The following is a 57,133-nucleotide window of genomic DNA, read 5'->3' on the forward strand; positions in this document are numbered from 1 at the left end:
GCCTGGGGACCACTGTGCGTGACTCCCCGACCTTCGCCGATCCGGCCCCGCCGTCCCACCGGTTCCCCGCCGTGTGGGCCTTCTGGCACGCCCTCGTCGGGTGGTCCGGTCGGCTGACCGCCGGGGTACGGCAGACCTGGCGGCGGTCCCTCCAGGTGCGTGTGGTGACCATCACCCTCGTCGCCTCCAGCCTGCTGGTCGGCGGGTTCGCGTACCTCGTCGCCGACAAGATCACCGGCATCCTGCTGGAGAACGCGCAGACCGACGTGCTGATGCGGCTGACGAGCGGGCGGGAGTACTCCGAGAAGCAGTTCCGGGTGTTCAGCCAGCCGCAGGAGGCGAAGCTCCAGGAGACCCTGGACGGCACGGTCAACTACCTCGCCGGTGGGGGCGACCCGACCCAGACCGGTGGGGTGGTGGTCGCCATCACCGCCGACCAGCACTCCGGCGTGCTCCAGTCGCGCACCTCGCTGGACGTGGACGTCCGGCCCCTGGTCAGCCCGGAGCTGCGGGCCGCGGTCGCCGACGGCCAGGTCGCCCACCAGATCCGCACCGGGCAACTCACCGGCGAACGGGCCACCTACCTGGTGTACGGCTCCCCCGTGCCGACCCGCTTCGGTCAGGTCGAGCTGTACTACTTCGTACCGCTGACCCGGCAGGCCGAGACGGCCGGCGACGCACGGGCCACCGTGGTCGCCACCGGGGTGGCGCTGGTGCTCCTGCTCGGGCTGCTGGCGGCCCTGGTGACCCGGCTGGTGGTCAGCCCGGTCCGGGCGGCGGCCCGGACCGCCCAGCGCCTCTCCGCCGGTCTGCTCGACCAGCGGATGACCGTCAACGGCGAGGACGACCTCGCCCTGCTCGCCGCCTCGTTCAACCAGATGGCGACCAACCTCCAGCGGCAGATCCTCCGGCTGGAGGAGATGTCCCGGATCCAGCGCCGGTTCACCTCCGACGTCTCGCACGAACTGCGGACCCCGTTGACCACGGTCCGGATGGCGGCGGACCTGATCTTCGCGGAGCGGGACGACTTCGACCCGGCGGTGGCCCGCAGCGCCGAACTGCTCCAGGCCGAGCTGGACCGCTTCGAGGAACTCCTCACCGACCTGCTGGAGATCAGCCGGTTCGACGCCGGGTTCGCGATGCTCGACGCCGAGCCGACCGACCTGGTGCCGGTGGTGCAGCGGGTGGCCGACCGGCTCGGCAGCCTCGCCGAGCGGGTCGGTGTGCCGCTGGAGCTGGACGTCCCGACCAGCCCGGTGATCGCCGAGGTGGATCCGCGCCGGGTGGAGCGGGTGCTGCGCAACCTGGTCGGCAACGCGGTCGAGCACGGCGAGGGGCGGCCGGTCCGGATCACCCTCGGCGTGGACGAGACCGCCGTGGCGGTGACCGTGCGCGATCACGGGGTGGGGCTGAAGCCGGGGGAGGAGAAGCTGGTGTTCAACCGGTTCTGGCGGGCCGACCCGTCCCGCGCCCGGCAGACCGGGGGGACCGGCCTCGGTCTCTCGATCAGCCTGGAGGACGCCCGGCTGCACGGCGGTTGGCTGGAGGCGTGGGGGGCGCCGGGGCAGGGGGCGCAGTTCCGGCTGACCCTGCCCGCCCGCGCCGGGGACCGGTTGACCACCTCGCCGCTGCGGCTGGTGCCCGCCGACGTGGCGCTGCCCTTCGGCGGCCCGCGCGACGGGGAGCTGCTGGCCATCGGCCCCGGTCCCGGCGGGGCGCTGGCGATCGGCCCGGCGGGCGACGGTGAGCGGGTCGAGGTCCGCCCGTGAACCGGCGGGTGGTGGCGGCCCTGCTGACCGGGGTGCTGCTGGCGCCCGGCCTGACCGGCTGCGGCATCCCGCGGTTCTCGGAGGTACGGGTGGACGGCCCAGGACCGGTCGGGGCGGCCGGATCGGTCAACGGTCGCAATCCGGAGCCACCACCGCGCGGTGCCAGCGGCAGCGACTCCGCCGCGTTCATCCGTAACCTCCTCGCCGCCCCGGCCGGCGAGCCGAACCGGGCGTACGACCGGGTGTTGCAGTTCATCGCCCCGGAGGACCGCAACCGGCTCCAGGCGAAGCAGGGCAGCGACTTCGCGGTGAACGTGGTCCGGCTGCTCGACGACCCGGTGACCACGGTGAACCCGCAGGGCACCACCGGCGAGGAGGCCACCTTCTCGGTCCGGGTCACCGTGCAGCAGGTCGGGCTGCTGCGGGCCAACGGCACGCTCGCGCCCCCGGTGGCGACCGAGACCCAGTACCAGTTCGACCTGCGGGCCGCCGCACCGGCCGGGTCCGGCGACGACGACGCCGGCTACTACGTCGTGGACCCGCCGAGCACGCTGCTCCTCAGCGACGAGGCGCTCCGCGAGTACTACCAGCCCTCCACGGTCTACTTCTGGAACTCCGACCAGACCCGGCTCGTCCCGGACCAGCGGTACCTCCCCCTCGCGGTGCCCAGGGAGCGTCGGGTCACCGAGGCGGTCGGCTGGCTCACCGACGGCCCCTCGGAGTGGCTGACCCCGACCGTCACCCGGCTGCCCGACGGCGCTCAACTGATCAACAACGCCACCGAGACCGACGGTCGGTGGGAGATCGACATCGCGATGTCGGGCGAGGACGGGGAGAAGCTCGACCGGCTCGTCACCCAACTCGCCTGGTCGCTGCCGGACGTCGACGGTCCGCTGGAGTTGAAGGTCCGCAACCAGACCCGCCGGAAGATCCCGAGCGCCGCCGAGCACCGGCTCACCCATCCCGTGTACCAGCTCCGGCAGGACCCCCAGCGGTTCTGCGTGTACGAGGGGGTGGTGCGCCCGCTGGCGTTCCTCGGCGAGGTCAGCGGCACCGAACCGGTCGCCCCGGCGGACAACCGCGCCGTCGTCTCCGCCGGGCTCAGCCGGGCCGGTGAGCAGATCCTCGCCGCGCTGGTGGTGACCGACGGCCGGCGTCAGCGGCTCGCGGTGGGCAGCGGGGTGGCTCCGGTACGGGTCGCCGCCCGCAGCGCCGCGACCTACGCCTCGATCGGCCGGCCGGTCTGGCTGAAGACGCCGAACGTCCGGGGCGCGCACGGGCTGGTGGTCGCCGACGGCAGACTCCACCGCTTCGACACCAACGCCCACCTCACCCCGGTGCCGTTGATCGTGCCCGGCCCGGTCACCGCGGTCGCCGCCGCGCTGGACGGGTACCGGATCGCGCTGGTCGCCGGCGGCCGGTTGTACGTGGCGGCGGCGAGCGTGGACGGCGGCGGGGTCACCGTCGGGCCGACCCGGCAGGTGCCCACCTCGCTGACCGCGCTCACCGCGGTGGACTGGGCCGGGGAGTCCCGGCTGGTCCTGGCCGGTGCCCAGGCACAGCCGGCGGTCTTCGAGGTCAGCGTGGACGGGGCCGGCGCCGAGGTGGCGCTCCGGACCGACCTCGGCGCCAAGGTCACCCACCTGGCCACCTACCCGGACAACCCGGTCGCCCCGTTCACCCGCAGCCCGGTGATGTACGAGGCGAACCGGGTGACCTGGGCCGGGCCGCCGCTCACCCAGGTCCTGCGGGAGCAGGTCCAGGGGGTCGGGCCGGCAGGAGCCGACGCCCCGCCGGGTAGCCCGACCGCCCCCTTCTTCCTCTTCTGATCCGCATGCCGGGCGGCCTCTGGGCGGACCTCGCCGACCTGGTGCTGCCGGTGGAGTGCGCCGGCTGTCGGGCCCGGCGGGTCCCGCTGCGGCACGGCTGCTGCGCCGACTGCGTCGCCACGCTGGGCGCGCTGCGGCCCGTTCCGGTGCGCCCCGAGCCCGCCCCCGTCGGCCTGCCGCCCTGTGTCGCCCTCGGCGCGTACGACGGGGTGCTGCGGGAGGCGCTGCTGGCGTACAAGGAACGGGGCCGGCACGGCCTGGCCCGGCCGCTGGGCGGGCTGCTGGCGGAGGTGGTGGCGGTGGCGGTCGGCGAGGTCCGGCCGGTGTTGCTGGTGCCGGTGCCGGACACGGCCGCCGCGGCGCGCGCCCGCTACGGCGACCACCTCGGCCGGCTGGCCCGGCACACCGCGGCCCGGCTGCGGGCGGCCGGCTGGCCGGTGCGGGTGCGGCGGCCGGTGCGCGCCCTGCCCCGGCCGGACTCGGTGGGGCTGGACAGCGCCGGCCGGGCTGTGGCTGCGGCCTCGGCCTTCCGGCTGCGGGCGTGGCCCCCCACCGGCCCGGTCGACCGCAGCGGCACGGTGGTGGTGCTCGACGACATCCTCACCACGGGGGCCACCCTGGCGGCGGTCGGGCGCGTGCTCGGTGCGGCCGGACTGCCGCCGGCCGTGGCGGCGGTGCTCGCGGCGACCAGGAAACACTCACCATAGTGACTCTCCGTGGTTCCGTTTCACCCCATGGTGACCGAGCTGTGAAATTCTCTGGTCCGCCAGGACAACTGGGGGTGACTGCTCGGCGAGGAGGAGTTAGCGTTTCGGTGTCGGGGGTAGGAGGGTTCCCATCCACCGCTCCCGGCGTGGAAGGAGGCGTAGCCGTACCAACCGGTCGACGCCGCAGGGATGCCCCCCGAGTCGGCCGGATCCGGATCTGAAGACCATCCGATCAAGGGAGGTCACGTGGACATCGTGGTCAAGGGCCGTAACGTCGAAGTGCCGGACCATTACCGGGTGCACGTAGCAGAGAAACTCGCGAAGATCGAGCGTTACGATCACAAGATCATCCGCGTCGACGTCGAGTTGTTCCACGAGCGGAACCCACGCCAGGCGGACCACTGCCAGCGCGTCGAGATCACCTGTGTGTCGCGCGGGCCGGTGGTCCGGGCGGAGGCCTGCACCAACGACTTCTACAGCGCGCTCGACGCGGCCATCGCGAAGTTGGACACCCGGCTCCGCCGGGCGGCCGACCGCCGCCGTGTCCACCGGGGACGACACGCGCCGATCTCGGTCGCCGCCGCCACGGCCGGACTGCCGGTCGCGGATCTCGGTGAGCCCACCTTCTCCACCAGCGCGCCCAGCACGGCCACCGCGGTCGCCGAGCGGGACGAGGAGCCCGACGACCAGCCCTGGCACATCGCGCGGGAGAAGGTGCACCCCGCCCAGCCGATGACCGTCGACGACGCTCTCTTCGAGATGGAGCTCGTCGGGCACGACTTCTACCTGTTCCACAACAAGGAGTCGGGCCGCCCGTGCGTGGTCTACCGCCGCCACGCCTACGACTACGGCCTGATCTCCCTGGACATCTGAGTCCGTCCGGTGGGGGTCGCCCACCCGCGACCCCCACCTCTCCCCACCGCTGCCCTCCCGGTCGATCAGGTCGTCGGCGGCGACACCGGTCGTCGAGTCCGCTGTCGCCCCCGTGGCCGACGCCGGGACGGCGCGGCCGTCAGCTGCGGTCGGTGGGCAGGAGCGCGTAGATCACGGAATCGACGCGGGTGCCCTCCGGGCCGGGCAGACGACCGCGCTGGACACCCTCCCGGCGGAAGCCCACCTTCTCCAGTACCCGTTGCGGTGCCACGTTCTCCGGCCGGCAGCCGGCCCAGAGCCGGGCGACGCCCACCGTGTCGAAGGCCCAGTCGACCACCAGGCGTACCGCTCGGGTGAGCAGGCCGCGCCCCCGCCAGTCGGGCAGCATGCTCGCGCCGAGCATGGCCTGGCCGGTGAGCGGTTCGTCGTACCGCAGGGCGAGGCCGCCACCCGCCTCGCCGGTGGCCACGTCGACCACGACCAGGTCGGCCACCGTACCGATCAGCCAGCTGCTCGCCGCCCTCCGGCACCGCCGCTCGGTCTCGGCCCGGCCCGGCGGCTCCGGCGGCACCCGGTTGGCGACCACCTCGGGGAGGGTGTGCAGCCGGTGCATCAGGTCCACGTCGTCGGCCCCGGTGGGGCGCAGGGCGACCACGCCGTCGGTGAGTCCGTTCGGCGGGAGGTCCGGCAGGAGCCGGTGCGTCGGTCCGGGCGGGTCGTCGGCGAGGCGTACCCAGGCGATCGAGTCGCGGCGTCCGCCGCCGCGCTGCGGGCTGGCGGCCCGGCGTACCCCCTCGTGCCGGTAGCCGGCGGCGAGCGCGACCCGCTGGCTCGCCACGTTCTCCTCGCGGGTGAACAGCTCCAGTCGGACCAGGCCGCTGGCGAAGGCGTGCCCGGTCAGCGCCCGGGTGGCGGCGGTGGCCACACCCCGGCCCCGGGCCCAGGGGGCCACCCAGTAACCGATCTCGGCCTGCCGGCGCATCGGCACCAGCCGGTCGACGCCCACCGCGCCGAGGAACCGGTCGGAGTCCGGGTCGGCGACGGCGTACGCCATCCCGCCGTTGGCCCAGACCGCCGGGGCGCCCTCGCCGACCCACCACCGGGCGTCCGCCTCGGTGTACGGGCTGGGCAGCCCGTCGAGGAACTGCCGCACGAGCGGGTCGTCGCAGCCGGCCACCAGGTCCGCGACGTCGTCGTCCCGGTACGGCCGCAGCCGTACCCCGTCGCCCTCGATCACCTGTCGTTCCATCCCGCTCCCCGTTCGGTCTCGGATCATGGTCGTCGTCCGGCCGCCGCATGGTCCCGCGTCTCACCGGCCGGCATGCTCCCGCGTCCCACCGGCCGGTCTGGTTCCGCGTCTCACCCGCCGGAATGGTCCCGCGTCTCACCGGCCGGTCTGGTCCCGCGTCTCACCGGCCGGTCTGGTCGGCGGCGAGCAGCGCGCCCACCCAGGCGTCGGCGCGCGTGTCGCGGTGGGTGATGGCCGCCCGGGAGATGCCCTCCATCCGGAAGCCGGCCTTCTCGGCGGCCCGCCGGGAGGCGGTGTTGCCGACGTTGGCCCGCCACTCGACACGGGCCAGCCCGAGAGTGGTGAACCCCCAGGTGGCGACCGCCGCCAGGGCGGCCGGCAGGTAGCCACGGCCGCGCGCGTGCGGTGCGGTGAGGAAGCCGACGTCGGCCAGCGCCGGGTCCACTGGTGAGATGCGCAGGTCGACGTTGGCCACGTAGGCGTCGTCGGGGTCCGCGACGGTGAAGCAGGCGGCCCGCCCGTCGGCCCAGGTCGACCGGTGGTAGGCGAGGTACGACTCGGCATCCGATCGCCGGTACGGGTCGGGCACGCTGGTCCAGCGGACCGTCTCCGGATCCTGGCAGGTGACCACGAGGGCGTCCAGGTCCCGCTCGTCCATCGCGCGCAGCCGTAGTTCGACCGCGCCGACGGTGGCGAACAGGTCGGGGTGCGGCCGACCGAAGACGGCCGCCCGGCGGGCCGCCAGGGTGCCCGGTCCGGCCGGGCCCGGCGTTCCGGGCTCCGGTACCTCGCCGGGCAGCAGCGAGCCGATCCAGCCGTCCGCGGGGCCCTCGGGCGGTGGTGCGGCCAGCCGGAGCCGGCCCTCGATCCGGAAGCCGGCGCGCAGCGCGGCCAGCCGGGAGGCGTGGTTGCCCAGGCCGGCCTGCCAGATGATCCGGCGCAGCTCCAGCCGGTCGAACGCCCACCGGGCCACCGCCCGGGTCGCCCGGGCGGCGAGGTTGCGTCGCCGGGCCCACGGGGCGGTCCAGTACCCGATCTCGCCGGAGCGCAGGCCGCGGTCGATGCTCACCAGCCCGCAGGAACCGAGCAGCTCGCCGCTGTCGGCGTCGCAGACGGCGAAGGCCGCCGAGGTGCCGTCGGCCCAGCCCCCCGGTGCGACGTCGGTCACGAAGGCGTGCGCGTGCTCGGGCAGGTACGGCCGGGGCACCGTCGTCCAGCGCTGGATGTCCGGGTCCTGGCAGGCCCGGTGCACGTCGGCGGCGTCGGTGGGACGCCACGGGCGCAGCAGCAGGCCGTCCTCGGTGATCTCCACAGGCTCCACCGGGCCATCGTGCCCGACCGTTCGCGCTGGGCGTAACCGGATAATCCCGTGCACACGGTCGTGACGCGTGTCTTGTGCCGGTTTCCGGGGAGCTCACGTACGCCACCAGTGACCATAGGGCCGGTGGAACGCCTACGATGGTTCGAGACTGTCTAGGGGAGCGTTGATCCGTGTCGATTCTGGAAAAGGTTCTTCGCGCCGGCGAGGGCCGCATGGTGCGCCGGTTGAAGGCCATCGCCGTCGCCGTCAGCTCGATCGAGGACGAGTACGTCAACCTCACCGACGACGAGCTGCGCGGCATGACCGACCACTTCAAGGAGCGGATCGCCGACGGGGAGTCCCTCGACGACCTCCTGCCCGAGGCGTTCGCGGTGTGCCGGGAGGCGGCGGCCCGGGTGCTCGGCCAGCGACCGTACGACGTCCAGGTGATGGGTGGGGCGGCGCTGCACTTCGGCAACATCGCCGAGATGAAGACCGGTGAGGGCAAGACCCTGACCTCGGTCATGCCGGTCTACCTCAACGCCCTCTCCGGTAAGGGCGTGCACGTGGTCACCGTCAACGACTACCTCGCGCAGCGCGACGCCGAGTGGATGGGACGGGTGCACGAGTTCCTCGGTCTCACCGTCGGCGTGGTGCTGCCGAACCGGCCGGCGGTCGAGCACCGGGCGGCGTACGAGTGCGACATCACGTACGGCACCAACAACGAGTTCGGCTTCGACTACCTGCGCGACAACATGGCCTGGTCGAGGGACGACCTGGTCCAGCGCGGCCACAACTTCGCGGTGGTCGACGAGGTCGACTCGATCCTGATCGACGAGGCCCGGACCCCGCTGATCATCTCCGGTCCGGCCGAGCACTCCGCCCGGTGGTACCAGGAGTTCTCCACCGTGGTGGCCCGCCTCCAGCCCGGCAAGGACGGCGAGGGCGACTACGAGGTCGACTACGCCAAGCGCACCATCGCGGTCACCGAGCGCGGCGTGGCCAAGGTGGAGGACCGGCTGGGCATCGACAACCTGTACGAGTCGGTGAACACCCCGCTGGTCGGCTACCTCAACAACGCGATCAAGGCCAAGGAGCTCTACAAGCGCGACAAGGACTACATCGTCAACGACGGTGAGGTCATGATCGTCGACGAGTTCACCGGCCGGATCCTGCACGGCCGCCGGTACAACGAGGGCATGCACCAGGCGATCGAGGCCAAGGAGGGGGTGGAGATCAAGCAGGAGAACCAGACCCTGGCCACCATCACCCTCCAGAACTACTTCCGCCTCTACTCCAAGCTCTCCGGCATGACCGGTACGGCGCAGACCGAGGCGGGCGAGTTCAACAAGGTCTACAAGGTCGGCGTGGTGAGCATCCCCACGCACCGGCCGATGGTCCGTCAGGACCGCCCCGACGTCATCTACAAGACCGAGAAGGCCAAGTTCAACGCGGTGGTGGAGGACATCGCCGAGCGGCACGAGGCGGGTCAGCCGGTGCTGGTCGGCACGGTCTCGGTGGAGAACTCCGAGATCCTCTCCACGCTGTTGCGGCGGCGCGGCATCCCGCACGCGGTGCTGAACGCGAAGTTCCACGCCCGGGAGGCGGAGATCGTCGCCCAGGCCGGTCGTAAGGGTGCGGTCACCGTCGCCACCAACATGGCCGGTCGTGGTACGGACATCCTGCTCGGCGGCAACCCCGAGTTCCTCGCCGCCTCCGAGCTGCGCCAGCGCGGCGTCGACCCGGCCGAGGAGCCGGAGGAGTACGCCAAGGCGCTGGAGGAGATCCTGCCCAAGTGGAAGCAGGCCTGCGAGGCGGAGGCCGACGAGGTCTCCGCCGCGGGCGGCCTCTACGTGCTGGGCACCGAGCGGCACGAGTCCCGCCGGATCGACGACCAGCTGCGCGGCCGGTCCGGCCGGCAGGGCGACCCGGGCGAGTCGCGCTTCTACCTTTCCCTCCAGGACGAGCTGATGAAGCGGTTCCGGGCGGGCGCGGTCGAGGCGGTGATGGAGCGCTTCAACATCCCGGAGGACGTGCCCATCGAGTCGAAGATGGTCACCCGCCAGATCAAGAGCGCGCAGGCCCAGATCGAGGGGCAGAACGCCGAGATCCGCAAGAACGTCCTCAAGTACGACGAGGTCATGAACAAGCAGCGGCAGGTGGTCTACGCCGAGCGGCTGCGCGTGCTCAACGGGGAGGACCTCTCCGACCAGGTGCGCAACATGATCGACGACGTCGTCGGGGCGTACGTGGTGGGAGCCACCAGCGACGGGTACGCCGAGGACTGGGACCTCGAACAGCTCTGGACGAACCTCAAGCAGCTCTACCCGGTCGGCGTGACCATCGAGGAGCTGGAGGAGGAGGTCGGCGGCTCGCGGGCCAGCGTCGACCAGGACTTCCTGGTCAGCCGGCTCAAGGAGGACGCGCACGCCGCGTACGACCGCCGGGAGGAGACCCTCGGCGTCGAGGCGGTACGCCAGCTGGAGCGGATGGTCCTGCTCCAGGTGATCGACCGCAAGTGGCGTGAGCACCTCTACGAGATGGACTACCTCCAGGAGGGCATCAGCCTGCGGGCGTACGCCCAGCGCGACCCGGTGGTGGAGTACCAGCGCGAGGGCTTCGACATGTTCGCCACCATGATGGACGGCATCAAGGAGGAGACGGTCGGCTTCCTCTACAACCTGGAGGTCCAGGTCGAGGAGCCCGAGGCGGAGCCGGAGCAGGTCCAGCTGCTGGAGAAGCCGGTCGAGATCCGGGCCAAGGGCCTGAACCGGACCCCGCAGCAGCAGGGCCTCCAGTACTCCGCGCCGACCATCGACGGGGAGGCCGGCGCGGGTGCGGTGACCGTGGAGCGGCCGGAGGAGCAGCCTGCCGAGCCGCCGCGCCAGTCCGCCCCGGCCCTCGGCCTCGGCGGAGCCGCTCCGCAGCGCCCCGCCCCCGCCCGCCCGTCGGCCGGTCTGCGCGGCCCCGCCGCCCCGTCCCCGAGTGCCCGCCGGGCACCCACCGGCCAGGCCGAGGGGGGCAACGGTCCGTCCCGGAACGCGCCCTGCCCGTGCGGCTCCGGCCGGAAGTACAAGCGCTGCCACGGTGCGCCCAACGGCGGCAACTGACCGACCCGTACGACCAACGAGGGGCGTCCACCGTACGCGGTGGGCGCCCCTCGCGGCGTTCCCTGCACCGGGGGCGGGGCCTCGTCCCGGGGCCCCTCGGCCTGCACCAGATGGTCTGCGGCCCGACCTGGCCGCCCGGGTCGACGACCTGCCCCGGCGACGCCCTGGCGGGTCAGAGGATCTGGAGGACGACGCAGATCCAGCCCGGCCCGCGACGTTCCAGCCGAACCGCCATCGCCCAGCTCCGCCCGTTCGGCCCGGCCAGGACGGCGGCGGCCTCGATCGCGGCCGGTTGCGGCTGGCACACCCGGAGCCGGCGCAGCCGCACCACGGGGCGCGTGGCGCGCCGCCGGACCGGCCCGAGTCGGGCGGTGGCCAGGGCGAGCTGTTCCAGGACGGCGGCCGTCCGCAGCGGGTCGGTGAGGGGCCGGAGCTGGCCCGGCGGCCGGTAGCCGTTGACGACTTCCAGGCAGGTGCCGACGAAGCGGTGCGCCACGCGGGTCGCCTCCGGGGTGGTCGTGGCGGGCGGTCCGACGGCGGGAGCGGCCGGGCGGGGCGGACGTGGCGCGGTGGGGCGGTGCGTGGGGCGCCCGGCGGGCCGTCCCCGACCGGGACGAGCGGCGTCGACCAGGTCGAGGGCGAGCTGGGTGGCGGACGGACGCGGCCAGAGATCGGCGAGCTGGTCGTCGGCGAACGGCGGCTCGAGGGGCGGCGCGGGGCGCAACCGGACCGGAGGACGTGGTGGCACCGGACGGCGGGAGTCGACCATCGGTCCCCCTTATTTCCTTCGTTTGCCTGTGTTTGCCTCCGACAGCCTCCATCTTCGGGCACTGAGCGGCTCCGGTCAATGTCCGACGGTGCTCGGGCGGCTACTCCGTGCCATCCCGGTCGGTGAGCGGGTTGGCACGTACCCATTCGGCGGTTTCGGCGTACTTGCGCTGGATGTACTCCTCCAGCTGGACGCGTTCGACCCGCCACTGGCCCCTGCCGCCGATCTTGATGGCGGGCAGTTCCCCGCTGCGGACCATGTGGTAGACCTGGGAGTCGGTGACGTTGAGTTCGGCCGCCACGTCGGACAGCAGCAGGAACCTCGGTTCCATCTCGGACCCCTCGCGTTGCCGTCGTTTGCCTCAGTTTGCCACCGGCGGCGACCGGGGCGCACCGGGTCGGGCGGGGATGCCTCTCCGCCGGTCGCCCCGGGGTGTACTACGGTCACGGCGTCCGGCGCGGCCGGCGTCCCGGCCGGACGACCGGCCGGCCTCGAGCGGGGAGACCAGCGTGACCGACGACCTTGTCCGGGTGTACGTGCCGGCGACCGTACCGATGCTGAACCGGCTGCGCGACGAGGGCCTCCCGGCCGGCGCGGCGCATGCGGTCACCCCCGGCCTGCGCGAGTGGTACGCCGAGGGGGACGAGGAGGAGCTGGAGTACGTCGCCTTCACCCGGGCCGCCCAGGACGCGCTGCGGCTGCTGCACGACGACCCGTCCGCGCCCCGCCGACGCGTGGTGGTCTCGGTGGACGTCCCGGCCGGGGCGGTCGGTCGGCCGGACGGCGAGCTCGGCTCCAGCGTCGTCGACCTGGTCCGGGCGGTCCCGCTGGCGGCGGTGGCCGCCCTGCACGTCGACGGGGAGGAGGCGGGCGCGGACGTGACCGCCGCCGTGGCGGTCGTCGACCGGGCGCTCGCGGGTGACGAGGACGCCCAGTTCACCGTCGACGGTGTCGAGGACCACGAGCTGGAGTGGTACGACCCCTCCGAGCTGGACCTGCTGCTGCGTACCGACTCCTGACCGTCGCTCGGCGGACCGGCGGCGCCGGGTGACGCGACTGGCGTCGGCCGCGCCGCCCGAGGGCGCCGGTCAGTCGTCGGTCGGGTCGTCCTCGTCCTCGTCCTCGTCGCCGGTGGCGGCCGGGCCGAGGGTGCGGCCGAAGGCGATCATCGCGGTGAGCGCGCCGACGAAGAGCACCCAGATGCCGTTGTCGAGGCGGGAGGTGCCCAGGGTGGTCTGGGCCACCGCGTCCGCCTCGCTGAGCGCGGCGGCCAGGTCGAGCAGCGAGCGTCCGCCGACCCGGAGGACCACCTCGGTGAGCAGCAGCAGCAGACCCGAACCGGCCCCGGCCACCAGGTACGCCGGCCACCGGTCGGCCGGCGCGTCCGGGGCCCGTCGCAGCGTCCGGCGCCGGGCCAGGTGGAGGTAGCCGAAGGCGGCCAGCCCGGCGACCAGCCCGGCGAGCAGGGACTCCGTGCGGGAGACCCACCGGGCCGCGCCGATCATGGCCTCCTGGGTGCCGTCACCCCCGTAGAGCGCGAAGAGCGGGTCACGGACCCGGCTGAACGCCACCACGAAGAGCAGGACGGCGAGAGCGGCGGTGACCACCGCCCCGACCACCCGGGTGTTGCCGGCACCGGCCAGCGCGCCGCCGACGACGGCCGCCGCGGCGGTGGTGCCGGCGATCACGTTCGTGGTGGCGTTGTCCGCGTAGCAGAGGTTGATCGACACGGCGGTCAGGAGCCCGACGAGCAGGCCGGCCCCGGTGGCCGTGACGAAGCGGACGGTGGCCCGGTCGACACCCCGGCGGGCGAGCAGGTTGGTCACCGCGAGCGCGCCCCCACCCCCGGCGACCAGGGCCGCCGAGATGACCCCGGGCAGCGCGTACGCGGAGAGGCTGACCGCGGTGACCCCGGCCTGCGCCGAGGCGATCGCGGCCCGGGTGGACCAGAGCATGGCGGCCAGCCAGCCGAGCGCGAGCAGCGCGAGGACGACGGCCCCCGGGGCGGGCGCCGACCGGCCCGCCGGGACGGCGGTCTCCCCGGGCGACGGGTCGTCGACCGGCTGGTCCGGGTCCGCGGCCGTCGAGCTGCCGGGCTGCTGGGTCATCGTCTCCCCTTCGACGCGAACGCGCGCCAGCTCCTGCGCTCCGACGGGTACGGTCTCCGACGGGTACGGGAAGGTGGCGGGCGGGTCACCGGCTCCCCAGGGTACGCGCCCGCCGGGCGGGCCGGCTCGGGTGTGAGCAGGGGCCACCGGTTGCCGCCTCCCCGGGAGCGAGCGGCCCCTGCGACCACCCCGTCCGGGCGGGACGTGGGCGGCTAGGTGGGCGGGGTCGGTCGTGGGAGAATCGCGGCAGGTCCCGTCGCCGCGATCCGGTGAGGCGTCACGCCCGGTGGCCGGCCGTCCGGTCGGTGGCTGCGGGTCCGGTTTCGCCACCGCCGTCGAGATCGCCAGGAGCTGTGATGGACGCCGTGTTCTCCGTACCCGAGCCGCGTAACGAGCCGGTACGCGCCTACGAGCCGGGCAGTGCCGACCGGGAGCGGCTCGAACGGCGCCTCGCCGAGCTGGCCGCCGAGCGGCTGGAGCTGACCATGACCGTCAACGGTGAGCAGCGGATGGCCGGTGGCGAGCGGATCGACGTGGTGCAGCCGCACCGGCACGCGCACGTGCTAGGGGTCACCGCGCACGCCGACCACGCCGACGCGCGGGGGGCGGTCAAGGCCGCCCTGGACGCGGCTCCGATGTGGCGGGCGCTGCCGTTCGAGGAGCGGGCGGCGATCTTCCTGCGCGCGGCCGAGCTGCTCGCCGGACCGTGGCGGGACACGCTCAACGCGGCCACCATGCTCGGTCAGTCGAAGACGGTGATCCAGGCGGAGATCGACTCGGCCTGCGAGTTCGTCGACTTCCTCCGGTACAACGTGCACTTCGCGCGGCGGCTCCTGGAGGAGCAGCCGTTGTCGTCGCCGGGGGTGTGGAACCGCTTCGACCACCGCCCGTTGGAGGGCTTCGTCTACGCGATCACCCCGTTCAACTTCACCGCGATCGCCGGCAACCTCCCCTCGGCCCCGGCGCTGCTGGGCAACACCGTGGTCTGGAAGCCCGCGCCGACCCAGCAGTTCGCGGCGCACTTCACCATGCGGCTGTTCGAGGCGGCCGGGCTGCCCCCGGGTGTGATCAACATGGTCACCGGGCGGGGGGAGGAGGTCTCCGAGGTGGTCCTCGCCGACCCCGACCTGGCGGGTATCCACTTCACCGGGTCGACCAAGGTGTTCCAGCACCTCTGGCGGACCGTCGGGGAGAACATCGCCCGGTACCGGGGCTACCCGCGGCTGGTCGGCGAGACCGGCGGCAAGGACTTCGTGGTGGCGCACCCCAGTGCCGACGTGGACGCGCTGCACACCGCCCTGATCCGGGGCGCCTACGAGTACCAGGGACAGAAGTGCTCGGCGGCGTCGCGGGCGTACGTCCCCCGTTCCATCTGGGAGGGCGGGCTGCGGGACCGGCTGGCCGCCACCGCCGATTCGCTGACCTACGGCGACGTCACCGACCTCTCGAACTTCGGCGGCGCGGTGATCGACTCCAGGGCGTTCGACCGGCACACCGCCGCGCTGGAGCTGATCTCCTCTGACGACAGTTGCCGGGTGCTGGCCGGCGGCACCGCCGACGACTCGGTCGGGTGGTTCGTCCGGCCGACCCTGTTCGAGTGCACCGACGGCACGCACGAGACGTTCACGACCGAGTACTTCGGTCCGATCCTCGGCGTGCACGTCTTCGACGACGCCCGCTTCGACGACGTGGTCGCCCAGGCCGAGTCGGTGGCCCCGTACGCGCTGACCGGGTCGATCTTCGCGACCGACCGCCGGGTGGTCGAGGCGGTCGGGGAGCGGATGCGGTACGCGGCCGGCAACTTCTACGTCAACGACAAGCCGACCGGGGCGGTGGTCGGGCAGCAGCCGTTCGGTGGCGCCCGGGCCAGCGGCACCAACGACAAGGCCGGCTCCTGGCACAACCTGGTCCGGTGGATGTCGCCGCGCACCATCAAGGAGACTTTCGTCCCACCGACCGAGCACACCTACCCGCACATGGGCTGAGGTCGTCCGGACGCATCGCGTCCGGTCGGTGTCGTGCCGACGGGCCCCGTTCCGCCGTCACCGGTGGGGTGGGGCCCGTCCGCGTGCCACCGGACCGACCCGGCGAGGTGGATTATGGGCGAAAACAGACAAGCGACCGGGGCTGTCCTGTACCCTCCGTAATCAGTTGATCATATAGGTAGCCGTCCTTCAGGCTCCCGGATCCATCGATCATGCTCTAATGGACTGTCGTCCTCCGACAGTGCACATAGGAAGTGACGCAGGGTGCTGATTGTGTCAAATCCTGGACGCCGGGGCAGCAAAGTGGCAGCGTAATAGGCATGGCGGATTCCGGAATCAACCCCACAGCGGCGGCCCTGCTCGGGCTGCTCCACGAGGGTCCAATGACAGGCGGTCAACTGATGGCCGCCGCTGAGCGCCGGCTGGCGCCCTACTGGTCGATGACCCGCAGTCAGGTCTACCGAGAGTTGCCGGTACTGGCCGAGCGCGGACTCGTCCGGATGGGCAAGCCCGGTCCACGTTCCAGCCAGCCGTACGCGATCACCCCGTCCGGGAAGCGGACGTTCACCCGCTGGCTCGCGGAGGGGCCGGGCAAGGACACCATCCGCAACCCGGTCGCGCTGCGGATCGCCTTCGGCGACCTGCACTCGGCCAGCCAGCTGCGCAACCTCTACACCTCGGCGAACGAGTACCACACCGAGGCGTTGGCGCACGTCCGCGAGCAGGTGCGCAACGCCAAGAAGGAGGGTGCCGCCTTCGACGCGAGCGCCCTGGAGTTCGCGGTCGCCTACCACAAGGCCGCGCTGACCTGGCTGAAGAACGCTCCGGTCCCCGGCTGAGCGCCGATCCGCCGCCGGGCCCGCCCGCGGACCGTGGAGCCGTACCGGCCCGCTGCCCATCCGCACGACCCCCACTAGCCACCCGGACGGGGGCCGGTGACGCCCGCCGTGCCCCTCGCCCGGATGCTTTCCGCTCCGACGGCGGGGCTCGCCGGTCCGTTCCCAGCTCCCGCCGGTACGCTTGGCTGTCGTGACCGCTGCCGATTACGCCGAACAGCTCAAGGAACTCGACGCGACCCTGCGCAACATCGAGGCCGTCCTCAACCTCGACCGGCTGCACGAGGACAAGGCCCGCCTCGAGCAGCAGGCCTCCGCGCCGGACCTGTGGGACGACCAGGCCCGCGCCCAGCAGGTGACCTCGCAGCTGTCGTACGTCAACGGCGAGATCAGCAAGCTGGGCAGCCTCCGGTCCCGGCTCGACGACGCCCGCGTCCTGCTGGAGCTGGCCGAAGCCGAGTCGGACTCCGGCGTGCTCACCGAGGTGGAAACCGAGATCACCGGGCTGACCAAGGCCATCCAGGAGATGGAGGTGCGCACCCTGCTCTCCGGGGAGTACGACTCCCGGGAGGCGCTGGTGGCGATCCGGGCCGGGGCCGGCGGCGTCGACGCGGCGGACTTCGCCGAGATGCTGCTACGGATGTACCTGCGCTGGGCCGAGCGGCACGGTTACCCGACCGAGGTCTACGAGACCTCGTACGCCGAGGAGGCCGGCCTGAAGTCGGCGACCTTCGCGGTGAAGGTGCCGTACGCGTTCGGCACGCTCAGCGTGGAGTCCGGCACTCACCGGCTGGTGCGGATCAGCCCCTTCGACAACCAGGGGCGGCGGCAGACCAGCTTCGCCGGGGTCGAGGTGCTCCCGGTGGTGGAGCAGACCGACCACATCGACATCCCCGAGAACGAGATGCGGATCGACGTCTACCGGTCCTCCGGGCCGGGTGGGCAGAGCGTCAACACCACCGACTCGGCGGTCCGGATCACCCACATCCCGACCGGCATCGTGGTCACCTGCCAGAACGAGAAGTCCCAGCTCCAGAACAAGGCGTCCGCGATGCGGGTGCTCCAGGCCCGGCTGCTGGAGCGCAAGCGCCAGGAGGAGCAGGCCAAGATGGAGGGGCTGAAGACCGACGCCGCCGGTTCGTGGGGTGACCAGATGCGGTCGTACGTCCTGCACCCGTATCAGATGGTGAAGGATCTGCGTACCGAGCACGAGACGGGCAACCCGACCTCGGTCTTCGACGGTGAGCTGGACGCCTTCATCGAGGCGGGGGTCCGGTGGCGGAAGCAGCGACAGCTGGCCGATGACGGTGCGTGATCGACTCCGGGCGGAGCGCGTTGATCGATTGTCGCGTAACCTACTAAATCGATGACTCCGCACGCGTCGGCGGGGCGTGGGGGACGCCCCGCCCGTCACACGGCGTAGACTCCCTCTCCGTGATTCAGCTTGAGCAAGTGACGAAGACGTACCCGAAGGCGTCCCGCCCGTCGCTCGACAACGTGTCGGTCTCGATCGAGAAGGGCGAGTTCGTCTTCTTCATCGGCCCTTCCGGCTCCGGCAAGTCCACTATCATCAAGCTCCTGCTGCACGAGGTCAGCCCCAACAAGGGGCGGGTCATCGTGAACAGCAAGGACGTCACGTCCATGCGGTCCTGGAAGCGGCCCCAGTTCCGGCGCTCCATCGGCTGCGTGTTCCAGGACTTCCGGCTGCTGCCCAACCGCACCGCGTACGAGAACGTGGCGTTCGCCCTCGAGGTGATCGGCAAGACCAAGGCGGTCGCCCGCCGGGTCGTGCCCGAGGTGCTGGAGCTGGTCGGCCTCGGTGGCAAGGAGCACCGGTACCCGCACGAGCTCTCCGGCGGTGAGCAGCAGCGGGTCGCGGTGGCCCGGGCGTTCGTGAACCGGCCGTTGATCCTGCTGGCGGACGAGCCGACCGGAAACCTCGACCCGGACACCTCCATCGAGATCATGCGCCTGCTGGACCGGATCAACCGCACCGGCACAACGGTCGTGATGGTCACGCACGACTCCAACATCGTCAACCAGATGCGCCGCCGGGTCGTCGAGATCGAGAGCGGGCGCATCGTGCGGGACCAGGCCCGCGGCGTCTACGGCTGAGCCCGCCGGCCCGCCGTTTCCGGCGGGCCCGCGGCTCGCCGCTCCCGGAACGGGGCCCTGCGGCCCGATCTGACGACGAACACTTGCCGGAGACCCGGAGGAATACCCGATGCGCGTTAAATACGTCCTGTCCGAGGTGCTGGTCGGACTGTGGCGCAACGTGACCATGACCATCGCCATGATCATCACGATGGCGGTGTCCCTGACCATGCTCGGTGCCAGCGGTCTGATGTACCGCCAGGTCTCCGACATGAAGGAGCTCTACTACGAGAACATCGAGGTGTCGATCTTCCTCAAGACCGACGTCCCCGCCGAGGAGCGCGACGCGCTCCGCGCCAAGCTGGACGGCGACCCGTTGGTCGAGGAGGTCGTCTACGTCAACAAGGACGAGGCGTTCCAGCGCTTCCAGCAGATGTTCCAGGACGCGCCGGACCTCCTCGGCGCCGTCCAGGCGGATGTGCTGCCCGAGTCGTTCCGGCTCAAGCTGACCAATCCGCAGGAGTACCGGTCGATCTACGAGCAGTACAAGAACGAGGCGGGGGTCGACGAGATCGTCGACCAGAGCGCGCTGCTCGACAAGATCTTCAACATCCTGACCGCGATCCAGAACATCGCGCTCGCCGCCGCGGCCGTGATGGCCATCGCGGCCCTCCTCCTGGTGGCCAACACCATCCAGGTCGCCGCGTACAGCAAACGGCGTGAGGTGGCGGTCATGAAGCTGGTCGGCGCCTCCAACTGGTTCATCCAGGCGCCGTTCGTGCTGGAGGCGGTGGTCGCCGGCCTGGTCGGTTCACTGCTCGGCCTGCTCGCCCTGATCGGCGCCAAACAGTTCCTCTTCGACGGGTCGTTGCAGTCCCTTCAGGGCCTGCTCTCCCCGGTCAGTTGGGGCGACATCCTGATCATGTTCCCGCTGATGGCGGGTGTGGGTGGTCTCGTCAGCGCGATCACCGCCTGGGTCACGCTCCGCTTCTACCTGCGGGTCTAGTTGCTCATACGGGTCACCTCCGGGCGATGAGGGCCCTCCGGCACCGGGAACAAATGGTGCCGGAGGGCCCTTTCCGTTCAGGTAGCATGGGCGGGCTGTCCGCCGGGTCGATCACGAAAGGGGTGTGGGCCGATGCCACGGGAGAAGGGGCGGAAGGTCGTCGCCTCCAACCGCCGGGCGCGGCACGACTACAGCATCCTCGACACGTACGAGGCGGGCATGGCGCTGACCGGCACGGAGGTCAAGTCGCTGCGCGCGGGGCGGGCGTCCCTGGTGGACGCGTTCGCCCAGGAGCGTGACGGGGAGCTCTTCCTGCACGGCATGCACATCCCGGAGTACGTCCAGGGCACGTGGACCAACCACGAGCCCCGGCGGACCCGGAAGCTGCTGCTCAATCGCCTGGAGATCGACCGGCTGATCGGCAAGAGCCGGGAGGGCGGCCTCACCATGGTGCCGTTGCAGGTCTACTTCTCGGACGGCTGGGCCAAGGTCGAGATCGGGCTGGCCAAGGGCAAGAAGGCCTACGACAAGCGTCAGGATCTGGCCAAGCGGGACGCGGACCGGGAGATCAACCGGGCGATGGGTCGGCGTGGGAAGGGAATGTCCGAGTGACTTCGTCCCGTTCGTCCCGTTCGTTTGCCTGGCCGGGGCGCCGGGTGGGGCTCGGGATGAAACCCGTTGCGCGAGGCGTTAGGCTTTGAAGGTGCTGCCGACAGGGGCAGCCGACGAGGGGGTGACTGGTTTCGACTTCGTGCGTGGCGTCAGGGGAAGCGAGCCGAGGAAGCCGACGTCGTCTCGTGAATCGGTCGTCGGAAACCAATAAGCGCCAAGAACAATCGCGCTGACTTCGCTCTCGCCGCCTGAGGCGAGTAGCAAGTCTGTCGGCCTGGGAGTGCCTTCGACCCAGTTAGCCGGCATCAGCTAGGAGGCTGGCCAAGCGGACCCGGTCGCGGGGTCCGTGCGGCGAGATTAATCAGCGACTGGGCCCGTCACACCGACTCGCTCGCGTGATCGGAGGGGCCGAGTAGAGGCACAGCGAGCTGCGCTCGGAGAAGCCCTGACAAGGCGGCGAAGGACCCGGGTTCGATTCCCGGCACCTCCACCACCGTGATGCGCCCCGGTCCCACCAGTGGACCGGGGCGCATCGCCGTCTGCGGGGCGGGGCCGGCCCGTCGCGGCCGGTGGGAACCGGGAAGGCGTCGGCGTACGTCGAACCGGCATGCGTCGACGAGTGACTCTGCTGCTGGGCCTGCCGATCATGCTGGCCCTGACCGGCTGCGCCCAGAACGGGGCCACGCCGGCCGAACCGGAGGACCGCTGGGAGTCGTTCCAGCGGCGGGCCGCCGAGGTGGCCGAGGCGTGGCAGCCCGGCCCCGCCTGGACGACCAGCTACATCCCGTTGGAGAGCCCCACCGTGCTCGCCGGGGACCCGAAGTTCTCCCCGGAGACCGAGCAGGCCTTCCAGGCGGGCTGGTACCGGGAGCAGGTCACCATCCCGGCGACCCGCCAGGCGAAGGGCACCGTCCGCTTCCCGGACGGCACGCTCGACGTGCCGCTGCTCAGTGCCGCCGAGGCGTACCGGCAACTGGACCTGGGGGATCCGCCGCCCTGCGAGGGACGGCCCAAGGTCCCCGGGCCGACGGTCGAGCCGGGCCCGGACGGGCCGGTCGCCGGCAGCTCCACCGTGGCGGCCTGCACGGCGCTGACCGTCACCGGGGTCAAGCTCGGCACCGCCGAGCTGCGCACCAGCCGGGGCGAGGCCACCGTGCCGGCCTGGCTGTTCACCGTGGAGGAACTCGCCGTACCGGTCGCCCGGGTGGCCGTGGCGCCCAGCGCGATCACCGCCGTACCGGCGGGCCCCGGTCCGGGCGGGACGCCGGCCCCCGAACTGGCCGCCGCCCAGAACGTCGTCTCGGTCGAGGGCGCCGAGTTGACCTGGCGGGTGGGCGTGGGCGCCTGCGACACCGGGATCGAGCCGCTGGTCGCCGAGTTCGACGACGTGGTGGTGGTCGGCGCCGGGGTGGTCCGGAGCACCGGGGTCTGCACGGACCAGCTGAAGCTCGAGCCGGTCGACGCGACCCTGAAGGCGCCGCTCGGTGCCCGTACGGTGCTGGACGTGGTGAGCGGGTCGCCGGTGTCGATGCTCGGCGGGTGACGCCGTCCTCGGCGGGTCGGCCACAGCCAGCCGGTGATCCGGATCCCGAGGGGCGGTCGAGGGCCGACCCCTCGGGTGGGGTGCTCAGAGCAGCGCCGGCACCTCGGTGCCGATCGGCACCGGGACGACCGTGGGCCGGTCGGCGTCCAGCCCGGTGGCGACGGCCGCGGCGATCTCGTCCGGGGTACCGGCCACCGCCGTGGCGCAGCCGTAGCCGCCGGCGATCGCGGTGACGTCCATCCCCGGCAGGTCCAGTCCGGGCCCGCCGGGAGTTCGGTCGTGCGCGGCGAACGCCTTGAGGACGGCGTACTGACGGTTGACCGGGACCAGCACGACCAGCGGCAGGCGCAGCCGGGCGGCGGTCCAGAGGGCCTGCACCGAGTAGTGGAACGAACCGTCCCCGATCACCGCCACCACCGGCCGGCCACGCCCGGTGTCCCGTTCGGCGAGCGCGATGCCCACCGCGGCGGGCAGCCCGAAGCCCAACCCGCCACTGGCCCCGGTGAAGTACGACGCCGGGCGGCGGACCCGGAGGTGCCGGCGCAGCGCGGCCAGGTTGGACGGAGACTCCTGCACGAGCACCCCGTCGGCGGGCCAGAGCCCGCCCAGCGTGGCGAAGAACGCGTCCGCGCTCAGCGGCGCCCCGGCCTCCGGCGACGGCGGGTCCGGGCGAGGCGGTGGCGACGACCGGCGGGTCGGGGGCAGCAGGTCGTACAGCGCCTCGGCGGTGAGCCGGGCGTCGCCGAGCAGGCTGTCCCCGACCGGGGCGCGGGCCGCCTCCCCGGGGTCGTCGGTGACGTGCAGCAGCCGGGCTCCCGGCGGCAGGTAGTCGCCCGGAACGTGGGGGTAGTAGCGGAACACCGGCGCACCGAGGACCAGTACCGTGTCGTGCCCGTGCAGCCGTTCGGCGAGAGGTCCGATGGCGAACGGGAGGACCCCGCGGAACTGGGGATGGTCCTCGGGGAAGACGGCCCGTTCCGGCGCCGGGGCGGACCAGACCGGGCAGCGGAGCCGCTCGGCCAGGGCGACCGCCGCCAGCCAGCCGTCCGCCCGGTCCACGGCCGCACCGAGCACCAGCGCCGGATCGCGGCTGCCGGCCAGGATCCCGGCGAACTCCCGCAGCCGGTCCGGGTCGGGGGCGAAGCGGGTCGCCACGGTACGCACCTGCGGTGGCGGATCTGCCGGCTGGTGCCAGTCGTCCAGCGGCAGGGAGAGGTAGACCGGCCCGGCCGGCGGCTGCACCGCCGTGGCGTAGGCCCGCATCAGTGCCGCCGGAACGTCCTGTGGACGGGTCGGTTCGTGGCTCCACTTGACGTACGGCTGGGGTAGCTCGGCCGCCCGGGGGCTGGCCAGGCGAGGCTCGATCAGCAGCATCCGGCGGGTCTGCTGGCCGGCGGTGACGACCAGCGGGGTGCGGTTGTGCCAGGCGGTGACCAGGTTGCCCATGCCGTTGCCGGTGCCCGGCGCGGTGTGCAGGTTGACGTGCGCGGCGCGGCGGGTGGCCTGGGCGTACCCGTCGGCCATCGCCACCGCCGAGGCCTCCTGGAGGGCGTGCACGTACCGGAAGTCGGCCGGGAGGTCCTGGAGGAAGGGCTGCTCGGTGGAGCCGGGGTTACCGAAGACGGTGGTCATGCCGAGGGCGCGGAGCAGTTCGTAGCTGGTGTCGCGGACCGTCGCCATGGGTCGGCCTCCGTGCCCTCGTCCGGTGGTCGGGGCGGCCTGCGGGCCGGCCCCGACCGGACGAATCTAACCAGCGCGGGAGGGGAGCATCCCGGCATTGCGCCAAAGACACCCTCGGGGGCGACCTGTCCTCAGGGCAGCGGGAAGGGCAGCTTGATGCCGTCCAGCGCGGCGGCGCACGAGCACTCCCGCTCGGCGGGCAGGGTGGCGACCGCGTCCAGCAGGATGCCCCGCAGCCGGTCGGTGTTCTCGCCGAAGACCCGGAACACCTCCTCATGGGTCACCGCGTGCCCGCCCTCCACACCGGCGTCCAGGTCGGTGACCAGGGCGATGGAGGTGTAGCAGAGCGCCAGCTCGCGAGCGAGGACAGCCTCCGGGTGCCCGGTCATGTTGACCACCGAGCCGCCGATCGCGGTGAACCAGCGGGACTCGGCGCGGGTGGAGAAGCGGGGCCCCTCGACCACCACCACCGTGCCGCCGTCGACCGCCGACACCCCCCGGCCGGCCGCCGCGTCGAGCAGCGTCCGCCGCCCGGCGGGGCAGTACGGGTCGGCGAAGGAGACGTGCACCGCGCCCCGGTCGTAGTAGGTCTGGGCCCGGCCGCTGGTCCGGTCGATGAGCTGGTCGGGCACGACGAAGGTGCCCGGACCCAGTTCCGGGCGGAGCCCACCGACCGCGCAGGGCGCCAGCACCCGGCGTACCCCGAGCGAGCGCAACGCCCACAGGTTGGCCCGGTACGGGATCAGGTGCGGCGGGTGCCGGTGGTCGCGTCCGTGCCGGGGCAGGAAGGCCACCGGCCGACCGGCCACCTCGGCGACGGTGATGGCGTCCGACGGGGGCCCGTACGGCGTCTCCACCCGGTGTTCCACGGCGTTGTCCAGGAGGGCGTAGAGGCCCGAGCCGCCGATGACCGCAATCTCCGCCGTTGGATCCATCGATTCTCCCCAAACTCGTTCCACTACCGGCCGGTCAGACCTTAGCCACCGTGCAAGGTGCAGGCTATGGTGCCAGGCATGGCGTTGAGAACACGGACGCTCCCGGTGCACCGGGTCGATTCGGTGCACTCGGCGACGTCCTGGCAGGAGGTTCCGCAGGTGGCGTGACCGCGTCGCGGCACGCGGTTAGGGGATGGGCGGCGGTATGCAGGGAGAGGGACAGGCGATCGGCGGTCGTTCGATGGCGTCGATGACCGGGCAGTTGCTGGTCGCGACCCCGGCTCTGAAGGATCCCAACTTCGACCGCACCGTCGTGCTGCTGGTCGCGCACGAGCCCGGCGGGGCGCTGGGTGTGGTCCTCAACCGGGCCACCGAGGTGCCGGTCGCGGACGTGCTCGGCGACTGGAGCGCGCTGGCCGGGGAGCCGGCGGTGCTCTTCGAGGGCGGCCCGGTGCAGCCCGACTCGGCGATCTGCCTGGCCCGGATGCGGCATCCGGTACGCCGGCTCAAGGGCTTCCACCAGGTGCTCGGCGCGGTGGGCACGATCGACCTCTCCGTCGACCCGGAACGGATGCGGGAGAGCGTCTCCGGCATCCGGGTCTTCGCCGGCTACTCCGGTTGGGGTGCCGGGCAGTTGGAGCAGGAGATCGAGGACGGGTCCTGGTTCGTCCTGGACGCCCTCCCGGGCGACGCCTTCGTCGACCGTCCCGACGACCTGTGGCCGATGGTGCTGCGCCGACAGGGCGGCATGATGGCCGCGGTCGCCCACTTCCCACCGGACGTGTCGCTCAACTGATCCTCGGGGGACCCCCGGGAGATGACCATGGCTGCCGGTGTGTGTATAGTTTCGTCCGTGCCCGGGTGACCGGGGACACCGGCAAGGGGCCGTGGCGCAGCTGGTAGCGCACCACACTGGCAGTGTGGGGGTCAGGGGTTCGAGTCCCCTCGGCTCCACCCTTGTGAAACGCCCTGGTACGGGACCTTATCCCGAGCCAGGGCGTTCTTTGCATCCGGTCTGCTGTCGGCCGGGGCAGTTCCTCGGTCTGCGCTGTGCGTGTCCCCCGACGCCGGGGAGGTGGCAGTAATCGCACCCGGAGAGCTCGGGAGGCCCACCGGAAGCCGGCCGGAAATCCGCACCGTTGGGCCAGCGAGATGGCGCTGAACGCGGTCGTCGAAGCGGTGCGCGCCGCCGAACCCGTGGGCGATCCGTCGACGCCCTGATTCCCGTGTCTCCGGCCGGCGCCGTCAGCCCCACCGACGCAGCGCGTCCGCCACGACGGCGTCGACCGAGTCGGCGGCGGCCCGGACGTCGGCCGCGGTGAGCGCGACCGGCTCACCCCGACGCCAGCGCAGCGCCCGATCCGCCAGCGGGCCGTAGGCGGGGAGGATCTCGGCCAGGTAGCCGGCGACACCGGTCTTCGCGACGACGTCCCCGTGGGCCAGCGTGAAGTGCAGCCGGGCCGGTCCGAGCACGCACCACGCCACCCCCTCGGCGCCCACCCGGGTGGCCTCGGCGGGCACGTCGTCCGGCACCGCGCCGACCACCGCCCGGGCGCCTGCTGCCAACGGCTGCCAGTACGTCGTCAGGTTGTCCAGGTTGAAGCGGCGGACCTCGTCGTGGTCGACGGTCAGCCCCAGGTCCGACACGGCGGGCCCCCGGACCGCCTGTCCGTACCTCGTGAGCAGCAGCCACGACACCGGATGGAGATCCCCGCAGGGCTCGTCGGCCCGGAAGCGTCCGTCGACGACGAACGGCACGACCCGGCGGTCGGCGGGCTGCTGGAAGAAGGTCCCCCGGTCGAGGTACACGCCGTCGAGGTGCGGCTCCGGCGGCATGTCGGCGTGCACGGCGGCCAGGGCGGCGAGGTCCCCGGACGTCGGGCGGCGGGACGTGACGATCACCGTGTCGATGTCGCTGTGGCCCGGCTGGTACGCCCCGAGCGCCACCGAGCCGGTCAGGTAGAGCATTTCGACGAAGCCGGGCAGGGCCGTGTCGACCGCGTCCAGGTATCGGGCGACCGTCGTCTCCACCGTCCTCACCGGGCGAACCTAGCAGCGTCGGCCGGTCGGGCGTCGCGTCGGCGCCTCGGCAGGGTTGGTTCCCGGGCAGCGTAGCGCCGGCTCCGATGTCCGGTCACTGACGTTCGCCAGGGTGGTGAACACCCTAAATCCTGTCATATTTCGCTATGTTGCCCGGCCCGTCGGTCCTCCGCCGGGCTCCGATCCACGGCGAAGGGAGCCAGCATGACGGCGTTTCGTCGGGTACCGCCGGAGGCGCCGCGCAGCCGGTTCGCGGCGCGGTACGACCGCTTCGCCGACGCCTTCGGGGCGGACCGGGTCGTGGGCCGGTGGGAACTGGCGCGGGCCCTCGACGTGCCGCCGCGTACCCCCTGGACCGCCGCGCCCCACGCGGCCGGTGACCTGCCGGCGGACCTGTCCTTCGTCGTCTCCACCAGCCACGGCGTCGTGGTGTGGGCCGACGGCCGGCCGCACATGCTCTCGCCGGGGCGGCACTTCGGTCTGACCCTGCGCGACGGGCGGCTCTACGCGTTCCAGATCACCGGCCGGCACGGGCGGATCGTCTCCTTCCCCCTCGGTCCCGGCCAGGTCCCGGAGGCCGGTGGGGGGTGGCGCATGGTCACCCACCTGTACGGACTGAACCGCTGGGTGCACCAGATCGACTTCGTCGACGACGAGCTGGTCGTGGTGGACACCCTGCGCAACCGGCTGCTGTGCTACCCGGACGTCGAGCGCCGGCCCGGTCGACACTGGTCGGCCGCCCACCGCACCGTCCAGCTGACCCCGGCCGACCGCAGGGGACGGTCCTCGCCGCACTACCGGCACTTCAACTCCGTCCACCGGCACGGGAACACGATCTACGTCGTGGCGCACAACCACAGCGCCGGAACCGGTCGCAAGAGCGACGTCTGGCTGCTGGACGAGAGGTTCCGGCTCCGGGAGATCGTCCCGGCCGGCGGGTCGTGCTGTCACAACGTGGTGATCCACGAGCGGGGCATGCTCGTTTGCCGGTCGGTCGAGCAGACCGTCGCGCTGGACGGCGTCGACCTGCTGACCACCGAGGGCTTCGGTCGTGGCCTCGCCTACGACGGTCGGCACCTGCTGGTCGGCGCGTCGGTGTTCGCCGAGGAGTACGTGGACCGCGACCACGACAACGGCTTCGTCGACGTGTACTCCGCCGACTTCACCCGCCTCGGCCGGGTGGTCTTCCCCCGCTCCTCGGTCCGGGACATCCGGTTGCTGACCGGGGACCGGGGCCTGAGCAACCACGGCCGGTGACGACGCCCCGCCGGCTACCGACGGGCCGGACGGCGAGGCCCGGCGCGGGCCAGGAAGCGCAGCACGCGTACCGGCATCGGACGGGATGCCGAGGTGACACCCTTTCCCTGGCCAGCGGTTTAGGTTAGCCTTGCCTAACGGAGGTGGATCATGGGTTTCGCGGCGGAACTGCGGGAGCGCACCAGGCCGGACCACCGGGTGGCGCAGCATCTCGGGTACTTCGACGCCCTGCTCGGTGGCCAGTTGGACCGGGGCGGCTACGCGGCCCTACCCGAACAACTCTTCGTCGTCTACCAGACGTTGGAGGAGGCGGCGGAGGTCATGCGGGCGGACCCGGTGGCCGGCCCCTTCGTCACCGACGCGCTGCACCGGGTGCCGGCGCTGCGGGCGGATCTGGAGTTCCTGCACGGCCCGGACTGGGCCGCGCGGATCGTCCCGGGCGCCGCCACCCTGGAGTACCGGGCCCGGCTGCGGGACATCGCCTTCACCTGGCCGGCGGGGTACGTCGCGCACCACTACACCCGGTACCTCGGTGACCTCTCCGGCGGGCAGGTCATGCTGCGCGCGGTGCAGCGGTCGTTCGGGTTCGCCGAGGACGGCGTCCGGTTCTTCCTCTTCCCCGACATCGAGGCGCGGGCCTTCAAGGAGCACTACCGGAACCTCCTCGACGGGGTGCCCTGGGACGAGGTGGAGCGGCAGCGCTTCCTGGACGAGGTCTCGCTGGCCTACCGCCTGAACACCGCGATGCTGGCCGAACTCGGCCGGTCCGTGCTGCCGGAGGCCGCCGCGTGACGACGTTCGGGCCGGACGTGGTCGCCGCGGTGACCCGGCACATGAACGACGACCACGCCGACGACTGCCGGCTGATCTGCCAGGGCCTCGGCGGCCAACCCGGGGCGACTTCGGCCCGGATGTCCGGGATGGACGACGAGGCGATGGAGTTCGTCGCCACGGTCGACGGCGCACCGGTGCCGGTCCGGATCCCGTTCCGCACCCGGCTCACCGAACGACGTCAGATCCGCGCCGAGGCCGCCTGGATGTACCGGGAGGCGTGCGACCGGCTGGGGATCACCCCGCGTCCCGACGCCGCCTGAGGCGACCACCCGCCACCGCCACTGTCCGCCGGATGCTGTCCGCCGGATGCCGGATGCCGGATGCCGGATGCCGGATGACGGATGACGGGGGACGGGGGACGGGTCAGGGCGGGCGGGTCACCGCTCGTCGACCGGGCGCCTCGGCAGCACCAGTGGCGTACCGGTGCGCGGATGCGGCAGGACCTCGATCTCGTGTCGGTACACCGTGCTGAGCGACTCGGGCAGGAGCACGTCGGCCGGTGACCCGTCGGCGACCAGCCGGCCTCCGGCGAGCAGCGCGATCCGGTCCGCGTACGCGGCGGCGAGCCCCAGGTCGTGCAGCACCACCACCACCGTGTCGCCGCTGCGGGCCCGGTCCCGGGCCAGGGTGAGGACCAGCTCCTGATGGTGCAGGTCGAGCGCGGCGGTGGGCTCGTCGAGCAGGAGCATCGGGGTCCGCTGGGCGAGCACCCGGGCCAGCGCGACCCGGGCCTGCTCGCCGCCGGAGAGCGCCGAGAAGACCCGCCCGGGGAAGGACTCCACCCCGGTCAGCCGCATCGCCTCCGCGATCGCCTCGTCGTCCTGGCCGGCGTGCGGCGTACCGGCCCACGGGGCGCGGCCCATCGCCACCACCTCGGCGACCGTGAACGGGAACGACAGGGCGGACCGCTGCGGCAGCATCGCCCGGCGGCGGGCCAGGTCGATCGGCGTCCAGTCGGGCAACGGCGCGCCGTCGAACTCGATCGTGCCGGCGTCGACCGGCAGGTCTCCGCAGATCGCGCCGAGCAGCGTGCTCTTGCCGGCGCCGTTCGGCCCGACCAGCGCGAGGAGTTCGCCCGCGCGGATGTCGATGTCCACGCCGGAGAGGACGGTCCGCGTCCCACGCCGCACGTCGAGGCCACGGACCCGCATGTGGACGCCGCCCCGGTCGGGTCGTACCGGGGAACGGAACCGCCGGCCTCCCGGCCACCGGCTCATCCCCAGCCTCCCGCACGGGCGCGGGTGCGGCGCAGCAGCCAGAAGAAGCACGGCCCGCCGACCACGGCGGTGAGCACCCCGAGCGGCAGCTCCTGGTAGTCGACCAGGGTCCGGGCGGCCAGGTCACCGGCCACCACGACGATCGCGCCGCCGAGCGCGCTCGCCGGCAGCAGCACCCGGTGGCCCGGTCCGGCGACCATCCGGACCAGGTGCGGTACCACCAGGCCGACGAAGGAGATCACGCCGGTGAAGGCGACGGCCGCCGCGCCGAGCAGGGCGGTCACCCCGATCATGCCCACCCGCAGCCGCTCCACGTCCACGCCGAGGTGCCGCGCCGGCCGGTCGCCGAGGGCGAGCAGGTCCAGCCGACGGGCGACGGCGACGGCGATGGCGACGCCGACTGCGGCGCACGGCGCGGTGACCGCCACGCTCGCCCAGTTGGCCTGGGCCAGGCTGCCGAGCTGCCAGAAGGCGATCGCCCGGACCGCGTCGGCGTCGCCGAAGAACATCAGCAGACCGATCAGTGCCCCGGCCACGGCGTTGACCGCGATGCCGGTCAGCACCAGGGTGACCACCTCGGTCCGTCCGTCGGTCCGGGACATCGCGTACACCAGCGCGGTGGCGGCGAGTCCACCGAGGAACGCCGCCCCGGCGACGGTCCAGCCGCCGAGCACGGAGAGCCCGGTGACGATGGCGGTGGCCGCGCCGACGGCCGCGCCGGAGGAGACCCCGATGACGCCCGGCTCGGCGAGCGGGTTGCCGAACACGCCCTGCATCAGCGCACCCGCGCAGCCGAGCGACGCCCCGACGATCACGGCGAGCACCACGCGGGGGAACCGGACGACCCAGAGCGCGTCCTCGCCGTGGGTGACGGTGGGCAGCGGGCCGACGTCGAGACCGACCCGGTGCAGGATGGAGCCGAGCACCTCGGCCGGAGGCACCGGAACCTGCCCGGTCCCGGCGGCGACCAGGCAGAGCAGGACGAGTGTCCCGCCGAGTCCGGCGAGCAGGGCCACCCGCCTCATCGGCACGTGCCGTGCACGGCCTGGGCCAGTGCCTGGATGGCGCGGCCGGTGCGGGCCCCGAAGGTGAGCAGCAACCCGTCGTCCATGTCCACGATCCGCCGGTTCCGGCCGGCCGGCGTCTGTCCGATGCCGGGCAGGGCGAGCAGCCCGTCCACGCCCTTGACCGACGCCAGCCCCTCGGACATCACCAGGATGACGTCCGGGGCCGCGTTGACCAGGCCCTCGCTGGTCAGCGGCCGGAACTTGGTGAGCCCGATCTCGGTGCCGGCGTCGACCGCGCCGATCGCCCTGATCATCTCGTCCGATCCGGCGCCCCGGCCCGCCATCAGGTAGACGCCGGCCGTGCCACGGACGTACAGGAAGGCGATCCGCAGCGGGGCGGCGTCCGTCGGGGCGCTGCGCCGGGCGGCGGTGATCTCCGCGTCGACCCGGGCGACCAGGCGCTCGCCGGACGCCGGCACGCCGAGCGCCGCCGCGATGGCCCGGATGTGCGCCGGTACGGCGGCGAGGGTCTGCTCGTCGTCGACCAGCACCACGGCGATGCCGGAGCGGCGGAGCTGTCGGAGTGCCTCCGGCGGGCCGATGCTCTCGTCGGCCAGCACGACGGTGGGGGCCAGCCGGAGGATCGCCTCGGTGGAGAGGTCGTGGCCGGTGGGCGTGACCACCGGCAGGTGCGCGGCGGCGGGGAAGGTGGTCGAGGTGTCCCGACCGACCACCCGGTCACCGAGGCCGAGGCTGAACACGATCTCCGCGATCGAGCCGTACAGGTTCACCGGCAGGATCCGGCCGGCGTCGGTGACGGTGACCCTGGTCCCGTCGGCCGAGTCGACGGTGACCGGCAGGACACTGCCCGGGTCGGGGCCGACCGGGTCGACGTCGGTGTCGGTGACCGTGGCGGTGGTGGGGCCGCAGCCGGCGGCCGGTGCGGCGGCCGGGGCGCCACCCGGACCGCAGGCGGTCACCGTGCCGCCGAGCAGGACCAGGACGCCGAGCAGGAGAGCCGGTCGTCTCACGACCGCTCCCGGCGACGGTTCCGCAGGCGGACCGCCACGAGCGCGACGAGCAGGACGGCGAGACCGGCCGTCACGACGGTCCACCACCGGCCGGTGCCGGTGCCGTCGGTGACCTGGGTGGCGGCCGGGTCCGTGCCGCCGGCGGTCGTGCCGGGGCCGCCGTCGGCCGGCGCGGCGGCCTGGGCGGAGGCGGTCACCCCGGCGCTGCCGCCGGTCGGCTGTGCCGTGGCGGGTACGCCGCCGGTCGGCCGGCCGCTGGCGGGTGCGCCGCCGGTGGGCGCGGGGGCGGACGGGGCCGCGGCGGTGGTCCTCGTCGGGGTGGCCGCGGTGCCGGCGAAGGTGACCGGAATCCGGACGTCCTGGCTGCGGTCGGACCCTCGGGTGTGGTCGTTGCGGCTGGACACCACGCACCGGCGGACGGCGCAGTCCACGTCGCCGATCTTCGGCGCGACGCGGAGCTGGACCCGGAACATGCCACCCGACCCGTACGGCACGGCGAGCCCCTCGCCGTAGGAGGGCGGGTTGGAGGAGATCCAGTGCGACAGGCCCGAGGTGCCGCCCATGTCGGCGCCCCCACCGCAGGGCGAGGGAGCCGCGCCGCTGCCGTTGTCGACGCAGAACGCCACGTAGATGCCCTTGGTGATGTCGTAACCGGAACCGGAGACGGTGACCGTGGCACCGCCCCGGGGCAGGTCGGCGGTCCGGCTGACGGTCAGCCGCTGACCGTTCGGTCCGGTGCCGACCGTATCGGCGTGGGCCGGAGCGGCGGTGAGCAACCCCATCGCGACCACGGCGGTGCCGACCAGGGCCGTCACCAGTCGGGCAGTCATCGTGACCTCCTCAAATAAGGTTAGGCTAACCTAAGAGGATCTTGTGGTCGGCGCAAGAGGGTATTCAGCGGATTCTCCAGTTAGTTAGGTGAGGCTAACCTAATCGAGCCCTCCCCTGAAAGAGAGGAACACCCGATGCCCGTACTCAGGACCGGCGGTCCGCTCCGCCGGTCGATTCCCTGGGCGGCAGCCGCCGTACTCGGTGCCGCCGCGTCGCTGACCGTCGTGGGCGCCGCCGTGGCGGCACCCGTGGACGTCAGCGGGGGAAGCCTCGACTGGGGCTTCAAGAGCTCGTTCCGCAGCTACGTCTCGACCGGCAACGGCAACCCGCCGATCGCCGTCGAGGACGGGGCCACCCGCAACACCGACGGCACGTTCCGCTTCACCACCACCGGCGGGACGTACGACGCCGCGACCGGGGCGACCACCGTCCGGTACGGCGGGAAGGTCGTCTTCTCGTACCCGGCGCACTTCTTCACCATCACGCTGGCCAACCCCACGGTGGAGGTGGACGCGGGCGGGGGTTCCCTGCGTGCCGACGTCGACCTGGCGGTCAGCGGTGGCGGTTTCGAGCCGATCAGCCTGGACCAGGCCGAGATCGCCACCCTCGGCGGTGCCGCCCCGGTGGTCTCCGGCAACACGGTGAGCTGGAGCAACCTGACCACCACGATGACCGCCACCGGGGCGACCGCCTTCAACGGCTTCTTCGCCGCCGGCACGGTCCTCGACCCGCTGTCGTTCGGCTTCGGCACCGGCGGTGGCGGCGGCCCGGCGGCCCCCTCGGTCACCGTGACCCCGTCGGCTGCCGTCGACCCGGCCGGCGCGACGCTCACCGTGACCGGCTCCGGCTTCGACGCCGAGGCCAACGGTGGCGTCGGCTTCTACGTCGCCTTCGGACCGAAGTCCGCTGAGTTCTGGACCAACGCTCGCCCCTACAAGCCGGTCAAGTGGGTGCACAAGGGGGCGTCCTCCTCCGGCGGGCAGGCCAAGCTGAACGCCGACGGCACCTTCAGCACCACGCTGGACGTGCTGCCGACCTACACCGACGGGGACGGCAAGCCGGTCGACTGCACGGCGACCCAGTGCTACGTGCTGACCTTCGCCGCGCACGGCTCCAGCGACCGCAGCCAGGACACCGCCACCCCGATCACCTTCGCGGGCTCCGGCGGGCCGGGCGGCGGCGGTGCCGACCAGGAGATCACCACCCAGGTGCTCCAGACCGGGCCGCTCACCCTGACCTCGGCCGGCGCGTCGGTGGCGCTCTCCGCCGCCGCTCCCGGCGCGGTGGCCGGCGGCGCGCTCAACGCGGTCACGGTCAGCGACCTGCGGGGCAGCAACGCCGGCTGGAACGTGGTCGGGCAGGTGGAGGACTTCACCGGTACCCCCGGCGGGGTCATCGCCGCCGACAACCTCGGCTGGTCGCCGAGCGCGTCGGTGGTCACCGACGGCCTGGTCGGCACGCCCGGGGTGGTCACCCCGGGCAGCCGCGCGGTGCCGGGTGCCGGCACCGGGCTGGGCGGGGCGCGCACGCTCTGCGGCGCGGCGGCCGGAGCCAGCGCGGGCACCTTCCGGTGCGGCGCGGACCTGGACCTCGGCGTGCCGGCGTCCACCGCGCCGGGTGACTACACCGCCACCCTCACCCTGACCCTGTCCTGACGAGCGGAAGGGCACCTTGTTGTGCGACCGACGATGACGAGGTGCCCTCACCCGCACCTGACGACCGTGGTCGCGGCGTTCGCCGCGATCGTCACCGTGCTGGCCGGTGGGCCGGCCGCCGCCGTCGCCCCGCCCCGGGTGACGGCCCCGCACCGCGCGGCCCCGGCTCCCGCCGCGCCGGCCCCGTCCGCCGCCGCCGGCTTCACCTGGGCGGTCCAGCCGTCCAGCGCCTCCGGCCCCACCGGGCGCGCCTACTTCGTGTACGACGCCGCACCCGGCCGGCGGCTCGAGGACCGGGTCGCGATCACCAACCTGAGCCGGACCCCGATGACCTTCGCGGTCTACGGGGCCGACGCGTTCACCACCGGGGACGGCGGCTTCGCCCTGCAACCCGCCAGCCGGCCGGCGGCCGACGTCGGCTCCTGGGTGACCCTCGCCGAACGGACCTACCGGATACCCGCCGGGAAACGCGTGATCGTGCCGTTCCAGTTGACCGTGCCGGCCAACGCCAGCCCCGGGGACCACGCCGGCGGCATCGTCGTGTCGGCCGCCGGGGTGCGGGCCGACGCCGCCGGCCGGACCGTCACCGTCGACCGCCGGGTGGCGGCCCGGATCTACCTGCGGGTGGCCGGCGCGGTCCGTCCCGCGCTGGAGGTCGAGGCCCTGCGGATCGCGTACGACAACCCGGTCAACCCGTTCGGTACCGGCCCGGTCGTGGTCAGCTACCGGCTGCGCAACACCGGCAACGTCCGGCTCACCGGCAGCGGTCAGGTGCACGTCGCCGCCCCGTTCGGCTGGCGACTCGCCGGGACCGAGCCGGTCGCCGTACCCGAGCTGCTGCCCGGAGCCGCCTTCGTGGTGACCGAGCAGATCAACGGCCTCGTCCCGGCCGGCCGGCTCAGCGTCCGGGTCGCCGTGGACCCGGCCACCGTGGACGGTCCGTTGCCGACGCTGAGCCGTACCGCCTCGACCTGGGCGATGCCCTGGATCTGGCTGGCGGTGCTGCTGGCCGGGCTGGCATGGCTGGTGGTCACCCGGCTGCGCGGCGCCCGCCGGCGTGCCCGTACCGCCGACGCCGGGAGCCCTCCGGCCGACGGCGCGACCGCGTCTGCCGCAGCGGCACCGGCCGCCCGCTCGACGCCCGCACCGGCCGTCGTGCCGGACGCCCCGGGTGAGGGCACCCGTGGTGCCCCGGCCGGCGTCGGCCGGGACGGGGCCGATCGGGGCGGCCCGGCCGGATGAGACTCCCGCTCCGAACCGCCGTCCTGGCCGCCGGGATGCTGGTGGCCGCCGGCACCCTCCCGACGTCGGCCGTGCCGCCGGTGTACGTGCCGGTCGCGGCGGTGGCCCCGGCGGCCACTGCGGCGGCGGCGACGGTGACGCTGGACCGGACCGGGGCGCGACCGGGTGACCGGGTGCTCGTCCGGCTCGCCGGTTGGCCGGCCGGCACCGTGGTGATCCAGGTCTGCGGCACCGGCGCGGCCGGGTGCGCGGTCGACTCGTCGGTGCAGACCCACCTCTCCGGTACCGGCCTCGGTGGTGCCGCGTTGACCGCCGCCGTACCGCCCGGCGGCTGCCCCTGTCAGGTGCGGGTGACCACGCTGGACCGTCGGCTCACCGCCGCCGCGCCGCTGGCGCTGACCGGCGAGCCCGGTGCCCGGCCCGCCCCGGCGGGGGAGCACCGGGCCACCGTCCCGCCGGTGGTCACCGCCGTGGCCGTCGAGCGTGACCCGGGCTGGTGGAGCCGGCTCGGCGGGCCGGCCCGGCACACGCTGGTGGTCCGGCTGCGCAACGACGGCGGCGCGCCCGCCGCCGTCACCCTGTCGGTGACTGTGGGGCGGGGTGACGACCCGGACGGTTTCGTCCCTCCCCCGACCGTGCCCGACCTCGCGGTGGGGGAGGAACGCGCGGTACGCGTCCCGGTGCCGCTGCCGGCCCTGGCCTTCGGCACCTGGACGGTCGAGGGCCGGGTGGTCACCGCCGGGGTGGCAGCCCCGTTCCGGGCCTCCGTGGAGAGCCGACCGTGGGGACCGACCGTGCTGCTCGGGGTCGCGGTCGTCGTCCTGCTGGCGGTGGAGCTGCTCCGGCGTCGTCCCCGGACCGGCCGGACCCGGGCGGCGGAGGGTTCCGGGGCACCGGGCCCGGCCGGGGACCGACCGGCACGACCACGTCACGGCGCTGCCCGGTAAGGCAGTGCGGACTGCCCGGAAGACCGCCGGGCGTGCGTGTCGGCGGCGCCACCGCTGCGCGATGGTGGCCGCGTCGACTGTCGCCGAGCGAGAAGAGTGGTCATGACCTGGCGAGAGACCTACTGGCACGACGCTGCCTCCGACCCCGCGTACTTCGCCGCCGTGGAGTTCGCCACCGTTCTCGACGGTGACTACGGCACGCGGATGTTCGGCAGGTGGGTCGACGAGCGGTACCCGGACCCGGAGTCCCGGGAGTTCATCCGGGCCGTGGAGTACCTGCTGGTCACCAACGCCTACGGCGACAACGTCACGGAGACGATGGAGACCCTCCACCGGCGGGTCGCCCGGCCGTGGGAGGACCGGGGGATGCTCACCGCGCTGGAGCGCACCTCCGCCCGGTTCGGGACCGTGCCCGTCCGGGTACGCGACGACGACGACGTCGCGGTGCTGGCCGACGCGCTGACGGCCGACCCCGACACCTTCCGGACGTGGCGGGAGGAACTCCAGGAGTCGTCGGTGACGGTGCTGCGCGACGGCGGGCTGCTGGACGCCTTCCTCGACGACTGCCTGCACCTCGCCCACGACGCGAAGGCGTACCAGGCGGAGCAGGGCAAGGGGAAGGAACGGGTGGACGACCCGGACGTCCCGGCGAGCGGGACGGACGAGTCCGCGTACGACGGGTACCCGGACGAGCCGGCCGGCTCCTCGGAGGAGGAGGACCTGGTCGCCGTCGTCCGGGGACGCGGGGTGCGGTTCGCTGAGCCGGCCGAGGTCGCCGCGCAGCGCTACCCCTGGCTGTCCCACTCGTTCCGGCTGGGGGTCGCCTTCACCATCAACCCGGAGGCCAACGCGTTCCTGCCCGAGGCGCTGAGCTGGGACGAGGCGCAGACGCACCTGGGCAGCTGGGGGGTGGACCTGGGCGAGTTCGTCGAACACATGGACGAGGCGATGGCGTCCCGTCCGGTGAAGGCCTACCGGAACGAGCGGATCACGATCAACGTCATGGGTACGTCCGTGCACGTGGAGGTCACCATCGACTCGGCGCTGAACGCGCACAACACCGGGATCATCGCCACCCTCGACACCGACGGCGCGTACACCCACTACGTGCAGTACAAGGACCTGGTGATGTTCTACGTCGACGAGAACGACATGAACACCCCGATCTACAACGTGCTGAAGACCTTCGGTGACCTGTGGGCCGGTGGCGACGCGGAGAGTTACGTGGTGCGACACGGCAAGGGACGCAAGGCGCACTTCACCGTCACCCCGGTCAGGGCGAGCCACCAGGCCAGCCTGGTGGCCGTGGTCCGCCGGTGCTCGGACGGCATGATCGTGAAGGTGTTGGACTGACCCGACCGGGGGCCGGTCGACGCGGGACGCGGGTGCGGTCGGTGTTGCCCGCAGGGGCAGAGAGGACTGCACCGAGGTCTGTCCGGCCACCCGCTGCGCGGCACCGGCCGGACGGACTTTACTGCCCGGCATGGCCACATTCGCCTCCCGCCCGCTGCGGACCGCGTCCGCGCTGGCCGTCGTGGCCCTGCTGGTGGCCAGCGCCGCCCCGCCGGCCGGGTACGCCGCGCTGCTGGCGGCACCGGACAGCGGCGGCGGCGCGGCGTTCCGGATCAGCGTCGCCGACGCCCCCGACGCCCCCGACGCACCGACCGCCCCCGTCCCGGGACCGGGCGGGACGGGCGGCACGACGATCGGGCTGACCCCGGGCGGCGCGGCGACGCTGACCCGTACGGTGACCACCACCACCGTGCCGCCCCGTCCGGACGTGGTGCTGCTCGCCGACACCACCGGCAGCATGGGCCCGGCGCTGGCGGACGTGAAGGCCAACGCCCGCCGGATCGTCGCGGACATCAGCGCGGTACAGCCGGACGCCCGGTTCGCGGTCACCGAGTACCGGGACGAGACCGACTCGTACGCCTTCCAGGTCAACCGGGACCTCACCACCGACCCGGCCGCCGTGCAGGAGGCGGTGAACACCTGGACCGCGGTCGGCGGCGGGGACACCCCGGAGGCGAACCTCCACGCCCTGTCCCGGATCGCCACCGGCGCGGTCGGCTTCCGCGCGGAGAGCAGCCCGATCGTGGTGATCTTCGGCGACGCCCCGTCGCACGACCCGGTCCTCGGTCACGACCTCGCCGGGACGGTCACCGCGCTCACCGCGCGGGGCATCCGGGTGGTGGCGGTCGACGTCGTCACCTCCCCGTACCACAGCCTCGACCAGGACGGGCAGTTCACCGAGATCACCACCCGGACCGGCGGGGTGCTGCTCACCGCCGCCACGGCCGGCGACGTCTCCACCGCGATCCTCGCCGGCATCCGGGCCATCCAGGCCACCGTCGCCGCCCGGGTCTCCGACTGCGATCCGCAGCTCAGCGCCACGGTCGAGCCGGCGGAACGGACCGTCGACAGCGGCAGCCGCGTGGACTTCACCCTCGCCGTCCGGGTCGACCCGAAGGCCCGCAACGGCGAGTACGCCTGTCAGGTCACGTACACCGTGGACGGCATCGCGCAGGGCGGGCCGGAGCGGCTCGCGGTGACCGTCACCGGGGCCGCTCCCGACGTGCCGGTGCTGCACTCCGACACGACCCTGCTCGACCTGGGCGAGGCGTCCCTCGGCGTGGCCACGCCGGCCCGTCGGGTGACCCTGAGCAACGCCGGGGACTATCCGCTCAGCGTCGCCGCGACCCTCGCCGCGCAGCCGGCGCCGGCCGTCTTCGCGATCACCGAGAACGGCTGCGGTCCGGTGCTGGCGATCGGCGCGTCCTGCACGCTGGACGTCGTGGCGACCCCCCGGGACATCGGGACCGCCGACACGGTGCTCACCCTCGCCAGCTCCACCGACACCGGCGGCCGGGCCGCCCAGTCGCTGACCGTACGCACCGCCGGCCGCAGCCCGACGCTCGCGTTCAACCCGGGGGTCGGCCGGCCCGGTCAGGTGGTGACCGCCCTTGGCCAAGGCTTCCCGCCGACCGCGACGGTCTCGCTCTCCTGGGCCGACGGCACCGCGACGGTGACCGTGGCGACGGACGCCGACGGCCGGTTCGCCGTACCGATGGTGGTCTTCCCGGACGGTCGGGCCGGGCCCCGGGCGGCGGTCGCCTCCGTTCCGGCGGTCGGGACGGTGACCAGCGGGACCTTCCTGGTGCAGTCCGCGACCGCGCAGCCCGGCGTCTTCACCCGCCGCCGCTGACCCGCCGGCCCCGGGCGACCGACGGTGGTGGGCTGAGCCGACGAGCACCCGGCCGGCGGCGGGCTCAGCCGACGAGCACCTGGCCGGTGGCGACGATGGTGCCGTTCGGCAGGGGCGCGGGGTCGTTGCAGGTGTTGACCTTGTCGCCGTGCCGGGCCGCCGGCTTGCCGTTGACCAGCACCGTCGGACTGCCGGCGAGCACGGTGCCCTGGTTGGTCGGCGGCACCTGGAACGGCCCGCCGGTGGGCACGTGCGGGGGTGCGTTCTGCGCCCCGCTGCCCACCACGGCCGCCGGCTTCCCCTCGATCAGCACGTCGGTGCTGCACCCGGTGGTGATCGTGCCGGCGAACGGCATCGGGGTCGGGGTCGGCACCGGCCCGCCTGGGGACGGGACCATGATGATGTGGGTGTCGGTGCCGACGACCTTGTCGCCGAGCTTCGCCGCGGGTACGCCCACCTCCGGCGCTCCTTTCTGGACCGCAACCGGTCCGTTCAGATCAGGCCCTCGCGGATGGCCTGGGCGACCGCCTGGGTGCGGTTGCGCACGCCGAGCTGGACGGTGATCTCGTGCACGATGTTCTTGATGCTCCGTTCCGAGTAGGACAGGTCCCGGGCGATGGTCGCGGTGTCCGCCCCGGCCGCGATCATCCGCAGCACGGCGAGCTGGCGTGGCGAGAGGGGCAGGATGGTCAGGCCCCGGGGGGCCAGCACCTGCCGTTGGGCGCGTCCCACCCGGGTCAGCAGGGAGCTGAGCAGATCGGTGGGGAGCCGGGCCTCGCCCCGGGCGGCGGCGCGGACCACCTCGCGCAGCAGCGGTGCGGTGCTCTCCGCCCGGCGGACCATGCTCAGCCCGCCGGCCTCGATCGCCTGGAGCCCCGCCGTGTCGTCGAGCTGCCCCACCACCAGCACCGGTCGGGGCCCCGGGCCGTCGGCCGCGGCCAGGCCGTCGAGCTGGGCCAGCAGCCAGTCGTCCACCGCGTCCCCGACGACCACCAGCACGTCGGCCGTGCCGTCGTCGGCGGTCACCAGCACGGGCCGGACCCCGGCGCCCTCCCCGGACTCCGTGCCGAGCTGGGCGACCACCCCGGCCTGCGAGATCGGGTCACGGGCACGCACCGCCGCGCGGACCGGCCCGGTCCCGTCCGGCCGTGGATCGGCGGTCACCGGGTCGAGCCGGGGGACGGGGCGGACGACGGCACCGGCACCAGCTGACCGGCGAAGTACGCGGCCGGGGCGCACGGCGTGGTGCCCGGGTTGGTGCACTTCACCGCGACGGTGACCGGCTGGTCGGCGGAGAACTTCAGCGGCTGCACGAAGTGGTAGTCCAGGTCGCGGAAGTTGTTCAGGCCGGTCTCCAGCAGGACGGTGTCGCCCCGCCGTATCTGGAGGACACCCGCGTCACCGTGCGGGTTCTGCAACACGATGTCGGTCACCCAGAGCACCTTCTTCTCCGCCGGCCGGTACGTGGCGAGGGAGAACTCGTTCGAGGTCGGGGAGGCGCTGGTGGACACCCGGAAGTCGGCGGCGGTCTCCGGGTCGGCGTTGTCCAGCGTCCCGCCGGGAGCGCCGGGACCGTTCCCCGTGCCGGCCGTCGGGCTCGCCGTGGCGCTCGGCTTCGGCGCGGCGGAACCCCCGGTCACCGCGCGCTCCGCCTTCTCGGCGGTCTGCGCCGCCTCGCTGGCCTGCGTCTTGACCTCGGCGACCTCCTGGGTCAGCTCCTCGTTGAGCTGCTCGGTCCGCACCTGCGCCGCCTCCTTGGCGGTGGACTGCACGGTCGGTTTGAGCACCGCGAACCAGAGCGCCACCAGGGCCACCGTCACCGCGACGGCGACCAGCGCCACCCGGGGCGACCAGGCGGGCAGCAGCGCCTGCTGGACCAGCACCCCGTCGGAGGTGATCGGCTCGGTGTCCGGGCGGGTGACGGCCACCTGGAAGGGCAGGTTCCGCTCCGGGCCGAGCAGGAACCGCTTCTTCGGTCGTACCCGCAGCCGGACGAAGGTGGCGGTGCCCGGCCGCAGGACCGGCGCGGCCGGCCGGACCCGGAAGTCCAGCAGCAGGTCCGGGTCGGTGGGCAGCACCTCGACGGTGGTCTCCGTGTTGCCGGTGTTGTCGACCACCAGCTGATGGACGCCGGTGCGCCGGGCCCGCGAGGTCCGGGGCACCAGCTCGGCCGCCAGCTCCACGAAGGGCAGGACGGTGACGCGGCCCTCCTCGACCACCGAGCCGTCCGGGTTCTCCCGCCCCCGCACCCGTACGCCGAAGTCCACGTCCCCGGCGGGCACGGTGGCCGAGCGGGGCGGCCGGAAGGTGACCCGCGCCTCCTCCTCGGTGCCGGGGAGCAGGTTCATCGTCCGTGGCTCGACCTCGGCCCAGGGCTCCGCGTCGCCGACCAGGTCCAGGGTGAACTGGTCGACGACGGAGGCGGTGTTGCGCACCCGCACGGTGCAGACGACCTCGTCGCCCGGCGCGACGGTCAGTTGAGTCTCGGCAAGGCCCACAGCGACGCTCATGCCGGGCAGTCTGGCCGCGCGCCGGGGCGGCCGGGACCGGCTGGCGAGGAACACCATGGTGCAGCCGTGGCTACCTGATCGGGCAACCGGCCGGCCCGGTCAGCGCGGTTCGCTGATCCGGCCGGGGCGCGACGTTGCGCCGGACCGGGCGGTGCCCCGGCGGTCCGCACTGCTGACGCTCACCTCGCGCGGTGCCGGCGCCAGGTCGGTCGTCGCCTCCGGCACGTACGGGACGAGGAGTTGCAGGTGCAGCCCGGTGCGGGCGACCCCGCCCCACCCCGTCCACGCCGAGCCGGCGGCGCCGTCCCGGTGCGGGGCGCTGCGGGCCACCACCGGTTGATTCGCCCGAGCCAGCGCCCCGGTGAGGAACCGGGTGGGCACCGCCGTGCACCCGGCACAGCCGACCAGCAGGTCACCGAGGAGCCGGTGTTCCCGTTCGGTGTCCGGGCCCCAGGCGGTGAGCAGGTAGCCGAACCGGTAGCGCCGCCCCGGTGGGCGTCGGCCGACCAGCCGGCCGGTGTCGTCGCGCAGGTCGTCCCAGGTCGCCGACACGCCGGTGGCGTCCTCCTCGACGTCGAGCAGGAAGGCCGAGACCCGCTCGCCGTCGAGCTGTGCGCACCGGTCCGGCGGGTCGAAGACCACCGGCACCCCGGGCGGCAGGTAGCTGCCCAACCAGGCCCGGACCGACAGGTCGACATCCCAGATCATCCGTCCACCCTGACCGGTGGCGCCGCTGCCCGCGCCCGGTGGCCGGGCAGGCCGGTGGGGCGGATCGGGTGCCCTTCGGGGCAGCAGGTCCTACCCCCGTGGCGTCCCGGCGGGCACCGTGACCGCCCGCAGGCCGTTGGCAAGCTCGCCGTAACACACCGTCGTACAGGAGGTTCGATGCCGACGTATCTGTCGCCGGGCGTCTACGTGGAGGAGGTGTCCTCCGGGTCGAGGCCGATCGAGGCGGTCGGCACCGCCGTCGCCGCGTTCGTCGGCTTCGCCGAGAAGGGGCCGGTCAACGAGCCCACCCTGGTCACCAACTGGTCGCAGTACAACCGCCTCTTCGGCGGGTTCGTGGCCGGGGCGTTCCTGCCCCTCTCCGTCTACGGCTACTTCCTCAACGGCGGCGGTTCCGCGTACGTCGTCCGGGTGGCCGGGTCCGGCGGCGACACCGACCCGGCGGACGGCGACGGGACGTACGCCACCGCGGCCGTCCCCGCCGGTGGGGACAACGGGAAGCTCTCCTTCACCGTCCGCGCCGCCCTGCCCGGCCCGGCCGGACAGGACATCTCGGTCGAGGTCGCCGACGCCTCCGAGGGGGGCGACGACGCCTTCAAGCTCGTCGTCAAGCAGGCCGGCAAGCCGGTCGAGACGCTGGACAACCTGACCACCCGGCGGGGGGCCGGCAACGTGGTCACCGCGGTGAAGCAGCAGTCCAAACTGATCCAGATCGAGGAGGCCCGGGGCGCCACGCTCGCCCCGCCCCGGCGCGGCTCCGAGGTCGCCCTCGTCGCCCCCGCCCTGCCGGCCACCACCGTGGTGGACGGGGAGCTGCGGGTCAGCGCCGAGGACTACGTCGGGGACGTCGCCGACCGGACCGGGTTCGCCGGCCTGGAGGCGATCGAGGACATCACCATGCTCAGCGTCCCCGACCTCGCCGCCGCGTACCAGCGCGGGGCGATCGACGAGGAGGCGTTCAAGGCCGTCCAGCTCGCGATGATCGCGCACTGCGAGCTGATGGGCGACCGGGTGGCGATCCTCGACCCGCCGCCCGGCCTGCACCCGCAGCGACTCAAGGAGTGGCGGCAGGACGTCGCCGGTTACGACTCCAAGTACGCCACCCTCTACTGGCCCTGGGTGAAGGTGATGGACCCGGCCCAGGGGCGCGCGGTGTTCATGCCGCCGAGCGGCCACGTCGCCGGGGTGTGGGCCCGCAACGACGACACCCGGGGTGTGCACAAGGCCCCGGCCAACGAGATCATCCGGGGCGCGCTCGCCCTAGAGAGCGGGCTGACCAAGGGCGAGCACGACCAGCTCAACCCGATCGGGGTGAACTGCATCCGGGCCTTCCCCGGCCAGGGCATCCGGATCTGGGGCGCCCGCACGCTCTCCAGCGACGCCGAGTGGCGCTACCTGAATGTCCGGCGGCTGTTCAACTGGATCGAGAAGTCGATCCTGCTCGGCACCAACTGGGTGGTCTTCGAACCGAACGACCCCCGGCTCTGGGACGCGGTGCGCCGGGTCATCACGATGTTCCTCCGCCGGGTCTGGCGCAGCGGCGCCCTGATGGGCGACACCTGGTCCGAGGCGTTCTTCGTCAAGTGCGACGCGGAGAACAACCCGCCGGAGAACCTCGACGCCGGGATCCTCACCGTCGACATCGGCATCGCGCCGGTCAAGCCGGCCGAGTTCGTGGTGTTCCGGCTCTCCCAGCTCTCGCACGGCGCGGGCGACGACTGACCCGGCCGACGTAACCAGGAAGGACGATCATGGCAGGTCAGGGTACCCAGGACGCGCGCCAGAACACCGAGATCATCAGTGCCGCCGTGTTCCGGCTGGAGGTGCCGGGCATGAACGCGGTCAACTTCGCCGAGTTGGTCGGCATCAGCAGCGAGGTGGAGAACGCCGAGTACATGGCCGCCGGCCCCACCGGCCCCATCTTCTCCCGGCACTTCGGCCGTACCAAGCCGCCGACGGTGACCCTCAAGCGAGGGCTCGACCTCAACGGCGACCTCTGGCTCTGGCACCAGAAGGTGCGCAACCTGATGTACGACGCGTACCGCGACTGTGCGCTGAAGCTCTACGGCCCCGGGGACGACCTCAACGGCACCGCCCGGCTCACCTACATGATGACCAACGCCTGGCCGGCCAAGGTGGAGGTCAGCGGGGTCAAGGCCGGTGCCACCGACATCGTCTACCAGACCGTCACGCTGATGTGCGACGACCTGTTCGACCTCAATGCGCGGATCTGATCCGACCGGGCCCGCCGCTGCGGCGGCGGGCCCGCGCACCGAGTTCCCGTTCACGCTGCCCCGGGGCCTGGTCGACGGCCGGGGCGGGGTGCACCGGGACGGGGTGCTGCGGCTGGCCACCGCCCGCGACGAGATCGACCCCCAGGGCGATCCCCGGGTCCACCGGAACCCGGCGTTCCTCACCGTGCTCCTGCTGGCCCGCACGGTCACCCGGATCGGCGCGGTCGAGCCGGTCGACAGCACGGTGATCGAGCGCCTCTTCGCCTCCGACCTGGCATTCCTCCAGGACCTCTACCGGCGGGTCAACCAGCAGGGGCACACCGGTGCGGAGGTGACCTGCCCGCACTGCGGCGACGAGTTCGCCGTCGACCTGGCGGGTGTGGCACCGGCCGGTAGCTGACCATCCCGCCGCCGACCGGTGGCGACGAACCGACGAAGGAGGTGGGTGATGGACTGGCCGTTCCGGCTGACCCGGTCGCGCCGCCGGCCGACCGTGGCGGCGTCCGTTCCGCCCCGGGCGGCGGTGACCTGGACGTCCACACCGGTCGGCCCCGACGGGGAGTCGACCGCCGTGGCCGAACGGGTCGTCCCGGTCGTCGCGGACCGGGGACGGCCCCCGTCGGCCGTCGTCCGCCCGGCCACGCCGGACGCCCTGGGCTGGACGAGTGTCGGAGCGCCCCCGTTGACCGTGGCACCCGTGTCGGCCATGGCCACCCTCGGCCCCGGGCGGGGGGCAGGGGTCGCCCCACCGGCCGCCCGCCCGGCCGGCGATCCCGTACCGGCCGGCGCCGTTCGGCGGGCCACCCCGATTCCCGCCGCCCGTCCGGCCGACCCGCCCCGGCCGACGCCCACCGTCGGGCCGACCCGCACCGCCCGTCCGGCCGACCCGACCCCCACCGCACCCCGACCTCCGTCCGTCACCGCCGCCGGCCACACCGGGACGGACCACGACGACGACCGGGAGACGGTGCCCGTGCCGACCGGCGGACCGGAGGGGACCCCCGACCGGTCGGCGTACCAGCAGAACCGGGACGGGACCACGGCCCGGACCGCCGCCCAGTTCGCCGCTGCCGGGCTGCCCACGGCCGCCGTCTGGCCCCCACCCGGCTTCGAGGACGTCCACCGCGCCGCGGAGATCACCCGCGCCGCGGACCCGGCCCGGACGCTGGACACGGCGCGTCCGCCCCGCCGGGACAGTGCCGCACGACCACCCGGCCCCACCGACCGGTCGCCCGACGCCGGAGCCACCGGACCCGCGCCGACCCCGGCGGACGGCCGTTCCGTCCGTCCGGTCGAGGTGGTCTCCCGCCGGGGCACACCGACCCGGGCGAAGGAGAAGCCCTCGGGCCCTCCGCCGGCCCGGACGTCCCCGTCGGACGTCGATCCGCAGGGGACGCCGAGCGTTGCGACGCCCGGCGACGCCCGGCCCCGCCCGCTGCCGCCATACCCCGCCCCGACCGGCCCGGCCCCAGCCCCGACCGGCCCGGCCCCAGCCCCGACCGGCCCGGCCCCAGCCCCGACCGGCACCGCCCCCACTCCGGCCGGCCCGGCTCCCACTCCGGCCGGCACCGCCCCCGCCCCGAGCAGGCCCGCCCCCACTCCGGCCGGCACCGCCACCCCGGCCCCCGCCGAGGTCGCCCCGATGACCGGCCCGGCCCCGACCGCCGGTCACCCCGCCCTGTCACCGGCCCGGTTCCTGACCCGGCGTACGGGGGAGCCACCGGCACCCGCCGTACCCCGGCCGGCCGGACCCACCGACGGACCGGTCGCCCCCACCGGCACCCCGCCGCCCGTCGCTTCCCCGGCCGCCGTGGTGCCGGAGCCGGCTGTCGGCTTCCCGGCCGTCGTGGTCCCGGGTCCGCCCGTCGACCCTCCGGCCAGCGGTCGGTCGCCCGGCTTCGGTCCGCCGGTTCCGGGTGCGCCGGCCGCCGGCCCGCCGGCGCCGGACGTCCGGGGCGTCGTCGACCGGACCGGTCGGGGCGACGAACCGGGCTCCCCGCCGTTGCCCGGCCCGGTCGTCCCGGGCGGCAGTGGAACGGCACCGACCTCCGGCGCGCCCGCACCGGGCGCCGCCGGCCCGCCCGCACGGCGCCCGGAAACCCCGGCCGGGCCCGCCACCGGTACGCCGGCGGTCGCGGACCCGTGGCCGGTGCCGGTCCCCGGCACCGGACCGGCACCGGCCACGGACGAGCAGGCCGGACAGCCCGTCCCGTCCGGTCCGGACGGCGGTTGGCCCCACCCGCCGGTCGCCGGGCCGGCGGGGCGTCCTCCCCGGACGCCGTCGTCGCCGCGCTCGACGACCGGCACGGTGCCGGTGGAGGACCGACCGGATCGGCTGCCGACGGTGCCGCTGCGGTACCGGGCGGTCGACCCCGGCCCGGCGACGGACCCACCCGTCGCCCCGCAGGAGTCGCCGTCCCCGGTGCCGGCCGCGCTGGTCGACGGCTTCCGGCACCGCTACGGCGTGGACGTCTCCGGTGTGCCGGTGCGCCGGGACGCGGCGGCGACCGCCCTGGTGCGGCAGGCCGGCGCGCGCGCCGCCACGCGGGACGGCGAGGTGCTGTTGCCGGCGGACGTGGGTCCGCTCGACGCGCCGCCCGCCCGAGCCCTGCTCGCCCACGAGCTGACGCACGTGGTGCAGCAGCACACGCTCGGCGGGCCGGCCCCGGCGGAGTTCTCGGATACCGGACGTGACCTGGAGGCCCGCGCGCTCGCCGCCGAGTACGCCTTCGGCGACGGCTCCGCGCCCGCCGGAGCGGGGCCGCTGGCACCCGCCGTACCGCTGCTGCCCGACGGCCCGGTGTCGGGGTCCCCGGTCGGGGCCGGCACCGCTCGGCCGAGCGGCCCGACGGGTACCCCGGTGGCCGGTGCCGGGACGACGCCGGTGCCCGGAGTGGGCACCTGGGGAGCCACTCCGGACGGTGGGTTGACCTGGCGTGCCGGCCCGCCGTCCGGATCGCCCCCGACCGGCCAGCCGGTGCAGCGGGCGCCCCTGGGCGGCGCCGGCGACGCCCTGACCGACCTGCGGGAACTGGTACGCGCGGAGGTGGCCCGGCAGGACGGCAGCGGGCCGACCGAGCCACCCGCCGGGCCGGCGCTCGACCCGGAGGTACGGGCGGCGCTGCGGGCCGAGCTCGCCGCCGCGACCGCCCCACCGGCGCTCGACCGGGGCGGTGGGCGACTCGCCGAGGTCCGCGACGCGGTCGAGCGGCTCCGCGACGAGCTGCGGACCGCGACCGACCGGGAGCAGGCGACCGTGGCCCGCCTCGGCCGGGAGGCCGCGTCGCTGCGGTCCTGGCTCAGGGAGCGGCTGCCCGGCCGCGCGGTCGACCTGGACAGCCCGGACGACCTGGAGGAACTCGCCGGCCGCCTGTACGGGCGGCTGCGGGGCCGACTGCGGCAGGAACTGCTGCTGGACCGGGAGCGCGGCGGCCGGCTGGCCCGGTTCCCCTGATCCCCGCGCACGACGACCGAGACGACGAGGAGGTACACGATGGCCGGCGGACTCTCCACCGCAGCCCGGTTGATGGGCGGCTTCTTCGAGGTCACCGGGGTCAACCACCGGTACCTCGTGGTGATCGACGACGAGCGCTACAACCTCGGTTCCTGGTCCCGGGTCTCCGGTCTCGGGGTGACCTGGCAGGTCTGCGAGTACCGCGCCGGGGACAGCAACGACCTGTTCAGCTACGTGGGCAACCCGACCTACAGCCGGATCCGGCTGAGCCGGGCGGTCTGCTTCGACTCGCAGGTGGTCCAGGAGTGGCTCTGCCAGCAGGCCCGGCGCTACCAGCCGTGCAGCGGCAGCATCCAGCTCGTCGACAGCCTCGGCATCAAGATCGTCGGTTGGGAGCTGCGGCACTTCTTCCCGGTCGGCTGGTCGGTGTCCGAGTTGGACCCGAGCCGGGCCGGCGTCGCGGTCGAGACCCTCGAACTGGCGCACGGCGGCTTTCTCGACGACGACGTCTCGTTCTCCCTCTGACCACCGACCCCGACCCGGCCGACCCGAACGACCCAGGCCCCGATTCCGCCGGCCCGACCGACCCCGACCCGGCACCTCCACCCAGACGAAGGACGGACAGCGATGGCGATCTCCCCGAGCCAGCTCGGCGGGATGCTGGGCGACCCGAACCAGACCCTCAACGGGCTGACCTCCGGCGGCCTGGCCCAGCTGTTCCGTACCGGCCCCGGGGTCCGGGCGACCCCGAAGCTCGGTCTGGCCATGCGGTTCCGGGTGACCGTCGGCGACGTGCAGCTCGGCCTCTGGAAGTCGTGCCGGGGCCTGCGCGCGGACTTCAAGCCCGAGGTGGTCCGGGTAGCCGGCGACTACGTCGGGCAGTACCACCTGCCGGGTGAGGTGAGCTATCCGCCGGTCGTGCTGGAACGCGCCGTCCAGCGGGACCAGTCCGAGCAGTTGCAGCAGTGGCTGGTCCGCGTGTTGCAGTCCTGGCAGGACGGTACCGGCGACAGCACCCGTACCACCGCCCGGATCACCCTGCTGGACGCCGACGGCGAGGCGACCGCCAGCTGGGTGCTCTACGGTGTGCGCCCGTCGTCCTGGGCCGGCCCGGACCTCTCCGCCGACACCAACCAGGTGGCGGTGGAGCGGTTGGAGCTGGTGCACGAGGGCTTCTTCCCCGACCTCCAGTCCCGGGCGGCCACGGCGACGCTCTCGTCGTCGACGCTCGGCTCGGTCACCTTCGCCTACAACCCGGCGCGGATGAACATCACCCGCTCCTCCCGGCCCAGCCAGCTCGTCGGGCAGGGCCGGAGCGTGGTGGTCGCCTCGGACAGCGCCCTGCGGGTGTCGGCGGGGGAGGTGCTCCTGGTCGGCACCGGCGTGGCCGAGGACGTCCAGAAGCTGATCGCCTTCTCCGGCCCGCCCAGCCTCGGCGACCGGGGCCAGACGCCGAACGACGCCGACCTTCCCCCGCTCACCTTCACCTGGGGACAGCTCTCCATGGAGGTCAAGCTGAGCACGCTGAACGTGAACCTCACCCGGTTCGACGGCAACGGCCAGCCGGTCCGTGCCCAGGCCACCCTGGACCTGGTCGTCTACCAGGGGGACATCTTCCCCCGGCGGGCGGGTGCCCCGGCGCGGCCCCGGTCGGTCTGGACCGACCCGGCCCAGTGGCGGCAACGGGCCGCCGCAGCCGACGTCGACGACCCGACGCGCGCCCAGGCCCGGGGTGCCGCCACCGGCGGAGCCCGGCTGCCGGGAGTACGGCGGTGACCGGCGTGGACCGGCACCACCTGCTCTGGGGTACCAGCGTGCTGCGCCCCCGGGTCACCACCGGCAGCGGCGGGCGGGACCTGCCGGAGACGGTGGCGACGCAGCTCGTCCGGGTGGTGGTGGACACCCGGACGGGCGTGCCGGACATGTTCGAGCTGACCTTCGCCGACCTGGACGACGACCTGCTCACCCGGGCGGGTTTCCAGCTCGGCACGGTGGTGCGGGTCTTCGGGCCCACCGAGGACGGCACGGCCGAGCACCGGCTGATCAGCGGTGAGGTGACCGCCCTGGAAGGGGTCTTCGCCGACCTCAGCGCGTACGTGGTGGTGCGCGGCTACACCCACGACCACCGGCTGCATCGGGTCCGCCGGACCCGGACCTTCCTCAACCAGTCCGACGCCGACATCGCCCGGCAGGTCGCCACCGCCGCCAAGCTGACCGTCGGCACGATCGGGGCGACCGGGGGCAGACTCGCCCACGTCGCCCAGGTCGACCAGACCGACTGGGAGTTCCTCACCGGCCGGGCCCGGGAGCTCGGTTACGAGGTCGGCGCGGACGGGGACCGGTTCCACTTCCGGCCGGCCGCCACCGTCCGCCGGGCCGGCGCGCCGCTGCCGCTGACCTTCCGGGGCAACCTGCGTCGTTTCCTGCCCCGGGTCACCGCCGGCAACCTCGCCCCCGAGGTGGAGGTGCGGGCCTGGGACCCGGTGGCGGCGACCGTGGTGGCGAGCCGTACCGCGACCACCGCCGACGGCGCGAACCTCGGCGCGGGCCGGACCCCGTCCGCCGCCGCCGACTCCTTCGTCCCCCGGGGTGCCCCGGCCCCGCCCCGGGCGGGCGGCGCGGCCGGCGACGTCGGCCCCGCCCCCGGCCCGCGCGCCCACGTCCTCGTCGGGCGGGGACTGCCCGTGCCGGACCGCTCCGACGGTGCGGTCCGGACGGTGGCGGCCAGCCTCGCGGCCGGGTTGGGTGGCTCGTTCGCCGAGGCCGAGGGGGAGGCCCTCGGCGACGCCCGGCTGGTCGCCGGCAGCGCGGTCCGGGTGGCCGGGGTACCCGCCCCGTTCGCCGGCACCTGGACCGTCAGCGCCGCCCGGCACGTCTTCGACGAAACCGCCGACGGGTACCGCACCGAGTTCACCGTCGGCGGCGGACAGGACCGCTCCCTGCTCGGCCTGACCGACCCCGGCGACACCGGCGGCCCGGGGTCGGGCCGGCTCGACGGGGTGGTCTGCGGGGTGGTCAGCAACGTCCGGGACCCGCAGCATCTGGGCCGGGTGAAGCTGACGCTGCCCTGGCTGTCCCCCGACCACGAGACCGACTGGGCGCCGGTGGGGCAGCTCTTCGCCGGTCCGGCGGCCGGGGCGTTCTTCGTGCCCGAGCCGGGTGACCAGGTGCTCGTCGCGTTCGAGTTCGGCGACGTGCGCCGGCCGTACGTGCTGGGCAGCCTGCCCAGCCGGCACACCGGGTACGGCCTGGACGGCGGCGCGCGGACCGCGTCGACGAAGCCGGGGGCGAGCGGCGTGAAGTCGGTCGGGGAGGCCGGCGCGGTGATCCGGCGTGGACTCGTCTCGCCCGCCGGGAACCGGCTGGTCTTCCACGACGAGGTGCCCCCCGGTGGCAAGGGACGGCCCACCGCCGCCGCCGTCGTCCTCGGCACGCCGGGCGACAAGCTCGCCCTGTCCATGGACCAGGTGGCCGGCGAGGTCACCCTGCGCTGCGCACCCGACCAGCCCGGGAAGCTGGTCATCGAGTGCACCGGGCAGACCGCCGTGGAGATCAAGGCCGGGCCCGGCGGCAGCATGACCCTCGACGGCGGCACCAGCCTGAAGCTCAAGGCCAAGACGGTCGACATCGACGGTACGCAGATCAGCATCAGCGGCACCGCGGCGACCGCCATCAAGGGCAAACCCATCCAGCTCAACTGAGGAGTGCCATGCAGGCCGACGTCATCGGCACCGGGTGTGCCTTCCCCCTGCGCGTCCAACCCCACGGCGGGCTCGCCACGGTCAGCGGAACCGCCCTGCTCGAACAGGCGATGTGCGTGATCCTGGCGACGTATCCCGGCGAGCGGCCGATGCGGCCGGAGTTCGGCTCGCGGCTGCGGGACTTCGTCTTCGAGCCGACCACCCTGGCGACCCGCCGGGCGGTGGCGGTGGAGATCCGTACCGCGCTGGAACGCTGGGAGCCCCGCGCCGAGGTCGACGAGGTCGCCGTCACCGACGACCCGGCCGGCGACGACGGGCTGCTGCGGATCGAGATCCGCTACCGGGTCCGGGGCACCGACGACCCGCACAGCCTCCACCTCGACCTGCGCACCCTGCCCGGCGAGCCGACCCCGGCCGGTACGGGGGTGCGCTGATGGCCCTGCCCGTGCCCGCGCTCGACGACCGTGGCTACGACGACCTGGTCGCCGACGCCCGTCGGCTGATCGCCGACCGCTGTCCGGAGTGGACCGACCTGCACCCGGCCGACCCCGGCGTCACCCTGATCGAAACCTTCGCCTCCCTCACCGACCAGCTCATCTACCGGCTCAACCGGGTACCGGACCGGCTCTACGTCACGTTCCTGGAGCTGATCGGCGTCCGCCTGGTGCCGCCCACGGCGGCCCGGACCACGGTGACGTTCTGGCTCTCCACGCCGGCCCGCGCCACCCAGGTCGTCCCGGCCGGCACCCGCGCGGTCACCGTCGCCGACGGCGACGACCCCCTGGTCTTCACCACCCTGACCGACCTCGTCGTGCCGCCGTGCACCCTGACCCACCTCCGGGTCCGGACCGCCGACGGGACCACCGACCAGACCGCCGCCCTGGAACTCGGTGGCCCGGTGACCGCCTTCTCCGCCGTTCCACAGCCCGGCGACGAACTGCTGGTCGGCCTGGACCGGCCGGTCGGCGGCTGCGCGGTGCGGTTGGAGTTCGAGGGCCGGGTGGACGGCGTGGGCGTCAATCCGCTGCACCCGCCGCTGCTCTGGGAGGCGCGGGTGGCGGACGGCTGGCGGGGGTGCGAGATCAGCCTGGACGAGACCGGCGCGCTCAACCGGCCCGGGACGATCCTGCTGCACGTGCCCGAGGGGCACCAGGCCACCCTGGTCGACGGCGTCCTCGCCGGTTGGCTGCGGGCCCGGGTGGTGGAGCCCGAGGCGGGACAGCCGGCGTACAGCGCCTCCCCGGTGGTGCTCGGGCTGGCCGCCAACACCGTCGGCGGCACCACCGACGCGGTCCACGCCGACCTGGTCGAGGACGAGGAGATCGGCGAATCGGAGGGGGTTCCCGGCCAACGGTTCCGGCTCTCCCGTACGCCGGTGCTGGTCGATCTCGGCGACCCGGTGCTGGAGGTCAGCTCGGACGAGGGCTGGCAGCCGTGGACGCCGGTACGGCACTTCGCCGGCAGCGGCCCGGACGACCCGCACTTCGTGCTCGACGGGGTGACCGGCGAGGTGGTCCTCGGCCCGGCGGTCCGTCAGCCCGACGGGACGCTGCGCCGGCACGGTGCCGTACCGCCGGGGGGCAGCCGGCTGCGGCTGCGCCGGTACGCGGTCGGCGGTGGCAGCCGGGGCAACGTCGGCGCGGGCGTGCTCCGCGCGCTGCGCACCAGCGTCCCGTACGTGGCCGGGGTGGAGAACCGGCACCCGGCCAGCGGCGGGGTGGACGGGGAGACGCTGGACGAGGCCCGCCGCCGGGGCCCGCTCACGCTGCGCAGCCGGGACCGGGCGGTCACCGCCGAGGACCACGAGGTGCTGGCCCGTGAGGCCGCACCCGAACTGGCCCGGGTGCGCTGCGTGCCGAGCGACGGCGACGGCCCGCCGGTGGCCCGGATCCTGGTGGTCCCGGCGGCACCGGCCGAGCGGGGGCGGCTGCGGCTGGAGGACCTGATCCCGGCCGAGCGGAGCCTCCGCCGGGTGGCCGAGCGGCTCGACGAGACCCGGCTGGTCGGCACCCGTGTGGTCGTCGAGCCGCCCCGCTACCGGGGGGTGACCGTGGTGGCCCGGGTGATCGCCCGGCCCCGGGTCCGGGTGGACCGGGTCCGCGACGAGGGTCTGGCCGCCCTGTACGACTTTCTCAGCCCGCTGCCCGGCGGCGGGCCCGACGGGCGGGGCTGGCCGTTCGGTCGCCCGGTGCAGGCCGGTGAGCTGTTCGCCGTGCTGCAACGGGTCCGGGGCGTGGAGCTGGTGGAGGACCTGCGGCTGTTCGGGGCCAACCCGGTCACCGGTGAGCGGGGCGGCGAGTCGGGCCGGATCGACCTGGAGCCGGACAGCCTGGTCTTCTCCTTCGACCACCAGCTCCGGGTGGAGGAGCACTGATGCGCGGTCTCGTGGACGTGCCGATGCCGTACCCGATCGCCGGGTTCCTGCCCGCCCTCTTGCAGGAGGACGACCTGTTGGTTCGCTGGACCCGGGGGCTGGACGAGGTGCTCGCCCCGGTGGTGTCCACCCTGGACTGCCTGGACGCGTACCTCGACCCGTGGCTGACCCCGCCGGACGTCCTGCTCTGGCTCGGCGAGTGGGTCGGCGCGCACCTGGACGAGAACTGGCCGGTGCGGCGGCAGCGGGCGATGGTGGCCGCCGCCGTCACCGTCCACCGGATCCGCGGCACGACGGCCGGGCTGCGCGCCGTGCTGGAGCTGGCCACCGAGGGCGAGGTGGAGATCGTCGACCCGGCCGGGGTCTCCTGGTCGACCCGGCCCGGGTCCGACCCCGACCCCGCCCCGCCGGCCCGGGTGCACGTCCGGATCCGGGCGGACGACCCCGAGCGGGTCACCCGGTCGGCCCTGACGGACCTGATCCGTGCGGCCGTACCGGCCCACGTCACGACGACCCTGGAGGTACTCGGCCGTGATCGTCTGTCGTGAGTGCGGCAACCACAACGGGGACGCGGACACGTTCTGCGGCTCCTGCGGCAGCTTCCTGGAGTGGACCGGCGAGAAGACCGCGCCGAAGGTCGTCGCGGAGCCGGAACCCGAGCCGGAGCCCGCCCCCCGACAACGACCGGGCCTGCTGCAACGCCTCGCCGGGGTGATCGCCCCGGCGCCGGGTGGCTCCGCGGTCGACGAGGGAGTGGTGCGGGTCTCCGACGGTGCCGGGCGCGGTGTCGGAGGCGGCCCCGGGCTGGGCCGCCCACCCGGGCTGGCGGGGGGCCCGACCGGACTCCGGCCCGGACCGCCCGGCCTCGGTCGGCCGGGTGCGCCGCCCGGCCTGCGGCCGGGTCCACCCGGCGCGCCCCGCCCCACCCCGCCGGGCACCACAGGACCGGCGGTCCCGCGTACCGTCCCGCCGGGTACCGGTCCGCGTGCCGTCCCGCCGGGTACCGGTCCGCGTGCCAACCTGCCGGGTACCGGTCCGCGTGCCAACCTGCCGGGTACCGGTCCGCGTACCGTCCCGCCGGGTACCGGTCCGCGTACCGTCCCGCCGGGTACCGGTCCGGCCGGCCCACCTGGTACCCGGCCCCCGGGCGTGGCGGCTCCGCCCCGCCGGCTGCCACCACCGCCGCCCGGGGTGTCCAACGCGCGGCTGCCCCGACCGGTCGAGCGTCCCGCCGGGCCCCGACTCGGGGTGCCCACCACCCCGCCGGCCGGCCCGGTCGGGCGCGGGACGGAGACCTCCGGGGACGACGCTCCGGCCCCGCCGCGCCGCCCGGCGGCGATCGCCCCCGAGGGCGAGGACCCCGACGCGCCGGACGACGGTGCCCCCGGAACGGCCGCGTCCGGAGCGCCGGCCGGTCCGGACGTCGCCACCGCCGCCGACGCGGCCGACGCTCCGGACGGGGACGTCCCGGCGGCCCGTCCCCGGCGGGCGCTCGCCGCGCCGCACAGCAGCCCGCTGGTGGCGACCGGCGGAGACGCCGACGGTCCGTCCGCCCGGACGACCGGCGGTACGTCGACGCGTCCCCGGGCCGGTGGCTCCGCCGACGCCGAACCGGAGGAGGTGACCCCGCAGCCGGTCCGGCCCCGGACCACCACCGTCGGCCGGCGTGCCGCCACCCGCCGACTCGAACCGGGCGACCTGATCTGCGGCGAGTGCGGCGAGGGCAACCCGCCGACCCGTCGGTTCTGTAGCCGTTGCGGCGACTCGCTGCGTACCGCCGAGGTGGTCCGCCGACGGTGGTGGCAGCGGCTGCTGCCCCGGCGCGGTCCGAAGGTCACCGAGGCGGGTACCCGGCCCGGCACCCCGGGCGGCGGCTCGGGCACCGGTGCCGGTGGGGTGCTCCAGAGCATCTACCAGCGGGCGAACGCCGTCGCCGCGGTCGTGCTCTTCGCGCTCGGCATCGCGTACCTGATCTATCCGCCGTTGCGGGAACGGGTGAACGCGGTGGTGCTGCCGCCGGTGCGCGACGCCCGTGCCTGGGTCGACCGGAAACTGAACCCCCGGTTCGTGGCGGCCCGGCCGGTGGAGGTGACCGGCAGCGAGTCGGTTCCCGAGCACGGCCCGGACCTCACCGTCGACCAGTACCGCAACACGCACTGGCAGGTGCGCTGGGACGCCGACCGGCCGGCCACGGTGACCCTGCGCTTCGGTGCCGAGGTCGACCTGGAACGGCTCATCGTCATCGCCGGCACGGCGGAGGACTACACCGCCACCCACCGGCCGGCGAAGCTGCACCTGGTCTGGTCCACCAACCGTTCGGACACGCTGACCGTGCAGGACACCGGCGAGCCGCAGACCCTCACGCTGACCGCCGCCAAGAAGGTCACCAGCGTGCAGATCCAGGTCACCGACGTCTACCGGGCCGACAAGGGCACCGACGTGACCGTCAGCGAACTCGAGTTC

General features: G+C 73.9%; 50 protein-coding genes, 1 tRNA gene and 1 other RNA gene (2 of these 52 only partly in view). 36 read left to right on the plus strand and 16 right to left on the minus strand.

Annotation, left to right across the window (positions count from 1 at the left end; translation table 11 throughout):
• The 5 genes from mtrA to raiA all read left to right on the plus strand — a co-directional run.
• A protein-coding gene (gene mtrA / locus AB0F58_RS22380) for an MtrAB system response regulator MtrA (RefSeq protein WP_088980532.1) crosses the window boundary here: on the plus strand, position 1 shows a 1-nt sliver of it. It extends 689 nt beyond the left edge of the window; a 1-nt sliver of its 690-nt coding sequence is all that appears in the window; its start codon lies off the left edge, out of view; its stop codon straddles the left edge of the window (only 1 of its three bases is visible, at position 1).
• A gap of 70 nt (positions 2-71) precedes the next feature.
• Positions 72-1,769 carry an MtrAB system histidine kinase MtrB gene (gene mtrB, locus AB0F58_RS22385; protein ID WP_357146323.1) on the plus strand — a complete coding sequence of 566 codons (1,698 nt, stop codon included), beginning with the start codon at positions 72-74 and terminating at the stop codon, positions 1,767-1,769.
• Positions 1,766-3,598 (plus strand): LpqB family beta-propeller domain-containing protein, encoded by a 1,833-nt coding sequence (locus AB0F58_RS22390; RefSeq protein WP_357146063.1) that lies wholly within the window; start codon positions 1,766-1,768, stop codon positions 3,596-3,598. Before mtrB ends, AB0F58_RS22390 begins: the two co-directional genes overlap by 4 nt.
• 5 nt (positions 3,599-3,603) lie before the next feature.
• Entirely contained in the window at positions 3,604-4,305 is a 702-nt protein-coding gene (locus tag AB0F58_RS22395) for a ComF family protein (protein WP_357146066.1), read from the plus strand.
• 246 nt (positions 4,306-4,551) lie between these two features.
• Positions 4,552-5,178: a ribosome-associated translation inhibitor RaiA gene (raiA, locus tag AB0F58_RS22400; RefSeq protein ID WP_357146070.1), complete on the plus strand. Its 627-nt coding sequence runs from the start codon at positions 4,552-4,554 to the stop codon at positions 5,176-5,178.
• Between the two features lie 139 nt (positions 5,179-5,317).
• Here the strand turns inward: raiA and AB0F58_RS22405 are convergent, their stop codons facing one another.
• Together AB0F58_RS22405 and AB0F58_RS22410 are read right to left on the minus strand one after the other, a co-directional pair.
• Positions 5,318-6,427 (minus strand): GNAT family N-acetyltransferase, encoded by a 1,110-nt coding sequence (locus tag AB0F58_RS22405; protein WP_357146073.1) that lies wholly within the window; start codon positions 6,425-6,427, stop codon positions 5,318-5,320.
• 160 nt (positions 6,428-6,587) lie between these two features.
• Positions 6,588-7,748 carry a GNAT family N-acetyltransferase gene (locus AB0F58_RS22410; RefSeq protein WP_357146076.1) on the minus strand — a complete coding sequence of 387 codons (1,161 nt, stop codon included), beginning with the start codon at positions 7,746-7,748 and terminating at the stop codon, positions 6,588-6,590.
• Between the two features lie 170 nt (positions 7,749-7,918).
• Here AB0F58_RS22410 and secA point away from each other — a divergent pair, with 170 nt between their 5' ends.
• On the plus strand, positions 7,919-10,837 hold the full coding sequence (secA, locus tag AB0F58_RS22415) for a preprotein translocase subunit SecA (RefSeq protein WP_357146078.1): 2,919 nt from the start codon (positions 7,919-7,921) through the stop codon (positions 10,835-10,837).
• Between the two features lie 172 nt (positions 10,838-11,009).
• On the opposite strand, the gene AB0F58_RS22420 is transcribed toward secA, so the two are convergent.
• Positions 11,010-11,606 carry an Rv3235 family protein gene (locus tag AB0F58_RS22420; RefSeq protein ID WP_357146080.1) on the minus strand — a complete coding sequence of 199 codons (597 nt, stop codon included), beginning with the start codon at positions 11,604-11,606 and terminating at the stop codon, positions 11,010-11,012.
• A gap of 100 nt (positions 11,607-11,706) precedes the next feature.
• Positions 11,707-11,937 carry a helix-turn-helix domain-containing protein gene (locus AB0F58_RS22425; RefSeq protein WP_357146083.1) on the minus strand — a complete coding sequence of 77 codons (231 nt, stop codon included), beginning with the start codon at positions 11,935-11,937 and terminating at the stop codon, positions 11,707-11,709.
• Positions 11,938-12,115: 178 nt separating this feature from the next.
• Between AB0F58_RS22425 and AB0F58_RS22430 the strand changes: the two genes are divergently transcribed.
• Positions 12,116-12,625: a hypothetical protein gene (locus tag AB0F58_RS22430; RefSeq protein ID WP_357146085.1), complete on the plus strand. Its 510-nt coding sequence runs from the start codon at positions 12,116-12,118 to the stop codon at positions 12,623-12,625.
• 69 nt (positions 12,626-12,694) lie between these two features.
• Here AB0F58_RS22430 and AB0F58_RS22435 read toward each other — a convergent pair whose 3' ends face one another.
• A complete protein-coding gene (locus AB0F58_RS22435) occupies positions 12,695-13,714 on the minus strand; it encodes a hypothetical protein (protein ID WP_357146088.1) in 1,020 nt (339 codons plus the stop codon).
• Positions 13,715-14,070: 356 nt separating this feature from the next.
• On the opposite strand from AB0F58_RS22435, the gene pruA reads away from it, so the two are divergent.
• The 8 genes from pruA to AB0F58_RS22475 all read left to right on the plus strand — a co-directional run bounded on the left by pruA (position 14,071) and on the right by AB0F58_RS22475 (position 21,790).
• Positions 14,071-15,699 (plus strand): L-glutamate gamma-semialdehyde dehydrogenase, encoded by a 1,629-nt coding sequence (pruA, locus tag AB0F58_RS22440; protein WP_357146091.1) that lies wholly within the window; start codon positions 14,071-14,073, stop codon positions 15,697-15,699.
• Between the two features lie 320 nt (positions 15,700-16,019).
• A complete protein-coding gene (locus AB0F58_RS22445) occupies positions 16,020-16,538 on the plus strand; it encodes a helix-turn-helix transcriptional regulator (protein WP_357146094.1) in 519 nt (172 codons plus the stop codon).
• 190 nt (positions 16,539-16,728) lie between these two features.
• Positions 16,729-17,850: a peptide chain release factor 2 gene (prfB, locus tag AB0F58_RS22450; RefSeq protein WP_357146097.1), complete on the plus strand. Its 1,122-nt coding sequence runs from the start codon at positions 16,729-16,731 to the stop codon at positions 17,848-17,850.
• Between the two features lie 119 nt (positions 17,851-17,969).
• The gene (gene ftsE / locus AB0F58_RS22455) at positions 17,970-18,650 is read left to right on the plus strand and encodes a cell division ATP-binding protein FtsE (RefSeq protein ID WP_088980521.1); all 681 of its coding nucleotides are present in this window, start codon (positions 17,970-17,972) and stop codon (positions 18,648-18,650) included.
• Positions 18,651-18,759: 109 nt separating this feature from the next.
• On the plus strand, positions 18,760-19,635 hold the full coding sequence (gene ftsX / locus AB0F58_RS22460) for a permease-like cell division protein FtsX (protein ID WP_357146100.1): 876 nt from the start codon (positions 18,760-18,762) through the stop codon (positions 19,633-19,635).
• A 132-nt stretch (positions 19,636-19,767) separates the two neighbouring features.
• Positions 19,768-20,247 carry an SsrA-binding protein SmpB gene (gene smpB / locus AB0F58_RS22465; RefSeq protein WP_357146103.1) on the plus strand — a complete coding sequence of 160 codons (480 nt, stop codon included), beginning with the start codon at positions 19,768-19,770 and terminating at the stop codon, positions 20,245-20,247.
• Positions 20,248-20,364: 117 nt separating this feature from the next.
• Positions 20,365-20,740: a transfer-messenger RNA gene (gene ssrA, locus AB0F58_RS22470) on the plus strand.
• A gap of 114 nt (positions 20,741-20,854) precedes the next feature.
• Positions 20,855-21,790, plus strand: coding sequence for a hypothetical protein (locus AB0F58_RS22475; protein WP_357146105.1), 936 nt, complete (start codon positions 20,855-20,857; stop codon positions 21,788-21,790).
• An 84-nt stretch (positions 21,791-21,874) separates the two neighbouring features.
• Here AB0F58_RS22475 and mdlC read toward each other — a convergent pair whose 3' ends face one another.
• Both mdlC and AB0F58_RS22485 read right to left on the minus strand, forming a co-directional pair.
• Complete coding sequence (gene mdlC, locus AB0F58_RS22480) at positions 21,875-23,470, minus strand: benzoylformate decarboxylase (protein ID WP_357146108.1); 1,596 nt, start codon at positions 23,468-23,470, stop codon at positions 21,875-21,877.
• A 131-nt stretch (positions 23,471-23,601) separates the two neighbouring features.
• Positions 23,602-24,405, minus strand: coding sequence for an S-methyl-5'-thioadenosine phosphorylase (locus AB0F58_RS22485; protein WP_357146111.1), 804 nt, complete (start codon positions 24,403-24,405; stop codon positions 23,602-23,604).
• Between the two features lie 205 nt (positions 24,406-24,610).
• Between AB0F58_RS22485 and AB0F58_RS22490 the strand changes: the two genes are divergently transcribed.
• Positions 24,611-25,201, plus strand: a complete 591-nt coding sequence (locus AB0F58_RS22490; RefSeq protein WP_357146114.1) for a YqgE/AlgH family protein — start codon at positions 24,611-24,613, stop codon at positions 25,199-25,201.
• 85 nt (positions 25,202-25,286) lie between these two features.
• Positions 25,287-25,359: transfer RNA gene (locus tag AB0F58_RS22495), tRNA-Ala, on the plus strand.
• Positions 25,360-25,650: 291 nt separating this feature from the next.
• Here AB0F58_RS22495 and AB0F58_RS22500 read toward each other — a convergent pair.
• The gene (locus AB0F58_RS22500; RefSeq protein WP_357146117.1) at positions 25,651-26,445 is read right to left on the minus strand and encodes a nucleotidyltransferase domain-containing protein; all 795 of its coding nucleotides are present in this window, start codon (positions 26,443-26,445) and stop codon (positions 25,651-25,653) included.
• Between the two features lie 204 nt (positions 26,446-26,649).
• On the opposite strand from AB0F58_RS22500, the gene AB0F58_RS22505 reads away from it, so the two are divergent.
• The 3 genes from AB0F58_RS22505 (at position 26,650) to AB0F58_RS22515 (ending at position 28,796) form a co-directional block, all read left to right on the plus strand.
• Complete coding sequence (locus AB0F58_RS22505; protein WP_357146120.1) at positions 26,650-27,702, plus strand: hypothetical protein; 1,053 nt, start codon at positions 26,650-26,652, stop codon at positions 27,700-27,702.
• 150 nt (positions 27,703-27,852) lie between these two features.
• A complete protein-coding gene (locus tag AB0F58_RS22510) occupies positions 27,853-28,494 on the plus strand; it encodes a biliverdin-producing heme oxygenase (RefSeq protein WP_357146123.1) in 642 nt (213 codons plus the stop codon).
• Positions 28,491-28,796, plus strand: coding sequence for a DUF2470 domain-containing protein (locus tag AB0F58_RS22515; protein ID WP_357146125.1), 306 nt, complete (start codon positions 28,491-28,493; stop codon positions 28,794-28,796). Before AB0F58_RS22510 ends, AB0F58_RS22515 begins: the two co-directional genes overlap by 4 nt.
• 117 nt (positions 28,797-28,913) lie before the next feature.
• On the opposite strand, the gene AB0F58_RS22520 is transcribed toward AB0F58_RS22515, so the two are convergent.
• From AB0F58_RS22520 to AB0F58_RS22535, 4 genes are read right to left on the minus strand one after another with little or no spacing between them, the layout of a single operon-like run.
• A complete protein-coding gene (locus tag AB0F58_RS22520; RefSeq protein WP_357146128.1) occupies positions 28,914-29,753 on the minus strand; it encodes a heme ABC transporter ATP-binding protein in 840 nt (279 codons plus the stop codon).
• Complete coding sequence (locus tag AB0F58_RS22525; protein ID WP_357146131.1) at positions 29,750-30,778, minus strand: iron ABC transporter permease; 1,029 nt, start codon at positions 30,776-30,778, stop codon at positions 29,750-29,752. Before AB0F58_RS22525 ends, AB0F58_RS22520 begins: the two co-directional genes overlap by 4 nt.
• Complete coding sequence (locus AB0F58_RS22530; RefSeq protein WP_357146134.1) at positions 30,775-31,791, minus strand: ABC transporter substrate-binding protein; 1,017 nt, start codon at positions 31,789-31,791, stop codon at positions 30,775-30,777. Before AB0F58_RS22530 ends, AB0F58_RS22525 begins: the two co-directional genes overlap by 4 nt.
• The gene (locus AB0F58_RS22535) at positions 31,788-32,621 is read right to left on the minus strand and encodes a hypothetical protein (protein ID WP_357146137.1); all 834 of its coding nucleotides are present in this window, start codon (positions 32,619-32,621) and stop codon (positions 31,788-31,790) included. Before AB0F58_RS22535 ends, AB0F58_RS22530 begins: the two co-directional genes overlap by 4 nt.
• A gap of 135 nt (positions 32,622-32,756) precedes the next feature.
• On the opposite strand from AB0F58_RS22535, the gene AB0F58_RS22540 reads away from it, so the two are divergent.
• The 5 genes from AB0F58_RS22540 (at position 32,757) to AB0F58_RS22560 (ending at position 39,671) form a co-directional block, all read left to right on the plus strand.
• Complete coding sequence (locus tag AB0F58_RS22540; RefSeq protein WP_357146139.1) at positions 32,757-34,277, plus strand: HtaA domain-containing protein; 1,521 nt, start codon at positions 32,757-32,759, stop codon at positions 34,275-34,277.
• A gap of 33 nt (positions 34,278-34,310) precedes the next feature.
• Positions 34,311-35,519, plus strand: a complete 1,209-nt coding sequence (locus tag AB0F58_RS22545; RefSeq protein ID WP_357146142.1) for a DUF916 domain-containing protein — start codon at positions 34,311-34,313, stop codon at positions 35,517-35,519.
• Positions 35,516-36,466 (plus strand): hypothetical protein, encoded by a 951-nt coding sequence (locus AB0F58_RS22550; protein ID WP_357146144.1) that lies wholly within the window; start codon positions 35,516-35,518, stop codon positions 36,464-36,466. Before AB0F58_RS22545 ends, AB0F58_RS22550 begins: the two co-directional genes overlap by 4 nt.
• Positions 36,467-36,568: 102 nt before the next feature.
• On the plus strand, positions 36,569-37,819 hold the full coding sequence (locus AB0F58_RS22555) for a hypothetical protein (RefSeq protein WP_357146147.1): 1,251 nt from the start codon (positions 36,569-36,571) through the stop codon (positions 37,817-37,819).
• Between the two features lie 130 nt (positions 37,820-37,949).
• The gene (locus AB0F58_RS22560) at positions 37,950-39,671 is read left to right on the plus strand and encodes a VWA domain-containing protein (RefSeq protein ID WP_357146150.1); all 1,722 of its coding nucleotides are present in this window, start codon (positions 37,950-37,952) and stop codon (positions 39,669-39,671) included.
• Positions 39,672-39,735: 64 nt separating this feature from the next.
• Here AB0F58_RS22560 and AB0F58_RS22565 read toward each other — a convergent pair whose 3' ends face one another.
• The 4 genes from AB0F58_RS22565 to AB0F58_RS22580 form a co-directional block, all read right to left on the minus strand.
• Positions 39,736-40,128 (minus strand): PAAR domain-containing protein, encoded by a 393-nt coding sequence (locus tag AB0F58_RS22565; protein ID WP_357146152.1) that lies wholly within the window; start codon positions 40,126-40,128, stop codon positions 39,736-39,738.
• A gap of 35 nt (positions 40,129-40,163) precedes the next feature.
• The gene (locus tag AB0F58_RS22570) at positions 40,164-40,835 is read right to left on the minus strand and encodes a LuxR C-terminal-related transcriptional regulator (RefSeq protein WP_357146155.1); all 672 of its coding nucleotides are present in this window, start codon (positions 40,833-40,835) and stop codon (positions 40,164-40,166) included.
• Positions 40,832-42,181 carry a hypothetical protein gene (locus tag AB0F58_RS22575; RefSeq protein WP_357146158.1) on the minus strand — a complete coding sequence of 450 codons (1,350 nt, stop codon included), beginning with the start codon at positions 42,179-42,181 and terminating at the stop codon, positions 40,832-40,834. Before AB0F58_RS22575 ends, AB0F58_RS22570 begins: the two co-directional genes overlap by 4 nt.
• Positions 42,182-42,280: 99 nt before the next feature.
• Complete coding sequence (locus AB0F58_RS22580; protein WP_357146160.1) at positions 42,281-42,889, minus strand: Pvc16 family protein; 609 nt, start codon at positions 42,887-42,889, stop codon at positions 42,281-42,283.
• Between the two features lie 177 nt (positions 42,890-43,066).
• On the opposite strand from AB0F58_RS22580, the gene AB0F58_RS22585 reads away from it, so the two are divergent.
• The 11 genes from AB0F58_RS22585 to AB0F58_RS22635 all read left to right on the plus strand — a co-directional run.
• The gene (locus AB0F58_RS22585) at positions 43,067-44,629 is read left to right on the plus strand and encodes a phage tail sheath subtilisin-like domain-containing protein (protein ID WP_357146163.1); all 1,563 of its coding nucleotides are present in this window, start codon (positions 43,067-43,069) and stop codon (positions 44,627-44,629) included.
• Between the two features lie 29 nt (positions 44,630-44,658).
• A complete protein-coding gene (locus AB0F58_RS22590; protein ID WP_357146166.1) occupies positions 44,659-45,141 on the plus strand; it encodes a phage tail protein in 483 nt (160 codons plus the stop codon).
• The gene (locus tag AB0F58_RS22595; RefSeq protein ID WP_357146170.1) at positions 45,128-45,541 is read left to right on the plus strand and encodes a hypothetical protein; all 414 of its coding nucleotides are present in this window, start codon (positions 45,128-45,130) and stop codon (positions 45,539-45,541) included. The genes AB0F58_RS22590 and AB0F58_RS22595 overlap by 14 nt, the downstream gene beginning before the upstream one ends.
• A 48-nt stretch (positions 45,542-45,589) precedes the next feature.
• Entirely contained in the window at positions 45,590-48,595 is a 3,006-nt protein-coding gene (locus AB0F58_RS22600) for a DUF4157 domain-containing protein (protein WP_357146173.1), read from the plus strand.
• Between the two features lie 39 nt (positions 48,596-48,634).
• Positions 48,635-49,120: a phage tail protein gene (locus tag AB0F58_RS22605; protein ID WP_357146176.1), complete on the plus strand. Its 486-nt coding sequence runs from the start codon at positions 48,635-48,637 to the stop codon at positions 49,118-49,120.
• 102 nt (positions 49,121-49,222) lie between these two features.
• Positions 49,223-50,371, plus strand: coding sequence for a phage tail protein (locus AB0F58_RS22610; RefSeq protein ID WP_357146179.1), 1,149 nt, complete (start codon positions 49,223-49,225; stop codon positions 50,369-50,371).
• Positions 50,368-52,296, plus strand: coding sequence for a phage baseplate assembly protein V (locus AB0F58_RS22615; protein WP_357146182.1), 1,929 nt, complete (start codon positions 50,368-50,370; stop codon positions 52,294-52,296). The genes AB0F58_RS22610 and AB0F58_RS22615 overlap by 4 nt, the downstream gene beginning before the upstream one ends.
• 8 nt (positions 52,297-52,304) lie before the next feature.
• Positions 52,305-52,730: a GPW/gp25 family protein gene (locus AB0F58_RS22620; protein ID WP_357146184.1), complete on the plus strand. Its 426-nt coding sequence runs from the start codon at positions 52,305-52,307 to the stop codon at positions 52,728-52,730.
• Positions 52,730-54,670: a putative baseplate assembly protein gene (locus AB0F58_RS22625; protein WP_357146187.1), complete on the plus strand. Its 1,941-nt coding sequence runs from the start codon at positions 52,730-52,732 to the stop codon at positions 54,668-54,670. Before AB0F58_RS22620 ends, AB0F58_RS22625 begins: the two co-directional genes overlap by 1 nt.
• Complete coding sequence (locus tag AB0F58_RS22630) at positions 54,670-55,218, plus strand: phage tail protein (RefSeq protein ID WP_357146190.1); 549 nt, start codon at positions 54,670-54,672, stop codon at positions 55,216-55,218. Before AB0F58_RS22625 ends, AB0F58_RS22630 begins: the two co-directional genes overlap by 1 nt.
• A protein-coding gene (locus tag AB0F58_RS22635) for a hypothetical protein (RefSeq protein WP_357146193.1) crosses the window boundary here: on the plus strand, positions 55,202-57,133 show its 5' portion. Its footprint extends 15 nt past the window's final position; the window shows 1,932 of its 1,947 coding nt (coding positions 1-1,932); it begins with the start codon at positions 55,202-55,204; the stop codon falls past the right edge of the window. Before AB0F58_RS22630 ends, AB0F58_RS22635 begins: the two co-directional genes overlap by 17 nt.

The sequence above is a fragment of the Micromonospora sp. NPDC023956 genome (assembly GCF_040639195.1).
Taxonomy (GTDB): Bacteria; Actinomycetota; Actinomycetes; order Mycobacteriales; family Micromonosporaceae; genus Micromonospora.

Coding starts and splice junctions, on each gene's coding strand:
- AB0F58_RS22395 (WP_357146066.1), top strand. CDS start 3,604: ATGCCGGGCGGCCTCTGGGCGGACCTCGCCGACCTGGTGCTGCCGGTG.
- AB0F58_RS22405 (WP_357146073.1), bottom strand. CDS start 6,427: ATGGAACGACAGGTGATCGAGGGCGACGGGGTACGGCTGCGGCCGTAC.
- AB0F58_RS22420 (WP_357146080.1), bottom strand. CDS start 11,606: ATGGTCGACTCCCGCCGTCCGGTGCCACCACGTCCTCCGGTCCGGTTG.
- AB0F58_RS22425 (WP_357146083.1), bottom strand. CDS start 11,937: ATGGAACCGAGGTTCCTGCTGCTGTCCGACGTGGCGGCCGAACTCAAC.
- AB0F58_RS22435 (WP_357146088.1), bottom strand. CDS start 13,714: ATGACCCAGCAGCCCGGCAGCTCGACGGCCGCGGACCCGGACCAGCCG.
- pruA (WP_357146091.1), top strand. CDS start 14,071: ATGGACGCCGTGTTCTCCGTACCCGAGCCGCGTAACGAGCCGGTACGC.
- AB0F58_RS22445 (WP_357146094.1), top strand. CDS start 16,020: ATGGCGGATTCCGGAATCAACCCCACAGCGGCGGCCCTGCTCGGGCTG.
- ftsX (WP_357146100.1), top strand. CDS start 18,760: ATGCGCGTTAAATACGTCCTGTCCGAGGTGCTGGTCGGACTGTGGCGC.
- smpB (WP_357146103.1), top strand. CDS start 19,768: ATGCCACGGGAGAAGGGGCGGAAGGTCGTCGCCTCCAACCGCCGGGCG.
- AB0F58_RS22475 (WP_357146105.1), top strand. CDS start 20,855: ATGCGTCGACGAGTGACTCTGCTGCTGGGCCTGCCGATCATGCTGGCC.
- mdlC (WP_357146108.1), bottom strand. CDS start 23,470: ATGGCGACGGTCCGCGACACCAGCTACGAACTGCTCCGCGCCCTCGGC.
- AB0F58_RS22485 (WP_357146111.1), bottom strand. CDS start 24,405: ATGGATCCAACGGCGGAGATTGCGGTCATCGGCGGCTCGGGCCTCTAC.
- AB0F58_RS22490 (WP_357146114.1), top strand. CDS start 24,611: ATGCAGGGAGAGGGACAGGCGATCGGCGGTCGTTCGATGGCGTCGATG.
- AB0F58_RS22505 (WP_357146120.1), top strand. CDS start 26,650: ATGACGGCGTTTCGTCGGGTACCGCCGGAGGCGCCGCGCAGCCGGTTC.
- AB0F58_RS22510 (WP_357146123.1), top strand. CDS start 27,853: ATGGGTTTCGCGGCGGAACTGCGGGAGCGCACCAGGCCGGACCACCGG.
- AB0F58_RS22520 (WP_357146128.1), bottom strand. CDS start 29,753: ATGAGCCGGTGGCCGGGAGGCCGGCGGTTCCGTTCCCCGGTACGACCC.
- AB0F58_RS22525 (WP_357146131.1), bottom strand. CDS start 30,778: ATGAGGCGGGTGGCCCTGCTCGCCGGACTCGGCGGGACACTCGTCCTG.
- AB0F58_RS22535 (WP_357146137.1), bottom strand. CDS start 32,621: ATGACTGCCCGACTGGTGACGGCCCTGGTCGGCACCGCCGTGGTCGCG.
- AB0F58_RS22540 (WP_357146139.1), top strand. CDS start 32,757: ATGCCCGTACTCAGGACCGGCGGTCCGCTCCGCCGGTCGATTCCCTGG.
- AB0F58_RS22545 (WP_357146142.1), top strand. CDS start 34,311: ATGACGAGGTGCCCTCACCCGCACCTGACGACCGTGGTCGCGGCGTTC.
- AB0F58_RS22550 (WP_357146144.1), top strand. CDS start 35,516: ATGAGACTCCCGCTCCGAACCGCCGTCCTGGCCGCCGGGATGCTGGTG.
- AB0F58_RS22555 (WP_357146147.1), top strand. CDS start 36,569: ATGACCTGGCGAGAGACCTACTGGCACGACGCTGCCTCCGACCCCGCG.
- AB0F58_RS22560 (WP_357146150.1), top strand. CDS start 37,950: ATGGCCACATTCGCCTCCCGCCCGCTGCGGACCGCGTCCGCGCTGGCC.
- AB0F58_RS22575 (WP_357146158.1), bottom strand. CDS start 42,181: ATGAGCGTCGCTGTGGGCCTTGCCGAGACTCAACTGACCGTCGCGCCG.
- AB0F58_RS22580 (WP_357146160.1), bottom strand. CDS start 42,889: ATGATCTGGGATGTCGACCTGTCGGTCCGGGCCTGGTTGGGCAGCTAC.
- AB0F58_RS22585 (WP_357146163.1), top strand. CDS start 43,067: ATGCCGACGTATCTGTCGCCGGGCGTCTACGTGGAGGAGGTGTCCTCC.
- AB0F58_RS22590 (WP_357146166.1), top strand. CDS start 44,659: ATGGCAGGTCAGGGTACCCAGGACGCGCGCCAGAACACCGAGATCATC.
- AB0F58_RS22595 (WP_357146170.1), top strand. CDS start 45,128: ATGCGCGGATCTGATCCGACCGGGCCCGCCGCTGCGGCGGCGGGCCCG.
- AB0F58_RS22600 (WP_357146173.1), top strand. CDS start 45,590: ATGGACTGGCCGTTCCGGCTGACCCGGTCGCGCCGCCGGCCGACCGTG.
- AB0F58_RS22605 (WP_357146176.1), top strand. CDS start 48,635: ATGGCCGGCGGACTCTCCACCGCAGCCCGGTTGATGGGCGGCTTCTTC.
- AB0F58_RS22610 (WP_357146179.1), top strand. CDS start 49,223: ATGGCGATCTCCCCGAGCCAGCTCGGCGGGATGCTGGGCGACCCGAAC.
- AB0F58_RS22620 (WP_357146184.1), top strand. CDS start 52,305: ATGCAGGCCGACGTCATCGGCACCGGGTGTGCCTTCCCCCTGCGCGTC.
- AB0F58_RS22625 (WP_357146187.1), top strand. CDS start 52,730: ATGGCCCTGCCCGTGCCCGCGCTCGACGACCGTGGCTACGACGACCTG.
- AB0F58_RS22630 (WP_357146190.1), top strand. CDS start 54,670: ATGCGCGGTCTCGTGGACGTGCCGATGCCGTACCCGATCGCCGGGTTC.